Source organism: Cellulophaga omnivescoria (assembly GCF_001999725.1).
GTDB lineage: Bacteria > Bacteroidota > Bacteroidia > Flavobacteriales > Flavobacteriaceae > Cellulophaga > Cellulophaga omnivescoria.
In genome coordinates this window covers 1-57671 of record NZ_MDDP01000034.1, presented here as the reverse complement: position 1 = coordinate 57671, position 57671 = coordinate 1, and the positions used below count along the sequence as shown (strand labels likewise).

Sequence of the window (57671 nt, the reverse complement as noted above, 5' to 3'; positions counted from 1 at the left end):
CCTTTAAAATACCAACCAGATATTACACCGCAAGGTTCTGCCAGTAAGTTTATAGAAATTACCCTTAAAGATACACTAAAGCCTAATACTACCTACACATTTAATTTTGGACAAAGTATAGAAGATAACAATGAGGGAAATCCAAGTAGTTTTTTAAGTTATGTTTTTTCTACGGGAGACTACATAGATTCTTTAAGTATATCTGGTGTTGTTAATGATGCTTTTAAACAAAAAGTAGATGAGTATGTTAGTGTAATGTTGTATAAAGTGGATAGTACGTATACAGATTCTACCATTTACAAAGAGCCTCCTTACTACATTACAAATACGTTAGATAGCACCAATATCTTTTCATTAAAAAACCTAAAAGAGGGTAAGTATGCTTTATTTGCTTTAAAAGATGAGGGTAATAATAATAAATTTGATCAGGGAATTGATAAAATTGGTTTTTTAGACCACTATATTAATATACCAACAGATTCTATTTATGTGCTAAATTTGTTTAAAGAAGTAACAGATTTTTCTATGTCTGTGCCAAGTTATGCATCAAAAAATAAAATACTTTTTGGTTATAACGGTAATGGTAGTGATGTAAAAATTATACAAAAAAGTTATCTGCCAGATAGTGTAAAAACTAAGGTTACTAAAGAGTTAGATAAAGACACACTAAATTATTGGATTACTCCTTTTGAGGCCGACTCTTTAATTTTTAATGTAGTTAGTAACAGAAACAAAACATTAGATACGTTTATTGTTAAAACAAGAAAACTTCCTGCAGATTCATTAAAATTTACAGCTGTTTCTAATAAAAAAATTAGTGTAGAAAATCAATTTTGGATTTCTGCTAATACACCAATAAAGACTATAGACACGTCAAAAATAAAAATAGTAGATAAAGATACTTTACCGGTTATTGCGCCAATAAACTTAGATACTATAAAAAATAGGATAAATTTTGATATGGTTGTGCCTTTAGAAAACCAGTATAGCATTACTTTATTGCCAAATGCGGTTACAGATTTTTTTAATGCAGTAAATGATACTATAGAATATAGAGTGTCTTATGTAGACCCTACAGAGAATAGTGTGTTAACAGTAAGCTTAGCAGGGCAAGTTACGTATCCTGTAATTGTACAGTTAATAGATGGCTCTGGTAAAGTTGTAAGAGAGCAATTTGCTATAGAACCAAAATCGTTGGTCTACAAAAATGTAAAACCTGGTGAGTACCAAATTAGAGTTATAGAAGATACTAACGGTAACCAAAAGTGGGATACTGGTAATTATTTAGAAAAAACTTTTCCGGAGAGAGTAAGTTATTCTCCTGCGCTAAACCTAAGAGCCAACTGGGAGGAAACATTGGAGTTTAGCATTACAAGGTAAATGTATCTCTGTCTTCTAAAAACTTTAATTTATTTCTAGTATCAATAATATGCTGCTTGCTAAGGGTAGTTTGTAAAATTTCTTCTGATACAGAAAAACAAATTTTGTTACCAAGTGTATCATAAATTGCAGAATGTCCTGTGTACTCATAATCAGTATTATCTTTACCAACACGGTTAACGCCAATGCAATAACTCATATTCTCTATGGCTCTTGCTTTTAGGAGTGTATCCCAGGCTGTTATGCGTTGTTTTGGCCAATTTGCAACATAAAGTAATATGTCGTAGTCTTCGGTATTACGTGCCCATACAGGAAACCTTAAATCGTAACAAATTAAGGGGCAAATTTTAAACCCTTTATAAGTTACAATTAGTTTATTATTACCAGCTTGGTATACTTTGTTTTCGCCAGCTAAAGTAAAAGTGTGTTTTTTATTGTAGATATTGTAGGTTCCATCTTCAAAAACAAAAAATAGACGGTTGTATAAAATGTTATTTTCAGAATAAGCTATGCTTCCTGTAATAGCACAATTTTTATCCTTAGCAATTGCTTGCATCCACTTTAATGTTTTTTTGCCTTCTTCTATAGGTACATTGTTTGGAGTCATTGTAAAACCCGTGGTAAACATTTCTGGTAAAACAACTAAGTCTGTTTTGGTTGTTATTGCTTTTATTTTGGTAGATAAAACATTTCTATTTTCCACAGGATTTTCCCAAATAATAGGTGTTTGTACTAATGTAATGTGCAAAGTGTTACTGGAGCTCATTGTAATATCTATTTTAAACTTATGGTGTACTAGTATAAAAGTACTACTTTTAATATAAAAATAAGTAGCTCCTTGTTAGCCTATAGGGTAATTAAATAAGGATAAAAACGACATACGATATACAACCAAAATAATTAAAAAAATGAAGAAAGCAGTTTACGCATTGTTGGCAATACTACTATGTAGTTTTATGCCCTCTAAAAAAGGTTTAACTAATGCAGATAAGGAGTTAGTTGTTACTGAAATGACAAGGACAAGCAAAAAGTTGTTAAAAACTATAAAAGGGTTAAGTAATGAGCAGTTAAACTTTAAAGTAAGTCCAGAGTCTTGGTCCGTAGCAGAGTGCGTAGAGCATATAACAATATCAGAGAGTTCTATTTTTGGTATGGTAGAACAAGCGGTTAAAATACCAGCTGATGCAGCTAAAAGAGAAAAAGTTAAAGTTTCTGATGATGAGGTGATTGCTATAATGATGAATAGAAAAAACAAGTCTCAATCACCATCTGCTTTTCAGCCAAGTGGAAAATTTGGAAGCCATAAAGAAACCGTAAAAGCTTTTGTTGCTAAAAGAAAGCAAAACATTAAATATGCAAAAAAAACGGAGAACAACCTAAGAAACCATTATGGCGAAATGCGTTTTGGTACCATAGACGCCGTACAATTAATGGTTTTTATTTCTGCTCATTCTGAAAGACATACATTACAGATTGAGGAAATAATGAATAATGAAAATTTCCCTAGAAAATAGTGACAAGTTTTGGCTTTCTATTAAAATAGGCTGTGTTTTTTGTAAAAACACAGCCTATTTTTCTTTTAATTGATTGATATTTACTGTAGTTGCAATATTTTTTATCATTTTTGCACTAAAAAATAGTTTTTAAAGCAAGTTATTTCTTACTTGGTTAGAAATGTGCTATATTTAAAATAAAGAGAGGTTAAGTTTTGCAGAAAACACATACAAATATTTTTATTGATGATGCACCTATAGAGATAGGTGTTTTAGATGTTAATATGCATTTTGTAAAATGCTCCAAACTTTGGTTAAGTAAATTAGGAAAAACAGAAAAAGATATAATTGGTAAATCTTATTATGATGTTTTTCCTGATACAACAGATGAGGTAAAAAAAATTCATGAGTATTGCTTATTAGGCAGTTATATTAGTTTTGATGGGGAAAAAATTATAAATAAAGCCGGAAAAGTACAGTGGTTTAATTATAAAATTAATTCTTGGAAAAACGAAAAAGATAAAGTTGGAGGCTTAATTATAGTTAGGGAGGATATTTCCTTTAAACGGAACGAAGAAGAATACCGTTTAAAAGCACAGAGGGTTGCAAACGTTGGGGGCTGGGAAGTAAACCTAATTAGTAATGAAGTGTATTGGACCAATATCACAAAACAAATTCATGGTTTAGATGACACATATGTGCCTTCTCTAGAAAATGGAATTAATTTTTATAAAGAAGGTTATCACAGAGAAAAAATAGTTTCTTTAATAAGCGAAGCTATTAGTAATGGCACGCCGTGGGATGAAGAGTTAATTATTGTTACCGTAACTGGAGAAGAGAAGTGGGTTAGGGCTATTGGAAGAGTAGAGTATGTTAATGGAAAAGCTGTTAAGTTAACAGGTACGTTTCAGGATATAGATGAAAAAAAGCGAGCTGATTTAGAGCGTTCTGAAATTGAGAAAAGACTAAATATTGCTACTAAAACAGCAAATATTGGGGTTTGGGATTATGATTTGGCAAGGCAAGAGCTTAATTGTGATTATGAGACTTTAGCACTGTATGGAGCGGAAAAGTTTACTCACAAAAGTTTGTATGATGCCTGGAAAAAAATTTTAGTAGAAGAAGACAAGGAAAGGGTAATAAATGAAATGCATTTTGCGATACAAAATGATGATGAATTTAACACCGAGTTTAGAATCCGAACAAAAAACGGAAAGGTTAAGTATATAAAGTCCATAGGACAGTTGCACAAAGACCAAAACACAGGAGCCGTTAAAATGATAGGTGCCAACTGGGATATTACAGAGTATAAGCAAGTTGTTTTAAAGTTAGATAAAAGAAAAGAATCATTTGCAGGGGTTTTTAACAACTCTTCTGTAGGTATGGCTTTAATTGGTTTAGATGGCAAATGGTTAAAAATTAATAAAAGCCTTTGTAACAGTTTAGGTTATTCCAAAAAAGAGTTAATGAGTTTAACTTTTCAAGATGTAACCCACCCTGATGACTATTTAAAAGATCTAAATTTTTTAGATGAGTTAATAGCTGGTAAAATTGATAATTACCAAATAGAAAAAAGGTATTTTCACAAAAAAGGACACACTGTTTTCGTAATTTTATCTGTTACTAAGGTTACAAAAATAGACGGTACCTTATCTCATTTCATTTCTCAAGTAGTAGATATTACATCTCGTAAGGAGGCCGAAGAAAAAGTTAAGGCGGTATTAAAAATTACTGCAGACCAAAATGAAAGCTTAACAAATTTTGCGCATATAGTGTCTCATAACTTAAGATCGCATTCTACAAACCTATCTATGCTTACGGGCTTTTTAATTAATGAGACAGACCCAGAAGAGAGGGCTAATCTAATTAATATGTTAAATGAGTCTTCAGATAGTTTAGACGAAACTATTACCCATTTAAATGAAGTAGTAAGTGTTAAGTTAAATGTACTTGGTAAGTTAGAGGGTGTTAGAATTTTAGAAACCTTTGATTCTGTTAGAAAAAGTATAATAGCTTTGTTAAATGAAAATAACGTTATTTTAAATATACAAATACCTAAAGAGTTTGTGGTTAGTGCAGTACCTGCATATTTAGAAAGTATTTTGTTAAATTTGCTTACAAATAGTATTAAGTATAGTTCCCCCAAACGAAGATTGGTTATAGATGTGAAAACAAGACGTGAAAGAGGTAAAATTGTACTTACTTTTTCAGATAATGGTTTAGGCATTGACATGAAAAGGCATAAGCATAAAATTTTTGGAATGTATAAAACATTTCACAAGCATAAAAATTCTAAAGGTATTGGTCTTTTTATAACCAAAAGTCAAATAGAAGCAATGAACGGAAAAATTGAAGTAGAAAGTTCTGTGGACATTGGCACAACATTTACACTATATTTTAATTGTTTTAAATAATTTGTATGAATAAAGTTTTTAGCGCTTGTATAATAGACGACGATCCAATTTTTGTTTATGGTACCAAGCGTATAATGAAAGAAGTTGGTTTTTCTGAAGAAATTGAAGTTTTTGAAAATGGTTTAGATGCCATAGAGGAACTGACGCAAAAATCTATAGTTGAGAAAAAATTACCAAGATTAATTTTTCTGGATCTAAATATGCCAATTATGAATGGTTGGGAGTTTTTAGACGATTTTATAAAAATACCAGAGCATATTAGAAAAGATGTTGTAATTTATATTGTGAGTTCTTCTATTGATCCTAGAGATATAGAAAGGGTAAAGACCTATGATATTGTTACAGATTATATTCTAAAACCTGTAACTCCTAAAGATTTAAAAAATATGCTAGACGACTTAAGTGTTTAGTGTTCTCCAGGCGTAAAGTCTTCAGGTGCATTTTGTGGTAAATTTGTAGTGTTATTATTACCTGTGTCGTTAAATATAAACCACTGGTTAAATTGGTAGTTGTTAGAGCCTGTATTTATTGATTCTTTTCTTAGCGCTTTTCCGTCTTCAAACTCATGATTGGTATTAGTGCCATCTTCGCCAATAACACCAAAAACATCTATAGTAGTGCCAAATGGGTCTATTAGCACTAAATTATCATCGCCATTAGAATCTGCTACGCTATTTTTACCTATGCTTATGTCTGGTTCAATACCGTAGGTTGCAACAAACTCATCTTTATTTGGCGAAATTACAAGCGTACTTTTTGCATTAATACTATAGCCAGTTAGGTCTAAGCTAGAGCTAATATCTGTACTTGCGTTGGTGTACCTATTAATTTTCCAATTGTTTAAGTCTAAAGCTTCGTTGCTAGAGTTGTATAGCTCTATAAACCTTGCGCCGGTATTATTGTTAGGGTCTGCTAGTTCAGAGAAAAATACAGAGGTTGAGGTAAATTCTGTTACAATAGGCGCACAGCGGTTTTGAGTAAAATCTATATCAGTTAATGATCTAATTTTTAGTTTTAATTCGTTTTTATCTTCAATTAAAACAGCTGTAATATTTCCGCTTTTATTAGGTAGTATATTAGTTGCAAAATCTGCATAACCACTGTTAACTAGCTTTATTTGGTTTCCAACGCAATCTTTAATAGTGCGTTCTGTTTCTTCATTTTTATTTGCAAATGTGTTATTCAATTCTTCTTCAATAAACTCTACATTGTTTAAAACTACAAGTGTATTAATTTTGCTTGCTGTTAAATTTTCTATAGTGCTTTCTGTTGCTTGGGTGGGTGGGTTGCTGCAGGTTGTATACATGTGTTCTTGCACTTGTAAGCTAGGTAATCTGCCAACAGTTTGGTTTCCAAAGGATGTAAAAACACCGCCAATTACATATGTATTATTTTTTTTAGCAATGTAGAGTCCTTTTAACTTTATAATTACTTTTTGTCCTAGTTTGTATTGTAAATAATAATCTCTTAAATCTACTAGGAAAGAAATGCCGGTTGTAGGGTCTATAGCTTTGTCTTGAATGTGTATTGTTCCAAAAAAATTATTTTCAATATCTGATGATACAATATAGCCTTCTATAATTATGTCTTCTTGCACTTGTGTAATACCACCCTCAGTAATAGTGTTTAAGTTAATTAAGCTTAAGTTGTATGCCAGTTCTGCACATTTGGTTTCTGGAATGTTAAAATCCTTGTCCTTAACACAGCTTATTATTAAAAAAAATGAGATACTTATTGTTAGGTATTTTTTTAAAATCATATTAAAAACTAATTGCTAAGTTTAAAAAGAATGTACGCCCATAGCCATACCAGTATTTAGTGCCAAATGATGGGGTGGTGCTTAAATTGTCTTGTTTCATTTGTCCGTAGTTTCCGTTTCTACTCTGTTCATAACCACCAGTTTTAAAAACGGTATCAAACACATTATTAACACTAGCAAATACACTAACATATTTGCCATTTATAATCCAAGATTTTCCGCCAACAATGTTTAGTAAGTAAAAATCTTTCATTTTATTTTGAGCAAGTAATTTGTTTACGTTCTCTGGGGTAGCGTCTGTAAAGGGTTCATTTGTGTCTGGGTTTAAGTAAAAACTACGGGTTCTGGTAATGGTAGATATATTAGCGTAGTTATTACCTAAAAAGTTAGCAGAGCCACTAATCCACCAGTATTTAGGATCTCTATACTCTAAGCCTATTGCAATTGCTTTTTGTGGTCCTTGAGCAAGCTTGTAATTTTTAATGTTGCTTTCTCCTAAGTTGCTATATCCTTCTAAGTTTATTGCATTTTCATCATTGTTAGTGGTGTCAAAATTTATAGTAACATTAGGGTTGTTATTGTAGGTGTAGTCTGCTATTGCTGCTACTCCTGTAACTTTAACGGAAGAAGATAACTCATATTCCAAGCCAATTTCAATACCCTTGTGTTTTTTGTCTATTCCTGTAACTACCTCCTGTACAAAGTCAGACCCAATTCCAGATTCTACAAAAAAGAAATTAACATCAGTTTCGTGATTAAACAGAGAGTAAAATGCAGAAACACGACCAGTAAGTTTTGGCAAGCGTATAAAGTAATTTACATCTCCTGTTCTAATTGTTTGGTTTTTAATATTGTTAACAACAGCATTGTTTTCTCTTGGGTTAATAAAGGTATTTTGTATTGTTGGAGGTTTTTTTATAAATGCAAATTTGCCATTAACCCAATGTCTCCCATTTATTTTATAGGTAAAAGATCCTTTAAAATTTAGTGCATTAAAATTTACTTTTTTGCTTTGTCCTATTGATGTTTCTGGGTAGCGTTCATTTTTAAATAAACCGTTTCTTTGGTAACTAATTGTATTTGTGTTTATAGCCAAAGATGCATACCACTTTTTATATGTAGCTTTTATTTGTGCAAATGCATTTAAATTATTTGCGGTTAAGTTGTAGTTATAGCTAAAAATTTGATTGTTTGTTTTGTTGTTATTTCCATTAACATCATTGCTAGTGTTAGAGAATGTGTCAATATCCAAATGGTATTCTGCTCCTAATAAATCATCAATAATAGCATAATTTTTAGTGCTGAGGTTTTTGTATAATATACCAGAATCTATAGTGAAATGTTTGTTAATTGTAATATTTGCCGTAGAGTTAAAAGTTATAATTTTATCATCTACAACATCATTATATAAAACATAAGATGCCTTAGCATCTTCATAAGTGTTATTTGCGTTATAAATATTACCCCAGTTTATTTGAGAGTTTTTAATAAACGATTGTCTTGCTGTTTCTGCACTTTCAAAATTAGCGCCAATTGGACTATTTATATAAAAACTAGGAAGATAACGGTAGTATGTAGCATCTGGGTTTGGAGCATTGTAGTAGCCTAACCTACTTTTTTTATGTGGGCCAAATTTGTAACTAACCCCTGTATTTATAGTTGCGTTTTTAGTTGTATAAATATGATTAAACATTAAAATCGGTTGCGTAATTTTACGTTCTCTAGAATTTCTAATTTTTTTGTTTTGTAGGCCCCAATACGGATTATATTTTCTTCCTTTTAATAAAAAGACTTCTTCTGTTACTGCAGAAGACCTGCCTCTACGGTTAGTTGCAGCTATTGCTGTTGCTAATAATGTGTTTTTTGAATTTAACTTGTATTCCAAGGCGCCAAATACTGAATATGCATCATATAATGTTCCATTTAAATATCCTTGTTTTGCCCATCTTCTAGAGGCAGATATGCTGTAGGTTATCCCTTTTTTGTTTGTTGATGATGTATGGGTAGTCATTGCGCGTCCTGTATAAGTTCTGTTTGCTGCAGAAAATGAAACTCTTGTTCCAGGTCTCATTTTAGACGGTTGTGTGTTAATATTTGTTGTTCCTAAAATACCACCAAAACTATACTTGGCAGGTTGTAGTCCATAAGTAAATTCTTGGTTTCTTGTGACATCATTTAATCCTCCCCAGTTATTCCATTGAGGTCTTCCATCACTAATATTATTCATAGCAATACCATTTATTAATACTTTGCTATATTTAGAATCGTATCCTCTAACTCTAAAAAAAGCCTGTCCAAAATCAAAGGCTGCTCTTGATAAAAACACGTCTCTGGTTGCTTGTAATAAGCCCGAAGTAATTGTACTGGTTTCTTCTTCAGATAGGGCTGTATCTGTTAAGGTTATTAAGTTATCTACTTTCTCAACGGTAATATCTTTCTGTAAATAAATAGTACCCAAATCTATATTTTGGTTTGTAATTGTTATTGGTAGCTTTACTGTGCTGTAATCTTTAACCGTAATTTTTATGATGTAGTTGCCTTTGTTAACAGATATTTTGAAAGCATTATTTATAATACTTGTGGTAGAGTTTGTCTCTTGTATATCTACAGTACCAGCTAATTGTAATGATTTTTTTTGTGGATCTTCTACGGTTGCTTTAATGGTATATTTACCTTGAGCAACTACTATATTTACTGCAAATAATAAAGATAAAATATTGGCAAACAATCGCATAACTCTGTGAAAATAGAGTTTTTTAAGGAAATTTCCTTATTTTTATATGAAAAATTGCTAATAAAATGAATATCAAATGTAAATATATAAGTTTTTTCTTGATAATTTTTTTATGTACAGAGTTGGATTTAATGGCTCAGTCTAACCAACGTTATCAAATTAGAACTATTGCTTTTTACAATTTGGAAAATTTATTTGACACAATTAATAATCCTAATACTTTTGATGATGATCGTACGCCATTAGGAAAAGATAAGTGGACTAGCGGTAGGTATATGGCAAAACTTAAAAATATGTCTACTACATTGGCTAAAATTGGTAGTAGTGTTACTAATTCATCTCCAGATATAATTGGTGTTTGTGAGGTGGAAAATGATACGGTTTTAACAGATTTAATTCAGCAACCAGCATTAATAAATAAGGGGTATGGAGTTATACATTATAACTCTCCTGATGAAAGAGGTATTGATGTAGCGTTGCTTTATAAAAAGGATGCTTTTATACCAACATCATTTAAAAGTCATAGGCTATTATTGTTTAAGGATAATAATTATAGGGACTATACAAGAGACCAATTAATTGTTGGTGGTTTGTTAGATGATGAGGAGGTTTACTTTATAGTAAACCATTGGCCATCTAGAAGTGGAGGTGAAGCCCGTAGTAGGCCTAATAGAATTGCGGCGGCTAAGCTTAATAAAAAGATTATAGACTCTGTTAGGCGTTTAAATATAAATGCTAAAATTATTAGTATGGGCGACTTTAATGATGACCCAATTAACAAGAGTTTTAAAAAGGTGCTACAAACTGAAGGTAGATTAAAAAAGGTTTCAGATAGTATATTGTTTAATCCTATGGATGAGTTGTACAGGAAAGGTGAAGGTTCCTTAGCTTATAGAGATAAATGGAATATTTTTGATCAAATTTATTTTACAGGTAACCTTGTAAATAAAGAGCGTAAAACATACTCCTTTTGGAAGGCATTTATATATTCAGCACCTTTTTTAATAACCGATAAGGGTAGGTATAAAGGTTACCCTAAAAGAACTTATTCTGGTGGTAGTTATACTGGTGGTTATAGTGATCATTTTCCAGTTTATATTTATTTAATTAGAAAACAGGATAATTAATTTGTCTGCTTTTAGGCAAAAAAACCAAGTGAAGTGTATCACTTGGTTTTTTAGTATTTTGTTTTTTGTATTTATTTTAAAACCATTGTCCCCAAGGAATTCTACTTAAAAGGCATAGTAATCCTAAGCCATAAAAAATGGCTATTAATTTAAATTTTTTAGCGCTCTCCATTACTTTTTTGTGTTTAGACCACCCAATTGTAATAAGTACTATTGCAATTATGTTTATAAATGGATGCTCTACGGCTAGCAAACGAGCTGCAGAACTTAGTCCGCCCATTCCGTTGCTTGTAATTGCTTCTAATCCGTTAGGCGATACAAAAAATAAAATTAGGCCAATTAGTAGCTGTAAATGCGATAATATTAGTGCAAATAATGACACTCTAAAGTCTTTACCTAAGTTAAAATCCCTTTTAGATGTTAACCCAGAAATAGCATTTATAACAGCTAAAATTAAGATAGCTAAAACTATAAAAGCAAAGTAAGAATGTAAGTTTAAAATTGTAGTATACATAGTAAATTGTTTAACTATAAAAGTAATAAAAAATAAGGTTTTTTTGACTTATTCCCATTTATTTTCTGCTTCGTTACCACCCCAAATAATTGTAGCTAAATAAGGATTGTCTATAAATGGGTTTCGGTTTCCTTGTGCCTCTTCAATTACGTTATTACGTTGAATTTCGAAACCAGATACTGGGTCTGCTACATTCCATTCTAAAAATAAATCTAATGTGCCTACTTGTGTAATATCTTCATTATATCTAATATTTAAGTAAAGTACCATACGTGCAACATCTCCTCTCCAATCGTCACCAGGATACCATTTGTTGGTGCCTACTAGTTTGTAATCCCCAGAGCCATCTGTATACGCAAAATTACTTCTGTCTTCATTTACAATAGCATCACAAGAACGTAAATGGTGTAAATCTGAAACTGCGATATTAGAACCTAATTTAGACTGTGGGAAAATATGTTCTGTATTAAATGTTTGTGGAGAATGACTATTAGAACCTGACTGATATTCTCTGTGGTCTCTACTTTCACCCGAATACATTAAAATTACGTTGTCTGCTATAGTTTCATCTTCGTCTGCGTTATACAAATAATTGTGTCTTTGCCCGTAAGATAAAATAGTTGTGTGTTTGTTAGTTGTGTGCTCTTTTAAAGCGTTTAAGGTAACTTCTGCATTGTTGCTAAAAGCAACGTTAGAATAATATTCTTGTAATTCTGCGGGTATATTAAAACTTAGTTTTTCGGCAATCGTAATAGTAATTGTTGCTGTTGAGCAAGTAGCATTAGGCTTATCGTTATCACAAATGGTATATGTAAAAGTATCGTTACCAGTAAAGTTGCTTTGTGGTATATACACAATTTCTCCGTTACTGTTAAGTTCTACAGTTCCACTAGATCCACTGCCGTCTACAGAAGTTAATATAGCATCATCAATAATAGTGTCGTTATCTAAAGCAGTTGTAATTGTGGTAGCTGTATTTTCTACTGTTGCATAGGCATCATCTACTGCTAGAGGGTCTCCTTCATCTACAATAGAAACTGTTACTGTAGCTGTAGAACAGTTGGGAGTTTCTTCAGTATCACATATTGTGTATGTAAATGAATCAACGCCTATAAAATCTGCTTTAGGAGTATATGTGTATGTGCCATCTCTATTTTCAATAATTGTGGCGCCACCAGTGCTGGTAGCGTCAAAAGAAGTTATTTTGGCTCCTATTCTAGAATCATTTTCTAAAAGGTTACTTATAATTAAATCTTCGTTTTCTATACCTGTTACTTCATCATCTACAGCAATTGGTTTGTTTACAGGAGTTGGGTCTGGGTCTGGTTGTTCTGTACCTCCATCAGAGCTACTGCATCCTAACATAATAACTGATAATAGTATAGTGTATGCGTAGTTTTTAATATTTAAAATAAATTTCATCATCATCTCGTCTTAATAGTAAATTGATACTTATAAAATAATATTCTGCTAATTTAAGCTTTTTGTTTTTTTTGATATTAAACTGTATTAATAAAAAAACCTCTGTCTAGTTATAGACAGAGGTTAATTTTTTAAAATGTTAGCCTATTATTGTAGAACGTATGCTCCACCTTCTAAAATAACATTCATAATCCAAACTTCATTAGAACCTGAATATACACTGTATGTTACTGAGAATTTTTGACCTTCCTCAGCATCAGGGAAGTTAGCTAATAAAATTGTATTTATTTTAGCTAATCTAGATTCAACTGTAGCTTCAGCTTTTCCTTCTCTTACATCAAAATTGTTATACTGTCCGTTTCCTACTGAAGCGTAATCTGCAGCAGTTAACGTATATTTAATTGTGTTGTCTGGTACCCAAGTAGTACCGTCATGAGCAAACTGAATAGTTTCTGTAGCAACATTATTGTATTTAGACCAGTTAGCACCGTCAAATATAAAATTGCTAGTGTAAGTAACAGTTCCTCTAATGTCGTTACCGTCTGCATCTTCTCCTACTTTAGTGTAAAGCTCATAAGTTGCAACTACAATATCACCAGCTTCTTTAGCGTCAAATTTAAAACGTTCTGGTAAAGTAACAGGTATTTTTAAAGCTGCTTCATCATGGCTAGAAAAGTTAGGGTAGCTTTCTCCCATTGCGTTATATTCTGCAGGTGTAAAACCAACAAATCTAGTCCACTCTCCGTTTTCAAATAAGAAACCATCTGTAAGCTCAGTAGTACTACCAGCGTAGTACTCATAACGTAAAGAAACAAAATCACCTTCTTCAGCAGCAGGGTATTCAGCAGCTAAGAACTCAAATACATGATCTTCATCAGAAAAATTTCCAAATGTTTGACCTGTAATTTCATTATGTTCTTCTGCAGTTAATACTCTAATTTCTGCTTCATAAGTTGGTATTCTGTTGTACCAATCAAAAGTAACTAAAGCTGTAGAAACCTGCTCAATTTCTATATCATTATCGTAAGTTACACCTAAAAATGGGTAAGTTTCTGTTAAGTAGTTAGGTATTAATGCTTTTGCATCGTCTACAGAACTAAAGTTAGCAAAGTCAAACTCAAAGAAATCTTTGTAATCGTCCTCAGTAAATGTATACTCAATGTTTCCTATCTCAGAGTCAATAGCATTTAAAACATTTAACTCTTTGTTAATGTCTTCCATTGGGTCGCAAGAGGTTAAGAATAACCCAATTGCGATTAGTGAATAAATAATTTTTTTCATCTTAAATATACTTTTTTAATTAAAATCTAATTTTTGTGCTAACACTAAAAGTTCTACCAAAACCGTAGAAAACGCTAGCTGTTAATGCGTCGTGATCAGAACCATCTTGCGCATCTGCAATGTATCTTGTATCAAATACATTGTTCATTCTTAAAGTGATAGTTGTATCATATTCACCTAATTTGAAACCGTGTCTTAAACCAGCGTCAAATAAACCATAATCTGGAACTTTCCAAGCTTCTGGTGTAGAAGAGTCTCCACGGTCACTAGGATCGTAGTTAGCGTATAAGTTATCATAGTAGTTGTAATCTATGATTAAGTTAGTTTTAGGCATAACTTCGTAGTTAAGTCCTAAAGCCATTGTAGTTTGTGCAGCATCACCAACACGTAAGTCTTTAATAAAGATATCTACAGTATTAACTAAATTTTGATCTTCGTCAAAAATTTCTACATCAGTAACATTGTTTTGCCATCTCCAGTCTCCTAAAGAAGCCATACCTGTTATTGTTAACTCTTCTGTAGCTCTATAAGTAAAGTCTAATTCTATACCTTGGTGCAATGCATTTACTCCTAATATGTTTGCAGTACCTAAAGTTCCATCAGGATTGTTAAATGTAGCTGTTTCAGTTCTGTCATTCCAAGTAGTTCTGTAAATGTTAAGGTTTGCAGCTAATTTTTCACTACGGTAACCGTATCCTATTTCTGCGCTAAATATTTTTTGGTTTTCTGCATCTGGGTTTTGGTTTTCGTTGTCAAATCCAACAAATACACCGCCAAAGTTTGCAGCCTTTTCAAAGTAACCAATGTTAGCAAAAACATTATGGTTGTCATCTAAATTGTAGTTAGCACCACCTTTTACACTATAACCTAAAAAGTTATATCTGTCTGTCTTCTGATCAGGATCAGAGTCTAAATAGTTAAAGTAATCTATTCTTTGGTAAGATGTGTTTGAGATAGCTGTAGATAAAAATGCAGAAAGCTTGTCTTGTGAGTACTCTGCTTGTGCAAAGAAACCTTGCCAGCCTACATTACCAACGTTGTGGTACTGACGCTTGTCACCAACTTGTAATCTAGCATTTGGGTTATTCTCGTTGTCATTATCTAATGCATAGCTACCACCTAATAAATCAGTAACTTCAGAATAGTGATCTCCTGTGTAATCTCTTAAGTCAATACCTACTAATAAATCTAAGTTTTCAGTTAAAGAGTTTTTGTAAGTAGATAAAAATCCAAACCACTCGTGGTTGTTTATAGATGCTCTTAAGTATGCCTCAGATCCAAAACCTTGACGACCGTTTTCACGGTTAATTTCTACGATGTTGTCTAAGTCTACTGGTTGATCAAAACCACCTAATCTAGTGTTAAATAAGTCTGTGTTACCAGCAGTACCACCACCACCACCTTTACCCCAAGAGGCATATAAAGCAGAAGATAAAATAGATTTGTCATCAATATTCCAATAGTGGTTTAAAGATGTTTGAGATTTGTGGTAGAAGTTATCTTCTATATGAGTAACTTGACCGTTTTTGTATCCCCAATCTGGGTTAAATCTAATACCACTTTCAGCATTTCTGTAAGTGTCAATAGAACTTCTGTTTTGACGTTGACCGTGTGTTTGTGGTGCACCAAAAGAAGTTAAAGATAATTTGTGATCGTCGTTAATTTGCTTAGATATGTTCACAAAGTAGTTAAAACCATTAAATTGTGTACCATCTACATAACCTTCACCAGTTGTTTTAGATGCAGATACTGTTGCAGCAAATCCATTATCCATTAAACCTGTTGATATTGTAGCACCATATTTTTGGTATCCGTCGTTACCAACACCACCAATAATACTACCACCTCTTTCTACGTCAGTAGTTTTAGATAAGATGTTAATTGTACCACCAATAGAAGGTACAGCTACTTTAGAAGCACCTAAACCTCTTTGTACTTGCATAGAAGAAGTAACGTCTGATAAACCAGCCCAGTTACTCCAGTATACTCTACCGTTTTCCATATCGTTAACAGGTACACCGTTAATCATTACAGCAACGTTTTCAGAATCAAAACCTCTAAGGTTAATTCTACCATCACCAAAACCACCACCAGATTTAGTAGCGTATACACCAGGTGTAGATTTTAATACCTCAGGAAATTCTTGAGTTCCTAATTTTAATTCAATGTCAGCAGCTTTAATAGTAGAAACAGCAACCGGAGTTTTTCTGTCTACAGCTACAGAAGCTACAATAACAACTTCTTCTAGAGCTTCAGCGTCTGGCATTAATGTAATTTTACCTAAATCTCCAACAGCATTAAAGCTTACTTCTTTGGTGATGTATCCTATGTATGATACAACTAATACACCAGAGTTACTAGGTGCAGAAATAGTAAAGTTACCGTCAAAATCGGCAGCCATACCATTTGTAGTTCCTTTTACAACTACACTTGCTCCTGGTAGAGGTCCTCCTAAATCACCATCCATAATTTTACCAGTGATGGTTCCTTGAGAAAATGCGAATGCCGTACATAATAACATAGCGACAAAAACGAAGTACTTTTTTTTCATTTTTCTTTTGTTCTTTAGTTTTTTTATTAACGGCACAAAAGTGTATAATTTATACTACTTGTACGTTAACAGAATGTTAAATCAGTTAACGCAAAAATAACATAAATTTAAGTTAAAATGGCGTTGATAAACAATAAGTTATCAACGCCATTTTAATAATTTTAGTAGGTGGTTTCTATTTTTTATAGGAGTCTAAAATTTGTAGTGTAGATGGGTCATGTGTTCCATTTTTGTCAGAATTTATATCTTTTAAAATAGTATTGGCTAATTGTTTGCCTAATTCAACACCCCATTGGTCGTAGCTAAAAATGTTCCAAATAATGCCTTGAACAAATATCTTATGTTCGTAAAGAGCTATTAATTTTCCTAAACTTTTTGGCGTTAATTTGTTTATTAGTAGCGTAGTTGTTGGTTTATTACCTTCAAAAACTTTAAAAGGTAGTAGTTCTGTTATTTCTTCATCTGATAGCCCTTTTGCTTTTAACTCTGTGAGTACTTCTTCTTTAGTTTTACCATTTAAAAGTGCTTCTGTTTGTGCAATAAAGTTAGCCATTAGTTTGTCTTGATGGTCTTGGTCTCCAAATAGTGATTCTTTAAAGCCTATAAACTCTGCAGGAATAACTTTGGTGCCTTGGTGTATTAATTGAAAAAATGCGTGCTGAGAGTTAGTTCCTGGTTCTCCCCAAATAATAGTACCTGTTTGGTAGTTTACAGCATCACCGTTACGGTCTACACTTTTTCCATTACTTTCCATAATACCTTGTTGCAAATAAGCAGAAAATCTACTTAGGTACTGTGAGTAAGGAATTATAGCCTCGGTCTCTGCATTATAAAAATTGTTATACCATATAGTTAGTAAGGCAGAAATAACTGGAATGTTTTCTGAAAACTCTGTGTCTTTAAAGTGTTCATCCATTTCATTAGCGCCCATTAGAAGACTATCAAAATTAGAGAACCCTACAGATAGCGCAATGCTTAAGCCAACTGCGCTCCATAAAGAGAAACGTCCGCCAACCCAATCCCACATAGGAAAAACATTATTGGTATCTATACCAAATTCTGCAATTTTAGCAGCATTTGTAGATACGGCAGCAAAATGTAAAGCAATATCGCTTTCTTTGGTTTTAAATTCTGGATTTAAAAACCATTTTTTTATAGTTGTAGCGTTGCTTAATGTTTCTTGTGTTGTAAATGTTTTAGATACAACTACAAATAATGTTGTTTCTGGGTTTAGTTCTTTTAGTATTTGGTGTACGTGGTCTCCGTCTACATTACTTACAAAGTGCATTTTTAAATGGTTTTTGTAAAACTTTAAAGATTCTACAACCATTGCAGGTCCTAAATCAGACCCTCCAATACCAATATTTACTACATCTGTAAAAGCTTTTCCTGTGTAGCCTTTACTTTTGCCAGAAATTATACTTTCTGTGTAATTTTTAATTTTTTCTTTAACAGCATAAATTTCAGGTATTACGTTTTTACCATCAACTAAAACGATGTCAGATTTTTTTGCTCGTAAAGCAGTGTGTAAAACAGCCCTACCTTCAGTTTGGTTTATTGGCTCTCCTTTAAAATAGCTTTTTATGGCGTCTTTTAGGTTTACCTGGTTTGCCAATTCTAATAAGTGTTTTACAGTATCTTCTGTAATTCTGTTTTTAGAATAGTCAAATATAAAATCGTTATCTTTTATGGTTAATTTTTTAGCACGATTTTCATCGTCCTTAAACAAATCTTTAACCTTAAGGTTTTTAGTATTGTTGTAGTTTTCTTGTAGTTTTTGCCAAGCGGCAGTTTTAGTAGGGTTGGTGTTCTGTAATGCCATTATTATGGATTAATTATGTTTTCTTCTTTATCTTCTTCTTGAGTAATTATTTTTTTAGGAAAAACAATTTTGTCTAATTGGTTTATTTTTGGTTTAATATGTGCCAAGTATCCTGTTTTTAAACTGTCGGCAATTGCTTCTGCAGTTGGTAGTTTTTCTCTAAGCGGATCTACTTGTTTTCCATTTTTCCAGAACCTATAACAAACGTGAGGGCCTCCAGTATTGCCTGTCATCCCTACCCAGCCAATTACATCTCCTTGCAAAACGTAGTCTCCTTTTTTTACATTTTGGTTTTTCATATGCAAATATTGAGTGCTGTAAGTTCCGTTATGCTTAATTTTAACGTACTTACCATTACCGCCGCGCCTTGTAGACTCCACAACGGTTCCGTTTGCAGTGGCAATAATAGGTGTGCCAATTGCAGCAGCATAGTCTGTGCCCTTATGTGGTCTTACTTTATATCCGTAATATTTTATTCTTCTTTTTAAATTATAGCGAGAAGATATTCTGTAATTAAATTTAATTGGAGCTTTTAAAAATGCTCTTCTTAAATTATTTGCTTCTTGGTCATAATAATCTGCTATTTGCTTTAATGAGTCTGTTACGTACTCAAAAGCATAAAAAGGTTTGCCGTTGTGTTCAAAATATGCAGCTTCTATAGGTTCAGATCCTGCATATATTGTATCATTAATATAGCGTTCTTTATAAATAACCTTAAACTTATCTCCTTTTTGTAGTCTAAAGAAATCTATAGACCAAGCATATATTTCAGACAGGTTGTTTGTTACGTTATAATCTATACCTTGTTCTAATATTGCTTCAGATAAAGAAGTATTTATGATGCCAGATGCCTCACGTTCTACATAAGTAACTTTTTTCTTTTTTTTGTAAACATTTACAGAGTCTCGTAAGTCTACAACAGTATAATTAATACGGTCGTTTTCGTAAATAAAGTATTGAGCAATTTCTGAAGTATCTTTAGACTTTAATATAACGTAAGGTTTGCCAACTCTAATGCGGCGCACATCAAAACTGTCTTTATATTCTTCAGAGATTTTATATATTTTTGGGTAGTCTACCTTGTTATTGGTCATTAACTCACCAAAACTATCACCGCTTCTAATAGTATCTTGTAAAACAGTAAAGTTATCTAAATTAAAACCATACTCCATTGCAACTATTGGTTTTTCTATAGTTACTACTTCTGGTATATTGTCATTAGGTTTTACCTTGCTATCCTTGCAAGAGATAAAAATAGAGATTGTTAAAAGTGAAAGAAGAAATTTTTGCATTATTTAGATTTTTCGGGGTTAAAGATATGGTCTATCCATTCTTTTCCCCAATTATTTAACTCTTCTTTTGTATATAAATATGGAAAAAACACCACTTTTTGAAAGCTAGGAGGTAAATATTGTTTCCAATTAGTTCCTCCTGTAGCATCTATGGCTTGTTTGTCTTTAGCTAAATACTTGTATGCAGAACCCATATGCATAAGCGGCCAGTTTACATTGGCATTAATGTCTAAGGCTTTTAAAGCTTTTATTAATTCTTTATTTTGTTGGCTTTCTTTAGGTAGAGCTAAGTATTTATGATAAATAGTATTGTTTTTAACCTGGTTTGCTATGCGTATTAAACGCGGTGTGTACCTGTACTCAAATTGTTTAAGTGTTAAAGTTTTTTCGCCAGTATCTTTATCTGTTGCTCCGTTTTTCCAGTAAATTTCTTCGTAAAGTTCTTCAATACTATTTTCTCCGGTATATTGTTCTCTTTTTGTTTTATGAACTAGGTTTTCTAAAGGAGCCGAATATAGTTCTATCATTCTATATTGTGCAGATTGAAAACCACTTGCTGGTAACAGCGCCATTCTGTATTTTAAAAATTGTTCTCTATCCATCCCATTTATCATAATACTAAATGAAGAAATAAGAACTTTAAAATAACTGTTTATTCTATTGGCTTTTTCAGTGAAAAATGCAACATCTTGAGATTTGTCGTCTACAATTTGTTTTTGTTCGTGTAATATAAGCTTAAAGTACAATTCCGTTATTTGATGATACATTATAAAAATTTCCTCATCCGGAAAATGTGTTCTTGGTATTTGTAAACTTAAAAGTGTGTCTAAATGAATATAGTCCCAATAGGTTAAGTACTTTTCGTAAAGTAAACCGTCTAGGTATGAACTTAAATCTTGACCAGATCCTTTGTATTTTTCTTCTAATTTTAAAATTTGAGACGCTATCTTTTCTTTATTGTCCATTAAATGTTAGTCCATTATTATTTTAAACTGATGCTTTAATCCGGCGTAACCATCTAGGTCTGCCTTTATAGAGCCAACAGCTAGGTCTGCTTTTATTCTAATAGGAATTCTATTGTCATCGTTAGAAACCCATAGTGATAAGCTTTCTTGTTCTTTAAAAACACGGCCAGACTCTACATAGGGTCTAAATTTATGACATTCTACTTTACCGTATTTAGTTTTTAAAGTTTCTTTTCCTAAATATTTTAGTTTAAATTTAAAAATACCATCATCATCATAAAGCAAGTTTAAAACAACAAATTCACCTTTTTTTAAATCTTCTGGTTTGTAATTGTTTCTTAGGTAATAAAATGCAGAAATTAAATCTTGAATTTTGTTGTCTATAGAAAAGTCTAATTTTCTATCTTTTTTATGATCATTTAAGGTTGCTTTTTTATTGGTGTAATCAAAATCAATATCCAAGTCTAAGGTATAGCTACCTTCACTAACTTTTCTAACAAATTTATAGGGCTTACCGTTATTTTTGTCAAAATAACTTTCGTAGGTATCATCTACTTTAAAAAATACACGAGCCAAACCTGTTGTTCTGCCCTTGCCCACCACATGGTACACAGACTTGCTGTCTATCTTATCATTTTTCACTTGTAGTGTGGCGTAACTAGCATTAAAAATTCCGTAATGAATTCTAAAGCGTAGCCATTCCCCTGCTTTAAACGCACTGTGCGTATTTTGGGAGTTAGCAGAAAAAGTTGCTAGTAATAAAAGGGTTATGTATACTTTTTTCATATCGTTATGATGTAAAATTACTAAAATTGAAAATACAATTAAATGTCTTTACAATTATTTAAACAATTTTTGTTCCAAAGTATTGCATAAAAAAAAGCCCAGTCTTAAAACTGGGCTTTTCCTAAATAACCAACCAAACTTTAAATTATGAAAAACCAATACTTAAAGTTAATAAGGGAACCACCCCTTATGCCGTCAAAAGTACTACATTAATTTAGAGTTGTAATTGGTTTTAACTTACTTTAACTAAAGTGTTAACACTACTTTAGCTTTTAAATGCAAAAATTACTGCATTCATAATAATATAGCGCTTTTGTTAAAGGGTTCCTCTAGATTCTTGCTCTCTTTCTATTGCTTCAAACAAAGCCTTAAAGTTTCCTTTACCAAAAGACTTAGCGCCTTTTCTTTGTATAATTTCTATAAACATTGTAGGCCTGTCTAAAATAGGCTTTGTAAATATTTGTAATAAGTAGCCTTCATCATCTCTATCTATTAAAATGCCAAGGTCTCTTAAAGGAGCTAGGTCTTCGTCAATTTCACCTACTCTGTCTAAAACATCTTCATAGTAAGATCCTGGAACAGTTAAAAATTCTACTCCACGATCTCTTAATGCAGTTACAGTTTCTATAATATTATCTGTAGCTAATGCCATATGTTGTACACCTGCTCCGTTATAAAAATCTATGTACTCTTCAATCTGAGATTTTTTTCTTCCTTCTGCGGGCTCGTTAATAGGGAATTTTATGCGCCCATTACCGTTACTCATAACCTTACTCATTAGAGCTGTGTATTCTGTAGATATGTCTTTATCATCAAAAGAAACTAACTGTGCAAAGCCCATAACTTTAGCATAAAACTCACACCATTTGTTCATTTCATTCCAGCCAACATTACCCACCATGTGGTCTATATATTTTAAACCGGTATCTGCTGGTTTGTAATGTGGGTTCCAAGCTTTATAACCTGGTAAAAACACTCCTTTGTAGTTGCTTCTTTCTACAAATACGTGTACGGTTTCTCCGTATGTATGTATTCCAGAAAAAATAACTTCTCCGTTTTCATCTTCCTCTTTTTTTGGCTCAAAATAGCTTTCTGCACCTCTGCTAGTTGTTTCATTATAACTTTTTGTGGCGTCATCCACCCAAAGAGCTACAGTTTTTACACCGTCTCCATGGGCATCAATATGTCTGTTAATATCTCCGCCAGAATTTAATGGAGAAGTTAATACAAGCCTAATTTTTCCTTGTTCTATTACGTAAGAAACACGGTCTTTTAAACCTGTTTCTAATCCAGCATATGCTAATGGCTGAAAACCCCAAGCAGACATATAATAATGGGCAGCTTGTTTTGCATTGCCTACGTAAAGTTCTACATAGTCTGTTCCTAATAGTGGTAAAAAGTCTTCTGCTTCTAAATTTTCTTTAGGTAATTTTAGGGATGTATTGTCTAGTGTTGACATGATATTTTGTTTTAAAGTTTATATAATTTGATATGATAAAATTTTCATCTTTTACTTAAAGATGAAATGCAGTATTAAAGTATGTGTTTCACCACATAGCCCTAAGGTGGGCGGTAATATCAATTCTAAATAATAACATAAAACAGTTTTGTTCTTACAAATATCGTAAAAATAGATGAACCATAGGTTGGGTTACAGTTAAATGGTAAATTAAAACCAGTAACCTATGCTAAAAAATAGTCTTCCCTTGTTTTTTTCTGGAGACCAAGAGTATATGGTTTGTATTGGCCCTAAAAAGGATTCAAATCCATAACCAACACCATAACCTGTATAATCGGGTAGTTTAAACCACTCTGCGGTTCTAAAAATATCATCATCTATGTTAGCAAAATTTGCAGCTAATAATAAATGATTTTTTGGGGTAAACTCATAATCTAACCTAGTAAGTCCTTTTATGTAACTATTACCAGTTAAACTTATAAAATCATACCCTAAAAAGGAAACGTATCCGTCTCCTAAATTGTTCCCGTAACCACCCATAATAAAGTCTAAAGACCTAACATTAGAGTTTCCTAGTTTAAAGCCACCACCAGCTTCAATATTTAAAGATAGGTTGTTAGTTATAGGAAAAGCTGAACCTACGGTACCTTGGGCAATAGAGAATTCTTTAAAATTATTATTGTAGTCTGATGAAAACATATAAAAGTGTAAATCACCACTAAAATATACTCCTTTGCTAGGGAAATATTTGTCATTATAAGTATCTAACTTTAATTTGGCAAAAGTACTGTAGTAGTTGCTTTTTTCAAAAATGGTCCTAAAGTCTTCATTGTTTTCAGTATCATCTTGCTGTAGTGTTCGCGAAGTATATTTTAAAAACCTATGTTCTGCACCTAAACTAAAGGCAAATTCTTCATTCCAAACGGTTTGTATATATGCCTGGTTTGTGAGGTTAGTAGCATTTATGTTAATGTTGTTAATACCCGTGTCTGGAACAACAAAATTAGATTTAATAATGTTGTAATCTATTTCGTAATTGTAGTCGTTAAAAGTAGAATTTAGTCCAAAACTCCAGTAAAAACCTTTATCTAGGTAGTATTGCATTTTGTACCTAATATTATCTCCTAAAATTAAATCAAAAGAACCAACATCATCTTGTAAAAAAATATTTTTTTTAGTAAGGTTTATAATGGCTGCACTTTTATAAATATCATCATAATGAGCACCCATTTTAATAAACATTTTGTTTTTATTTTCTTTTATTTTAAGTAATAAAACAAGTTCATCTTCCTCTGAGTCTAAAGATGGTCTGGTGTCTAGTGTGTAGCGTATTGTTTTAAAGTTATTGGTAGCCGCTAGGTTATTAATTCCTTGCTGTAACTTGTTAAAAGATATTTTTTTGTTTAAATCTAGTCGTAATTTACCTTTTATATAAGCTCTTGTGTAATCTTCATTACCCGAAATTATGAGTCTATTTATTGCTATAGAGTCATAGGATTTTATACATTGTTTTTGTTTGGTTGCAATGCCACGTTGTTTAGCAATACTTTTAAGATCATTTATTTTTTCGCGAGCAGCAATTTCACCAGACTCTATAATTTCTGTTCCAAGATCAAAATCTATTACCGAGTATTTTTCTATTGATGGTTTTATAAGTACGTCTGTTAATTTAGCTTTACTTTTCATATCATTAACAGTTCTGTAATTGTTAATTTGCAGTAAAACTTCTGTGCCAGAGCTAAGCTTATCTCTGTCTGCTAGGCCATCTTGAACATCTATACCAATAACAATATTTGCTCCTAATTTTTTTAATTTTTCAATAGGGTAATTGTTAACTACGCCACCATCTATTAATATTTTATTGTCTATTTCTGCTGGCTCAAATAAAGATGGGAATGTACCACTAGCCATAATAGCCTCTGGTAAATACCCTTTGTTTAATAAAATTTCTTGTCCGGTTTCTACATCTGTGGCAATGCAGAAAAAAGGAATAGGAAGTTTATTAAAATCTTTAGTGTCTTTAACATGGTATAGTAGTTTTACCAATAGGTTGTAAATATTTTGTCCGCTTGATATTGCAGACGGAAAAGAAACTTTAAAGTTATTAAAAGGCAAACTTAAAGCATACCGTTCCGCATCTTCTTTATCATAAAAAGTTTTTGCTCCTCTAGGTAAATTGTCTTGTATAAGTAAAGAAACATCTACGCTTTTAAAAATAGAATCTAGTTCATTGGCAGAATAACCAGATGCGTACAAAGCACCTATTATTGCTCCCATACTGGTGCCTCCAATGTAATCTATTTTAACACCAGCTTCTTCAATTACTTTTAACGCACCAATATGGGCGAGACCTTTGGCGCCACCACCGCTAAGTACCAAGCCAACTTTTACACTGTCTTTAGAAGATTTTGTTTGCCCTAAAACGGTGTAGCTAGCCAAAAGTAGTATTATAATTACTGCTGTTTTTTTCATTTTTTTAATGAAAGGTGTTATAAATTTTATGAGCTTTAGACATTCCTACTACTTCGGCAAGTTTTTCTATGCTGGCTTCTTTAATTCTTTTTACAGATTTAAACGATTTTAAAAGATCTGTTGCTGTTTTTTCTCCAACGCCTTCAATTCCTTCTAACTCAGAATTTATAGCGGCATTACTACGCTTTTTTCTGTGAAAAGTAATGCCAAATCTATGGGCTTCATTACGTAATTGTTGTACAATTTTTAAACTTTCAGATTTTTTATCTAAATATAACGGAATTGAATCTCCTGGGAAATAAATTTCTTCTAATCTTTTTGCAATACCTATAATTGCTATTTTGCCTCTAAGTTCTAAAGCATCTAAGCTTTTTAGTGCAGAAGATAATTGCCCTTTTCCGCCATCAATAACAATTAATTGTGGTAGTGGTTGGTTCTCCTCTAATAATCTTTTATAGCGTCTGTAGACAACCTCTTCCATAGATGCAAAATCATCTGGGCCTACAACTGTTTTTATATTGTAATGTCTGTATTCTTTTTTTGCTGGTTTTCCATTTTTAAATACAACACATGCGGCAACAGGATTTGTTCCTTGTATGTTAGAGTTGTCAAAACACTCTATGTGTCTGGGTTCTTCAGACAAGCGCAAATCTTTTTTCATTTGCGCCATGATTCGATTGGTGTGGCGGTCTGGATCCGTAACCTTTAATTGTTTAAAACGCTCCATTCTAAAGTATTTTGCGTTTCTTTCTGATAATTCTAATATTCTTTTTTTATCACCAAGTTTGGGTATTGTTACTTTTAAGTTGCTATCTACTGTTACAGAAAAAGGTAAGTAAAGTTCTCTTGAGTGCGATTTAAAACGTTGTCTAATTTCTATAATTCCTAATTGAAGGAGTTCTTCATCGGTCTCGTTTAATTTTTTCTTTAGTTCTAGTGTGTGAGATCTAATTATTGCACCATGTGATAGCTGTAAGAAGTTAATGTACGCATAGCTTTCATCAGATATAATAGAAAAAACATCTACATTATTAATTTTAGGGTTAACAATAGTTGTTTTTGCTTGGTAGTTTTCTAAAACTTCTATTTTTTCTTTAAAATCTTGAGCTTCTTCAAATCTCATTTCTGAAGCTAAAAATTTCATTTTGGTTTTAAAATGATGTAAAGACGATTTAAAGTTTCCTTTTAAAATGTCTTTAATTTCTACAATTTGTCTTTGGTATTCTTCTGTAGTTTGGTAACCTTCACATGGGCCTTTGCAATTACCTAAATGATACTCCAAACAAACTTTGTATTTGTGTGCGTTAATTTTTTCGGCAGACAAATCATAATTACAAGTGCGCAATGGGTATACACTTTTAATTAAGTCTAGTAAAACCCTAACGGTCTTCATATTTGTATATGGCCCAAAATATTCAGACCCATCTTTAATTAAGTTTCTTGTGTAAAATACACGCGGAAAACGCTCGTTTTTTATGCAAATCCAAGGGTATGTTTTATCATCTTTTAGTAAAACGTTATACCTAGGTTTGTACTTTTTTATTAAGTTGTTTTCTAGTAATAGCGCATCAGACTCTGTGTCTACTACAATATGTTTAATATATACTATTTTTTTTACAAGAACCTTAGTTTTGCCATTATCATGTGTTTTGTTAAAGTAAGAGCTTACTCTTTTTTTTAAGTTTTTAGCCTTACCTACATATAATATTTTCTCTTCTTTATCGTAAAATTGATACACTCCTGGACTATTAGGTAATGTACTTAATTGTAATTTTATGGATATTTCTTGCGGCATAGAGTAAAAATAATCTCTTTTTTTGATTGTGCTTGTTTTAGCGTAGTCTTTTTACTTATGCTAACGCTTTTTTAACAATTAAATATAGATTTTACTGTATGTTGTAAAAGTTTTATATATTGATGTACTTCTCCTGTAAAAAGTAGTATTATTTTTATTAACGATACTTTTAATCGGTAAAAATGCACCCTTAATCGATTTTTGTAAAAAAAAATGATTACATTGTAATCCTAAAATTTTGAAAAGCATGGAGTTATACGTTGTAGCTATGGGTGCTTATTTATTAATGATGATTTTTTTGGTAATTTACGAAGCTATATCATCTAATGAATAAAAACGCTATTTAAAAATAAATGATAAAAAAAGAATTACGCGCAAAGTACCTTTTGCTTAGGGAAAAAATGAGTGCTGATGCCGCAGACAATTACAGCGTAGAAATTGCCAACCAACTGCTAAAAATGCCTATTTGGGATTTTAATTATTATCACATTTTTTTATCTATAGAAGAAAAAAAGGAAATAGATACAAGTACTATTTTAACAATATTACAAGGTAAAGATAAACACGTTATTTTACCTAAAATGAATGCTAACAATACACTTACTAATTTTTTACTTACAGATAGTACGGTAATAAAAAAGAATAGGTATAATGTGCCAGAGCCATTAGACGGAATTGAAATACCACCTAATAAAATAGAAGTTGTTTTTATGCCACTTTTAGCTTTTGATAAAAAGGGAAACAGAATTGGTTATGGTAAGGGTTTTTACGATGCCTTTTTAAAAGAATGCAAACCCAATGTATTAAAAATAGGGTTGTCTTTTTTTGAAGCAGAAGAACAAATTACAGATGTTTATAAAAATGATGTTCCTTTAAATTATTGTGTTACTCCTCAGCAGATTTATGAGTTTTAGTGCCAAAAGCTTTTTTGTTAAAAACTAATAATATACCAACACCTGTACTTATTGCTGTATCTGCAATATTAAAAACTGGTTCAAAAAAACTGAACGTATTGCCTCCAATTATAGGTATCCAAGATGGTAAAACTGCGTTTTGTACAATAGGAAAATAAAGCATATCTACAACTTTACCATGAAAAAGACTGCTGTATGGTTCGTCTGAAAATAAAGTAGCTACTTTGCCATAGCTTTCGTCAAAAATTGCTCCGTAAAAAACAGAGTCTATTATATTGCCTAAAGCACCAGCAAAAATTAATGAAACAGCAAATATTAGTACTTTTGGCGATTGTTTTTTTATGGTGTCAAAAAGCCAATAGCCAATACCTGCAACAGCAAATAGTCTAAAAACGGTTAGTATTAATTTTCCTGTGCTGTCTGCAATAGGGAAAATATCACTTAATTTAGCACCCCAAGCAGCGCCTTCATTTTCTATAAATAGAATTTTAAACCAACTAAATACTTCTACAGATTGTTGGTACGTAAAAGTAGTTTTTACGTATATTTTACTTATTTGGTCTACTAATAAAATTAGTATTACTATTAATGCAGATTTTTTTAAACTCATTCTTTACAAGATAGATTTGGCAAAAATAGACAATTATTTGGTTTTACTTATGTGTATGTCTCCAGTAATAGAAGATAAGTTAAAAATTGTATTTCCTTTTAGGAGTTTATCTTGGTAAATTTTACCATATTTAGTAGATGCTTTTACAATAGCATTATTGCCTTTTACTATTATATTGCCACTCTGGGTGCTAGCGGTTATAGCCTCAGAGATGTTCTGTAGCATACAATACCCGTCTAATAAAGTAATGTTTAAATTTTTGTAATTACCAGATGCTGTAATGTTAGAACTTTTGCCATATAATTTTACATTTTTGTATTGTGGTACTATAATATGTAGTGATATTGAAATTACTTTATGTGCGCTAAGTTTGTCATTGGGAGAAGTAAAAGTAGGGCTAAAGCCAGTAGTAATAAAAATGCTAGCAGCTTCCTCTTTAATTTCTAAAACTAAATCTTTTTTGTATTCTCCTTCTATATTTGCGGAAACAACTACATCTTCGGTGTTACCCGTTTCTAATGTTACCTTATAGCAATTTTCTGTATCTATATTAATTAATGATATATGGTCATTTAAAACTGTTTTTTCTACAATTTTCTGAGCATTTAAAAAACCGAAAGAAAACAGTAATATTATGTATAATGTATATTTCATATATGGTATTAAAAAACGCCCTAAAAGGGCGTTTTTTTATTTTTGCATATTTTTAGCTTCTATACTAAGTGTAGCATGTGGCACTAATTTTAATCGTTCTTTGTTAATTAGTTTGCCAGTAACTCTACATACGCCATAAGTTTTGTTCTCTATACGTAACAAGGCATTTTTTAAATCGCGAATAAATTTTTCTTGACGAATTGCTAGTTGTGTATTTGCTTCTTTGCTCATTGTTTGTGAGCCTTCTTCAAATGCCTTAAATGTTGGCGATGTATCATCGGTACCATTGTTGCCGTCATTCATATAAGCACTTTTTAAAAGTTCTAAATGCTCTTTAGCTTTATTTATTTTTTCAGTAATTAAAACTTTAAATTCTTCTAAGTCTTTGTCACCGTATCTCACGTTTAAATCTTGCGCCATAGTTTTTAATGTTTTTGGATAAACAATTTTGTATTTACTTCATCAAAAGCAATTGTTGTGCCATTGTCCAGTTTTTCCTCAAAATTAAGTTCCGCTGTTAATGTTTCAGTTTTAATATATGTTATGTTGTCTGCAACAGCATTTTCTACATAACCATCTTTTAATATTTTAATATCAATTTTGTCAGTTACTTCAAAACCAGATTCTTTTCTTAGATTTTGAATTCTATTTACCAACTCTCTAGCAATACCTTCTTTTCTAAGATCTTCACTAATTGTAACATCTAAAGCAACGGTTAAACTACCGGAGCTAGCAACTAGCCAACCTTCTATGTCTTGAGACAAAATCTCTACATCTTGTAACTGTAAATTAATACTTTTATTCTCAATAACAATAATTATTTCGCCGTTTTGCTCAATTTTTTGGATGTCATCTTGGTTTAATTCTCCTACTGCTTTGGCAATCAGCTTCATATCCTTTCCGTACTTAGGACCTAAAACTTTAAAATTTGGTTTTATTTGTTTAACCAGTATGCCAGATGCATCATCTAAAAGCTCAATTTCCTTTACGTTTACTTCAGATTTTATTAAATCTGCAACAGCTTCAATCTCATTTTTTTGTTTGTCGTCTAGTACAGGAACCATTATTCTTTGTAGTGGTTGGCGTACTTTTATTTTTTCTTTTTGACGAATAGACAATACTAATGATGATATAGTTTGTGCCTTTTCCATTTTACTTTCTAGCTCTTTGTTTACAAGTGCTTCGTTGTATTTTGGAAAATCAGCCAAATGTACACTTTCAGCTTTTTCTTTAGTGGTTGCTTGGGTTAAATCTTTGTAAAGTCTGTCCATAAAGAACGGAGCAATAGGAGAAGATAATCTAGCAACAGTTTCTAGGCAAGTATATAACGTTTGGTAGGCAGATATTTTATCTTGTTGGTAATCTCCTTTCCAAAAACGTCTTCTGCATAAACGTACATACCAGTTACTTAGGTTTTCTTGTACAAAGTTAGATATTAACCTTGCAGCTTTTGTTGGTTCATAATCTGCATAGGCTTGGTCTACCTTATGTATTAAGGTGTGTAATTCTGATAGTATCCACTGGTCTATTTCTGGTCTTTCATTTAACGGAACATCTTCTTCAGTATAGCTAAAGTTGTCTATGTTAGCGTATAAAGCAAAGAAAGAGTAGGTGTTGTATAATGTGCCAAAGAATTTTCTTTTTACCTCTGCTATGCCCTCTAGGTCAAACTTTAAATTGTCCCAAGGGTTTGCATTAGAAATCATATACCAACGGGTAGCATCTGGCCCAAACTCGTTCATGGTTTCAAACGGGTCTACAGCATTGCCTAAGCGTTTAGACATTTTTTTGCCGTCTTTATCTAAAACTAAACCATTAGATACTACATTTTTATAGGCAACAGAATCAAAAACCATTGTAGATATTGCGTGCAGTGTATAAAACCAACCACGCGTTTGGTCTACACCTTCTGCAATAAAATCTGCTGGATATGCTTTGTTTTCATCTATTAGTTCTTTGTTTTCAAAAGGGTAGTGCCATTGTGCGTAAGGCATAGAGCCACTGTCAAACCATACGTCAATTAGGTCACTTTCTCTTTTCATTGGCTTTCCGCTAGCAGAAACCAATGTTATTTGGTCTACAATGTTTTTATGAAGATCTATTTTGTTATAGTTTTCTTCAGTCATATCACCAACAACAAAATCTTCAAAAATATCTTTTTCTAGAATGCCAGCAGCAACTGCTTTTGCCATTTCTTCTTTTAATTCCTGTACAGAACCAATTATTATTTCTTCTTTACCGTCTTCTGTTCTCCAAATTGGTAATGGAATACCCCAGTAACGAGATCTAGATAGGTTCCAATCATTTGCATTAGCTAGCCAGTTACCAAAACGGCCTTCTCCAGTAGATTTAGGTTTCCAGTTTATAGTTTCATTAAGGCTAAACATTTTTTCTTTAACGTCTGTTACCTTAATAAACCAAGAGTCTAATGGGTAGTATAATATAGGTTTGTCTGTACGCCAGCAATTAGGGTAACTGTGTACGTATTTTTCAACTTTAAAAGCTCTGTTTTCCTCTTTTAATTTTATGGCAATTTCTACATCTATAGAACGTTCAGGAGCTTCGCCATCTGCGTAATATTCATTTTTAACATATTTGCCTCCAAATTCTTTTAGTTCTTTTCTAAACTTACCTTGTAAGTCAACTAAAGGAACAGGGTTGTCATTCTCATCTAATACCAGCATAGGCGGTATTTCTGGAGTAGCTTGTTTGGCAACCATAGCATCATCTGCACCAAAAGTAGGAGAGGTGTGTACAATACCAGTACCATCTTCTGTGGTAACAAAATCACCTAAAATTACTCTAAATGCGTGTTCTGCATTTTGGTATGGTAATACATAATCTATAAGCTGCTCATAAGTAGCATTTAATAAATCTGTGCCTTTTACCTCTGCAATAACTTGGTACGGTATTTTTTTGTCTGTTGAGCTGTAGCTTTTTAAATCTTCGCTACTTTCTGCTGCAAAAAACTTACCACTAAATTGCTTACCTACTAGGTTTTTTGCCAGTATAACTTTAATAGGCTCAAAAGTATATTGATTAAAAGTTTGTACTAAAACATAATCTATTTTAGGACCAACAGTTAATGCTGTATTAGATGGTAATGTCCAAGGAGTTGTTGTCCAGGCAATAAAGTAAATGTCTCCGTCTTCATTTTTAAAAGCTTCTGGTAAGGTTTCTTTATGAGCCTTAAACTGTGCCGTTACTGTAGTATCTGTAACATCTTGGTATGTGCCTGGTTGGTTTAGTTCATGAGAACTAAGTCCGGTACCCGCCTTAGGTGAGTATGGTTGTATTGTGTATCCTTTGTAAATTAAGTCTTTGCTATAAATTTGTTTTAGCAACCACCAAACAGACTCCATATATTTAGACTTGTAAGTAATGTAAGGGTCTTCCATATCTACCCAATACCCAACTTGTTCAGTCATTTTATTCCAAACATCTGTGTAGCGCATTACTGCTTTTTTACAAGCTGCATTATATTCTTCTACAGATATTTTTTTTCCAATATCTTCTTTAGTTATCCCTAGTTCTTTTTCTACACCAAGTTCTATTGGTAGACCGTGTGTGTCCCAGCCAGCTTTACGCTTAACTTGGTACCCCTTCATTGTTTTGTAACGAGGAAAAATATCCTTAATGGTACGTGCCATAACGTGGTGAATGCCTGGCATACCGTTTGCAGATGGTGGGCCTTCAAAAAATACATATCCTTCTCCGCCTTCTCTATTGGTAACACTTTTTTCAAAAATGTTGTTTTCTTTCCAATATTCTAGTATGTTTTCTGCTACTTTAGGTAAATCTAATCCTTTATATTCCTCAAACTTCATATTAAGTGCTTCTGGTACTACATTTTAAGTTTGCAAAACTAATCAATTTTGTGTAAAAAACACTTTTTCAAAAGCAAAAGAGCCCCCTTTTTAGTTGTTTCTTTTTTTTTGTTGATATTTTAATAGTTTATCTAATGTATGTGGGTAAAGCAGATAATTTTTGTAAGTGAAGTAATTATTTTTTTAACGTTTATAAAACATTAATTTATAGTCAATTGCTTATATTTTTATGTTTTTGTTAACATAATTGCCAAAGTTTTTATAGGTTTGTACGTCTAAATTATGTTTTGTAACGTAAATTAGGTATAACATATATTATAACAAACAATAAAAACTAAAAAGAATGAAAAAATTAATCTTAGGTTCTGCATTAATGCTAGCTTTTAGCGTATCATTTGTATCTTGTAAAGAAGCTACTGACAAAGCTAAAGAAGCTGCAGAGACAGTTGAAGATACAGCTAAAGAAACAGCAGACAAAGTTGCTGATGAAACTAGCAAAGCTGCTGATGAAATAAAAGAAACTGCTACAGAAATGGTAGATGGTATTCCTAGTTTTGATGACGCTGCTGTAGCAGAATACGTTAAAACATATGACGAATATGTTAGTGAATATAAAGAAGCTGCTGAAAGTAAAGATATGACTGCTTTTGCTGCTTTAGGAACAAAAGGTCAAGAATTAGCTACTAAATCTCAAGAAGTTATGAAAAACCTTTCTGCTGATGATGCTAAAAAGTTAACAGAATATATGACAGCTAAGTCTAAAGAATTGCAAGAGTATGCAACTAAAATGACTAACTAAGATATATTTTTAAATATACTTTAAGAGCCCGATTATTAATTTAATCGGGTTTTTTTTATGTCTAAAATTTTTAAAATTGATAACTAATAGATGAAATTAGGTTTGTGCCTGGCGCTACAATACCAGATGAGTATGTTCTGTAACGTTGGTTAGTAATGTTTTGCCAACCAACAGTAGCTATTAAATTATTTGTTAATTTATAACTGGTATTAAAGTTTAGTGTTTGCCAATTTGGACTATATGGATTTCCATTACTGTCCGTTGCATAAATGTAGTCTTTACTACGCTCTGATGATGATAAGTTACTGTAAGATACCTCTCCGTTAAAGTTAAAAAATAAGTCTGTCTTTATTTTGTCATTTTTCCATATTAAATGGATATCTCCAAAAGTTGGTGCCACATGTCTCCCTGGTGTTTCTGTGCCATCTTCTTCTTCTTCAATACCTTTTGTAAATGTTAAATTAGAACTTAATGATAAGTGTTCTGTAAAATAAGCGTCTACACCAAGCTCCACTCCATGAACATAAGCTTTTGCTGCATTTTGTATTGCTTGTACGTTGCTTAATTCTCCGTGGTATTCTATTTCTTTTTCACCGTTAAAGGTAAAATCTCTACGTACTAGTGCATCTACTAAATAAGTGTAAAAACCTGTAGCGTTTACAATTACTTTGTCATTAAAATTCTTTTGTATGCCTAAATCTACATTATAAGCATATTCTGCTTCTAAATCTGGGTTGGGTACAACTACAGAGCCCGGTTCAGAATCAAATATTTTACCAACATCATCTATATTAGGCGCTCTAAAACCAGTAGAGCCATTAAAAGTTATCTGTAAATTTTCTTTAGGAAACCAACTAAGCCCAATGCTACCTGTAAGAGCTCCGGTATTTAAATTGGCATCATTAAAAGGAAAAGGATAAAAAGTTTTGTCAAATTCTGCATTAATCCAAACGTGACTGTAACGTAAGCCAGATAGCAGTGTAAGGTTTGGTTGTGCTTTGTATTCTGCATTAATGTAGCCAGCAGTTGTTTGCCAAGTGGCACCATCTGGATATCTGGACGCAGCATTAGTAACTTGGTTATTTTCTATATCGGTATTAAAACCTTTAGAATTCACTTTGTTAAATACATACTCTAGGCCGTAATATAAGCGTAAATCTCCAATACGTTTATTTTCTAAATCTATATTTGTAGACAATGCGTGTACATTTTCTTTTGTACTGCTTAACGTTGTAGATCCAAAGTTTCTATCGTTTCTACTTTCTCCAAAATGTTGGTAGGCAGTGTTTATTTTTAGTCTATCATAAAATTTTCCTTTGCCATGGTGCTGCAAACCTATTTTGGACATAAACCATTTTTGTGGTCCATAAAACCATTCTGCAGAACGTAGGCCTTCGCCGTCACTAGTTGGTCTTATTAAACGATCATACCTGCCATAGTCAGATGTTTCGGAAAAGTAAATACCCAAATCATAATTCCAACTGTCATTGGGTTTAAAAGCAATCTTTTGCATTGCGTTAATTTGGTTATATGCAGAGCCAACTTGTTTTTTAGGATTACTATTTGTTTTTAATTGGTCTTCTTCATTAATGGTAGTTACATAATTGTTTCTTAAATAAGAGCTTGGTCCATTGTTTCCCATTTTTAAATCATCAAAATCTGTATAACTAACACTTGTTAAAAAGGCCCATTTTTGTTTGCCGTAATTTATATCGGCATGTATTGTATTTTCTGTATTTGCAGTAGAATATCTGTAAGTTGCATTACCGCTCATTAAGGCGTGTTCAGATTTTGAATATTTTGGCTTTTTGGTATAAAAATTTAAAACTCCACCAATAGCGTCACTACCATAAATAACAGATCCTGGGCCAAAAATAACTTCTGTGTTTTGTATAGAAAATGGATCTATAGAGATTACATTTTGCAAATTCCCTCCTCTAAAAATTGCGTTATTCATACGTACACCATCAACAGAGATTAACAGCCTGTTGGTTGCAAAACCTCTAATCATAGGGCTACCACCGCCAAGCTGACTTTTTTGAACAAATATTTTACCGCTATTTTGTAATACGTCTGCAGCAGTTTGTGGGTTTGTAAATGCTATGGTTTTAGTTGTTATGGATGCTACTTTTTGAGGGATATCTTTTTTTTGCTGCTCCCATTTAGAGACCGACATAACAACACCGTCTAGCTCCTGGGCAGTAAGTACCATATAAATAGTGTTACCTCTTTTTAGAAGTAAATTTTTTGTAGTTTTTTTTGTTTGGTAGCCAATATGTTTTAAAACTATTTTCTCATTTTTATTAAAAATTGATAAATCTGCACTACCGTTTTTAGAGGTTAATGCCGTTTTTGTTTTGGTAGTATTGAAAATAGCAACATCTGGTATAGGCTCATAAGTATCTTGGTCTACAACAACAATCTCTTGGGCAAAGGCACCAAAAAAGAGCAATAAAAAAAATATAAAAAAGGTAGTACGCATACTAACGGAAAATTTCATTTAAAATAACAAGAGACTTTGGTTTTCTAAATCCTTGTAAATGTAATTCAAAATATAAAATAAGCGACTTTAGCAGCTCTTGCCTGTCGGTTTTAGTCATTTTAATTGTATATATAGCATCAAAATTTATGCCTAAGAAGGTTTTAAAATAATTTAAATTATTACCTTCTATAATTGGATTTAAAGATGGTTTGTTTGTAAAACTACCTTCCAGCAAATCAAAATATAATAAATGGTTGTTTTTATCGTCTGGATAAAAACCTAAATACTTAGTAATACTTAGTAAAAAGTGAAGATGAAAATTTGCAATTTGAGTTTCTGTATCTAACCATTGCAAAGCTGCTTCTATATAATTAAAGAGGTTTTCGTTTGGCTCTTCTTCAAATAAACTATTGCTTAACATTTCAGCTAAAAACTGTGTCATTGCATTTTTTGCAATATTAGTGTGTAATGTTTGGTAATAATAACTGGTTTTAGCTTCTCTAATGCTTTCTAGTGTTCCTTTATTTTTGTGTACGGCAATTAACTCTAATTGAGTTAAAGGTTGAAAATAAGCGGCCTTAATTTTTCCTTTTTTAGAAGACAAAACTCCTTTTAGTAAATATGATTTTAATCCGTCTGATAAGGTATATGCTTTAACAATTAAACTATTGTCGCCATATTTAAGGGCAGAGAGTACAATAGCTTTTGTGGTTACTTGCATTAGTAATTTTTAGGTAATGTAAAGATAGTAAATTGATAAGTTTTTTAATTGAAAAAGAAAAAGCTCCATTAAGAAAACTTAATGGAGCTTTTTAATAATTATATGTTGTTTTAAATAACGCCTTGAGCTAACATAGCGTCTGCAACCTTAACAAAACCAGCAATATTTGCTCCTTTTACATAGTTACAGTAACCGTCTTTATCTTTGCCGTATTCTATACATGAATTATGAATATCTTCCATAATTGTTTTTAATCTTTGGTCTACCTCTTCTCTTGTCCAGCTAATACGCAATGAGTTCTGAGACATTTCTAAACCAGAAGTAGCAACACCACCAGCATTAGATGCTTTTCCTGGAGCAAATAATATTTTTGCTTCGTGAAATTCGTGGATAGCTTCTGGTGTAGAAGGCATATTAGCACCTTCTGCAACACAAATACATCCATTTTTAATTAATACTTTTGCTGCTTCGCCGTCTAATTCATTTTGTGTAGCACATGGTAAAGCAATATCACAAGCAACATTCCAAGGAGTTTCTCCTTTATGAAAAGTTGCTGAGGTATATTTATCTGCATATTCAGATATGCGTCCTCTTTTATTGTTTTTAAGATCCATTACATATGCAAGCTTATCAGCATCAATACCATCTTTATCTAAAATGTAGCCTTGAGAATCTGACAGAGTTAAAACTTTGGCTCCTAATTGTAATGCTTTTTCTGCGGCAAATTGTGCAACATTTCCAGAACCAGAGATTACTACATTTTTACCAGCAAAATCTTTTCCTTGAGTTTTAAGCATACTTTCTGCAAAGTAAACAGTACCATAACCAGTAGCTTCTGGTCTAATTAAAGAACCACCCCAAGAACGACCTTTACCTGTTAAAACACCTGTAAACTCATTTCTTATTTTTTTATACATTCCAAAAAGGAAACCTATTTCTCTTCCTCCTACACCAATGTCACCAGCAGGTACATCTGTATTTGGTCCAATGTGACGGCAAAGCTCTGTCATAAATGCATGGCAAAAACGCATTACTTCGTCATCAGATTTTCCTTTAGGGTCAAAATCAGATCCACCTTTACCACCACCCATTGGTAGAGTAGTTAAACTGTTTTTAAATACTTGCTCAAAAGCTAAGAACTTAAGAATACTTGCATTAACACTTGGGTGAAAACGCAAACCACCTTTATAAGGTCCTATGGCAGAGTTCATTTGTACTCTGTAGCCTCTATTTACATGGATGTTTCCATTGTCATCTACCCATGATACTCTAAAAGAAATTAATCTTTCTGGTTCTACCATACGCAAAAGTATGTTTTTGCCATTGTAAATATCATGATCAGCAATATAGGGGATCACTGTCTCGGCAACTTCTTGTACCGCTTGGATAAATTCTGGTTCATGACCGTTACGGGTCTTAACCTCATCCATAAATGCATTTATTTTTGCTTCCATATAGAAACCTTTATAATTGTTAAATTATTGAATTAAAATTATAACGGCAAAATTATACTATTTATATAATTTACACCTTGTTTTTTTAAAAATTTGATAAAATTATTATCCAATGGCCTGTTTAAGGTCATCAATTAAGTCGTTTTCATCTTCAATACCAACACTAAGTCGTATTAAAGAGTCTACAATTCCGTTTTTTTCTCTTTCTTTTTTTGGCATGCTAGCGTGTGTCATACTAGCAGGATGACCAGCTAAACTTTCTACCCCGCCTAAACTCTCTGCTAGTGTAAAAACCTCTAACTTTTTAATTATCTCTATAGCCTCATTATAATCTGCTCCTTTTGGTATAAAAGATAACATACCACCAAAGCCTTTCATTTGGCTTTTAGCAATATTGTAATTTGGGTGTGTATCAAATCCTGGCCAAAACACTTTTTCAACTTTAGGGTGGTTTGCAAGGTAATTAGCAATAGCCTTACCGTTTTCGCAGTGGCGCTGCATTCTAACATGCAATGTTTTTATACCTCTTAAAACTAAAAAACTATCCATAGGGCCACATATTGCACCACTAGCTTTTTGTATAAAATATAACTTATCTGCTAAATCTTTATTGTTTACAATTAAAGCACCCATAACAACATCACTATGGCCTCCTAAATATTTTGTAGCAGAATGCATTACAATATCTGCTCCTAAATCTAAAGGGGTTTGTAAATAAGGAGTAGCAAAGGTATTGTCTACAGCTAAAGGTATATTATGTTTTTTTGCTATTTTACCGGCGGCGGCAATATCAATAATATTCATCATTGGGTTTGTTGGTGTTTCTACCCAAATAAGTTTTGTGTTACTATTAATATAATTTTCAATAGTACTAGTGTTAGACATATCTACAAAATGAAAAATAATTCCAAATTTCTCGTAAACTTGTTTAAAAAGTCGGTAACTTCCTCCATACAAATCACTTGTAGAGATAACCTCATCACCAGGGCTTAAGAGTTTAATAACAGCATCTATAGCAGCAATGCCGCTACCAAATACAAGTCCATAATTTCCATTTTCTATACTTGCTAAAGATTTTTCTAATGCGGTTCTGGTAGGGTTTGCACTTCTAGAGTACTCATAACCATTATGCACTCCAGGAGCAGTTTGTGCATAGGTAGAGGTCTGGTAAATAGGTGGCATAACAGCTCCGTACGCCTTATCTGGTTCTTGACCTCCGTGAATAGTTTTGCTGTTAAATTTTAAATTATTTTTGCCCACACTTCTTTATTTATAACACAAATGTATCGTTATCTTTGCAGAATACAATGCGCTTGCACAATCTTATTTAACTATGAATAATAAATTTTTCTTATTCCTTTTTTTAATTGTTTTAATTGGCTGTAATAATAAAAAAGAGGTTTCTTTTGGTACTCTAAATTTTACTACAGAAAAAGAAACTAATAAACCGCTTGTTGTAATTAATGTACCTAAAGCCGTAAAGCAAACAAAAGTTAGTGAAACAATTAATAATAAAATTAAGGAGAAAATAATATCGTTATTAATTTTTGATGATGATATAACTGTTGATAATATAGATGATGCAATTTCTTCTTTAAACGACGAATTTTTAAGTGTAAAAGAAAAATTACCTGGAGATGCAACACGTTGGGAAGTAACCATAAATGGGGAAGTAGTTTATGAAACAGATAAAATTATTACCATAGATTTAGAAACGTATGAGTTTACTGGTGGTGCTCATGGTTATGAGTCTAGTATTTTGTTAAATTTTGATGCTGTAAAAGGAACTTTACTTTCTAATGAAGAGTTAATTGCTAGCAAAGAAGAATTTTACAACTTAGCAGAATTAAAGTTTAGAACGCAAGAAAAAATCCCGGCTAATGTACCTATAAATGACACGGGTTTTATGTTTGAAGAAGAGGTGTTTACTTTGCCAAGTAATATAGGGTACACAAAAAAAGGTTTAAAGTTGCTTTACAATACGTATGAAGTTGGTTCATACGCAGATGGGCAAATAGAAGTGTTGTTACCTTATAAGGAAGTAAATAATATGCTTGTTGTAAAAGGTAAAGAACAAGAGTAACCTTTGTGTAAGATTACTCTTTGTTTGTTGTTATTTTCCAATATTTCTTTTTAAGGCTAATATAGATCCTATGTGTATGCCTTCATGCAGTGCGTTAAATTTCATAGCCTCTACAACATTACTTAATGTAATATTTAAGCTTGTAGTATATGGAGTGTAACTTTTAAAATTTCCGGCATTATAATCTAGCTCCGTTTGTTTTAAAGTGCTAAACAAAAGTTCTTTAATTTGTGTTATTTCTTCATCTGTAGCTGTGCCATCTGGAAAAGTACCTTTTTTGTATTTTTCCACCATTTCATCAGAAACCAGCATAGGCATACCGCTAAATTTGTAAACAAGTAGTTGTTGTGTAACTACAACATGCGCAATGTTCCACCAAATGTTGTTGTTAAAATTTTTAGGAATTTCTAACAGTAAATCTTTAGGAGTTTCATCTAAAATTTTTAATAATATTTTTCTAATTTGCTTAGAGTTGTCAAGTAAATATTCCACTATTATGTTTTTTGATAAAAATAGTACAATTCAACCAAATTGGGTTTCTTTGCACTTAGTTTTTTGTTTCTAAATAATATTCTAAATCGTTTAATAAAAATGAAGAAAATATATCATTTAAGTACCTGTGATACTTGTAAAAGAATTTTAAAAGAATTACAACCTCTAGATGGTTTTGTACTACAGGATATTAAAACCGAAGAAATAACAGAACAACAGCTGCAAGAAATGCATAGCTTAACCGGTAATTATGAAGCTTTGTTTAGTAAAAGAGCAAGACTTTACAAAGAAAAAGGTCTGGCACAAAAACAATTGCAAGAAGAAGATTATAAAAATTTAATTTTAGAACATTATACCTTTTTAAAAAGACCTGTGATATTGGTAAACAATGCAATATTTGTAGGCAACAGTAAAAAAGTGATTGCCGCAGCAAAAGAAAAAATTCACAATTGAGTAAAAGAACATTAGCTATACTGGCTTGCTTAGGAGCTACCACTATTTATGGTATAAACCATACAATAGCAAAGGGTGTAATGCCAACTTATATTAAACCTTTTGGATTTATAATGGTGCGGTTGCTTGGTGCTTCTTTTTTATTTTGGATGTGTTCTTTTTTTATACCAAATCAAAAAATAAAGCGTACAGATTGGGGTAGACTATTTTTATGTGCTTTAACTGGTATGGGAATAAATATGCTTACTTTTTTTAAGGGTTTAGAATTGTCTACGCCAATAAATAGTGCTGTATTAATTACTATAGTTCCAATACTAGTAGTGGTAATGTCTGCTATTTTTATAAAAGAAAAAATTACATTGCAAAAAGGATTTGGTATAGCACTTGGTCTTGTTGGGGCATTATTTTTAATTCTTTATGGAGCAGAATTTAGGCAAGATGCACCTAATATTCCATTAGGTAATGCATTATTTGTTGTAAATGCAATTAGCTATGGTGTTTATTTAATTTTAATAAAAAAGCTATTAGAAAAATACCATATGTTTACTTTATTAAAATGGCTTTTTACATTAGGCTTGGTTTTATGTTTTCCAATTACAATTTCAGAATTTAGAGAAATTGAATGGAGCACAATACCAACTAGTGGTATTGGCTCTATTATTTTTGTTATTGTAGGGACTACTTTTTTAACTTATTTATTTAACGTTTACGGATTGTCGCAATTAAAGGCATCTACCGTAAGTGCTTTTTCTTATGCGCAACCATTAATAGGAATTTTATTTGCAGTTGTAACAGGTAAGGACAGTTTAACTATGGTTAAAGTAGTAGGTACCGTTTTAGTTATTTTAGGATTGTATTTGGCAACTAAAAAAAATAAATTGCAAGTAAAAACCTAAACTTCTAAATCTTTAGGAACCTTTGCAAATTTACGAGTGTCTTCTTTTGTGAGTAATTTAAAGTCATTAGCTTTTTCAACTCTAGAAAAAGCGTTCATAAATTCTTCAGGTAATCCAGTTAAACTTCTTGTTTGTAAATCTATCCAAGCCCCTAAAATTTCACAGTGGGCAAAATTTCTTCCTTTAGAATCAAAAAAGTTATGATGAAATTTAAAAAATTTTCCGTCTTCACTTAATCCCTTTAATTCTAAAGATACTTTTACAGGTTTGCCAAAAAATGCCTCTTTAAAGTAATAAATGTGCTCGTAAAAAACCACAGGGCCAATTTTATAATCTGCCATAGTTTTTTGGTTAAAACCTAGTTCCATTAAAAAGCCCATTCTAGTTTGGCTCATATAATTTACGTATGCAGAATTGGCTAAATGCCAGTTAGCATCAATATCACTCCATCTAATTTCAAACTCTTTTAAGTACATATTTTTTTAGAATTAATTGTTATGCATGCATAATAAATGATAAAAATACTATAGTTTTGAGAAACTTAAACATATTACTTTATAAAAAGTAGTTAATTTTTTAAATTTATAGTATTAACAAAAAACCAAATTCATGAGAACAATAGCCCCATTTGTAAAAGATCTTTCTTTGCCTGTTATAGCCGCACCAATGTTTTTAATATCAGGACCAAAGTTGGTTATAGAATGTTGTAAAAACGGAATAGTAGGTACTTTTCCTGCATTAAACCAAAGAACAAGTGAGGGGTTTGAAGAATGGTTAATTCAAATAAAAGAAGAGCTAAAAACGTTTGAAGAAGAAACAGGTAAAAAAGCTGCTCCATTTGGTGTTAATTTAATTGTGCACCAAACAAATCCGCGTTTAGAGGCAGATCTTATGTTGTGCATAAAACATAAGGTGCCTTTAATTATAACTTCTTTAGGTGCGGTATCACAGGTTGTAGATGCTGTGCATAGCTATGGAGGTCTTGTTTTTCATGATGTAATTAAAAAGCGTCATGCAGAAAAAGCAGCAGAAGCTGGGGTAGATGGTTTAATAGTTGTTGCTGCTGGTGCAGGTGGTCATGCAGGTACATTAAACCCTATGCCTTTGGTTGCAGAAATTAAAAAGTTTTTTACTAAAACGGTTATATTATCTGGTTGTATTAGTACAGGAAGAGATATAGCTTCTGCAAGGCAAATGGGCGCAGATGTTGCTTATATGGGAACTCGATTTATAAATACCACAGAAAGTAAGGCTACAGAAGATTATAGAAAAATGATTATTGAAGCCGGAGCTAGTGATGTTGTTTACACGGCATCTATATCTGGTGTGCACGCTAACTTTTTGGGAGCAAGTTTAAAAGCGGCAGGTATTACAGAAGAAGATTTAAAAAAAGATACTAAAATAGACTTCGGAAAAGAAATGGACACCGAGGCTAAAGCTTGGAAAACCATTTGGTCTGCAGGTCAAGGTGTTACAAATATTAACAATGCAGTTCCTGTAGCTGATTTAGTTGCTACTTTAAAAACCGAATTTGTAGAAGCTATAGAGGAACAAAAGAAATTACTAGAAGTTTACCCTAAATAGTATAATGCCAATATTAGAATCAGCTTATAACCCTCCTTTATTTTTTAAAAGTGGGCATTTCTCTACACTTTACACGGGTTTATTTAGGTCTGTAAAAGTGCCAACGCAAAAAAGAGAGCGTATACAATTGGCAGATGGCGATTTTTTAGATTTAGATTGGAGTTTTACAGCTACAAAAACAGATAAAGTTGTTATAGTTGTACACGGTTTAGAGGGTAACGCACAAAGACCTTATATTTTGGGTGCAACCCGAGAGCTTTTGCTATGTAACTATAATGTGTGTGCGGTAAATTTAAGAGGTTGTAGTGGAGAAGCTAATGTGTTATTTAGGTCTTACCACTCTGGCGCTACAGAAGATCTAGATGCCGTTGTGCAGCATATTTTAGGTTTAAAAACATATTCTAAAATAGTATTGCAAGGTTTTAGTTTAGGCGGTAATTTAATTTTAAAATATTTAGGAGAGAATAGGCAAAGACCACCAGAAATTAAAGCTGGCATAGGAGTTTCTGTTCCCTGTAACTTGGCTAGTTCTTTAGAAGAATTGCTAAAGCCAAAAAATATACTGTATGCTTCTAATTTTAAAAAACGTTTGCTACAAAAATTGCGAATAAAACATAAGCAATATCCAGATAAAATTAATGAGTCAGAAATAAACAAAATAAAAACCTTAAAAGATTTTGACGATGTGTATACTAGTAAAGTAAATGGTTTTATAAACGCTTTAGATTATTATGAAAAAGCTAGTTGTTTGCAGTTTTTGGATAAAATAAAAGTACCAACTTTAATTATTAATGCTAAAAACGATTCTTTTTTAGGTGCTGCTTGTTATCCTGTTAAAGAGGCAAAGCAAAATAGTAACTTATTTTTAGAAATGCCATTGTATGGAGGTCATGTTGGGTTTTATGATAATAATAACATCACGTACTCAGAAAAAAGGGTAGTTAAATTTTTAGAAGAGAAGGTTTAAATAAGAGTATTGCTTATATTAGTGCTTTAAAACTTAAACACATGAAAAAATTATTTTTAATCTTAGTTGCAGGCGTATTTATGGCGAGTTGTGGCGACAAAAAGGAGGATAAAAAATCCGATGGTTTTGAAATGAACCGTACCAAAAAGGAAGATAAATCGGCAGCAAAGCAAGAAGGAGTTCCTGTAGATATGGACAATAAGGGTGTTGGCCCTATAAAGTCTGTAGATTTAGGTGCAGAAGTAGATAAAGAAATGGCTGCAACAGGCGAATCTATTTTTAGTTCTAAATGTGTTGCTTGCCATGCAACAGATATGCGTTTAATTGGTCCAGCTGTTAAGGGAGTATTGGACAGAAGAAGTCCGGAGTGGGTTATGAATATGATATTAAACCCTGATGGTATGCTAAAAGAAGATCCTATAGCTAAAGCTTTGTTTAAAGAATATAATAATGCTTTAATGACTAATCAAGGCTTAACAGAAGAAGAAGCAAGAGCTATAACGGAGTATTTCAGGACGTTATAAAATAAATCTTTAATTTTTTAAAACAGCGTTTTTCTAAACATAGATTAACGCTGTTTTTTTATTGTAAAATCTGTAACAAATGCCGGTTTATATGTTTGATTAAAGTATTTATTTCCCTAGATTTGGTTAAGAACATGAAGAATTTTTACCACATTAATGACTATGAAATACGTAAAATTACCGCATACTAATTTAGAGGTAAGCCAAATTTGCTTAGGCACAATGACTTGGGGCAGGCAAAACAATATTGACGACGCTTTTAAACAAATGAATTATGCTTTAGAACAAGGAGTTAATTTTTTTGATACTGCAGAATTATACCCTGTTCCGGCAAAAGCAGAGTTGTATGCAGAAACTGAAAAAATTATTGGTAAATGGTTTAAAGAAACAGGTAATAGGGATAATATAATTATTGCATCTAAAATTGCTGGTAAAGCAGATTTTACAAAGCATATTAGAACCACTGGTTTCCAAAAAGAAGCTCTAATAACTGCGGTAGAAAACAGTTTAAAACGTTTACAGACTGATGTTATAGATTTGTACCAGTTACATTGGCCAGAACGGCAAACAAATTACTTTGGGCAAAGAGGTTATGAGCATAAAATAAATGACTTTTGGGAAGATAATATTCACCAAGTATTAGATACTTTAGGCGATTTAGTAAATGACGGAAAAATTAAGCATATTGGCTTGTCTAATGAAACCCCTTGGGGAACTATGCGTTTTTTAGAGGAAAGTAAAGTGCACAGAAGATTGCCACGTATGTCTACCATACAAAATCCGTATAGTTTATTAAATAGGACTTTTGAGGTTGGTTTGGCAGAAATATCTATGAGAGAGGATATTGCGTTAATACCATATTCTCCTCTGGGTTTTGGGGTGTTAAGTGGTAAATACCTTGGAGGTTTACAACCTGCAAATGCAAGGGTAACTCTTTTTCCTAATTACAACAGATATAGTGGAGAAAATGCACAAAAGGCAACACAAATGTATTGTGATTTAGCCCGTGAGCATAGCTTGTCTTTACCGCAAATGGCATTGGCATACGTAAACTCTAGACCGTTTGTAAAAAGTACAATTATAGGAGCTACAAATTTAAAGCAACTAGAGGAAAATATTGGAAGCGTAAATGTAAAGTTAACAGATGAGGTTTTAGAAGGTATAGAGGCTATACATAAGCAAATACCTAACCCAGCTCCTTAATATTTAATAGACAAGTAAAATAGAAAAGAGGCTGTACATATTGTGCAGCCTCTTTTTTGTTTATAGAAGGATTAAAACTCCTAGATTAATATTGCTTGTTGATAAATTAAAATTAAAAGTGTTGCTTTCTCTTTTAGAGCTAGCTGAGTCAATATCATATTTATAAGAACTATAATTGTACCCAAGACTACCAATAGTAGCTTCTAATGCTATTTTATTACTTAAAAAATAGTTGAGGCCTGGTCTTAAGCCAATGAATAATCTTTTACTTGGATCTTCATAACTATCAGAATCTGAATATTTTTTCTTGTATAATGAATATCTACCTTCGGCCTGAAGAAATAAACTTAAGTTTTTGCCAGCTCCAAAGTTTTTTCTAATAAATGGGTTAATTATATATCCTAGGCTTTTATTTGTGTACTCTTCATCGTTATAATTATCTTCAGATTTATCAAAGTCTATTCCTATTCCAAGTCCAACTGTTAAGTCATTAGCTATAGTGTATCCAATTTTTGGTATAAAGCCGAATGAAAAACCCTTACTGTACGTGTTGTCGTCTTGATTGACTTCAAAGTTTTCAGTTTTGCTTGAGCCAATATTTAGGCTGCCACCAATACTCCAGGTGTCTTTTGGAATTACTCTTTTGATTTCAGTTTCTTGAGCAACACTTGTTCCGTAGATTGCTAAAAAGGTAATAAGTAATAATTTTTTCATCTTATTTTTTTAAGGATTAAGACTACTTATTATCAAGGTTTATACCACAATATAGGGTGAGAGTATTATTTAAAAGTTAAATAACTTAAGTTTTTTAATTAAACAAAACTCTCACAACATCTTCAATTTTTGAGACTAATTGTACTTTAATAACTGTATTTTTTAAGGTAATTTTATTATTTTTAGATACAAATATAGCTTTAAAACCAAGTTTTTCTGCTTCGGATATACGTTGGTCTACGCGTTGTATGGGTCTAATTTCTCCTGCTAGACCAACTTCAGCGGCAAAACATACACCTTTAGGAATTGTAATGTCTGAGTTGCTAGATAAAATTGCTGCAATTACAGCTAGGTCAATAGCTGGGTCATCTACAGAAATACCTCCGGTTATATTCAAAAAAACATCTTTGGCACCTAACATGAAACCGGCACGTTTTTCTAAAACAGCTAATAACATATTAAGTCTTTTTGCATTAAAACCTGTTGTAGATCTTTGTGGTGTTCCATATACGGCAGTGCTAACTAGTGCTTGTATTTCTATCATTAAAGGTCGCATACCTTCTATAGATGCAGAAATAGCTGTTCCGCTTAGTCCTTCATCATTTTTAGAGATTAAAATTTCGGAAGGATTGTTTACTTCGCGTAAGCCGCTACCCAGCATCTCATAAATTCCTAATTCTGCAGTAGAGCCAAATCTGTTTTTTAATGCACGTAAAATTCTGTAAACATAGTTTCTGTCGCCTTCAAACTGTAAAACAGTATCTACCATATGTTCTAAAATTTTTGGTCCGGCTATAGTACCATCCTTTGTAATATGACCAATTAAAATAACGGGAGTATTTGTTTCTTTGGCAAACTTTATAAGTTCTGCAGTACATTCTCTAATTTGAGAAATACTTCCTGCGGCAGACTCTATGTAGTCTGAGTGGAGTGTTTGTATAGAGTCTATAACTAAAATATCTGGTTCTATAGCTTCAACCTGTTTAAAAATATTTTGTGTTTTGGTTTCTGTAAGTATAAAGCAAGTTTCATTATCCGTGGTTATACGGTCTGCCCTCATTTTTATTTGTTTCTGACTTTCTTCGCCAGATACATACAGTGTTTTATAGGGTAATTTAAGTGAGATTTGTAATAGTAGTGTGCTTTTGCCTATTCCGGGTTCTCCACCCAAAAGTGTTAATGAGCCTGGAACCAAGCCTCCACCTAAAACCCTGTTAAATTCAAGATCATAGGTGTTTAGGCGTAATTCTTTTTCTGTACTAATTTCTTTAACGCGTAAAGGTTTTGTAGCAACCTTGGGTGTATTACTAGGTGTTTTCCAGCTACTTTTTTCCTCTTTTTGTATAACTTCTTCAACAATAGTGTTCCACTCTTTACAAGCGCCACATTGCCCTGCCCATTTAGCATATTGTGTACCGCAATTCTGACAAAAAAAAGCTGTTTTTGTTTTAGCCATTACCTAATTTGTTGGTTTAGGCCAAAGGTACTACAAAGTTTATAATTTTATTTTTAGCTTATAAACTAGTCTAAGGTATTAATAACCAAAGTCAGCCTTTAAAGCATCAATTTTTTCTAAAGCCATATCTTTGGTTAAAAAGTCAATTTCTTCCATTCCAAAGGCTTTTTCAAAAGTACGTAGCGCTTTCTTTGGTTCCCCAATCTCTTCAAAGTACTCTCCTTCAAAATAAAAACCTAGCATAGTATCTGGAAATTCTTTTTTACACAAATCAGATAATTCTTTTAAAGACTCTGGATCCTCTTTCTTTTTACTTGCCGAATAAATAGCCATAACATCATTAAGATCTACTCTTTTTGTAAAACCAAATGTTTCTTTAATAATAGTGTATTTGGTTTCTAAATATGCATAAGCAGGCTCTTCTGATGTTAAAATTTTAGTTTTATATTCTTTAGGGCTAATTGGTTTAAATATTTCAAAAATATCATCAAAAGCTTTTCCTAAACCATATGTAGCTATAGATGTGTGGTCTGTGTCGTACACATCAAAATAGTATTTAAAAGTTTCCTTTTCTATAGTTTTTAAAGATGTGTTAAGTTCTGCTAGCTCTTTAGCATTTCTATTTTTTTCTACAATTAAATGATAAAAAATTTGCTTGTCTATTGCTCCAATTCTATTGGCAACTCTAGATTCCATTTCTGGTGCTAAAGTTGGTGATATGCTTATGTATGAGCTAAAAAGTGGATTCTCTTTAAACAGATAAAAGTTTTCAAAGTTAGCTGTAATGTCATAACCTACAATCATTTTAAAAGGCGAAATGTTGTAAGTACTTTCTATATTAGGAACAACTTCCATCCCTAAAAATTCAAAAAAAGCTTTTCCTTCTTCTGTAGGTAAGCCATTGTCTTCACTAAAAGAACAGTCTTTTAGCCTGTTTTGCTGAGCTTGTTGGTGTATGCCTACAACTATAGCAGGTGGCATACCATGAAATCTGCTATAAAATTTTGCTTTGGCAACAACATCATCAAACAAATACTCTGCGTCTAATACAACAATTAGTGTGTGTTGGTCTTCTTCATTGTAATCTTCTGGAATATAGTAGCTAACATCTCTTTTTTGTTGAAGCTTAAAAGATTCAATAATTTCAGTTTTTACTTGTGCAAATGCATTTAACCCTATAAATAGGGCCAAGGTTAAGGTAATTTTTTTCATTTTTGGGTTTGTTCTTTAGTCTTAAAAAACTATTTGGTTCTTTTTAATAACGGCAATAGTAGAAAAGATATTGCCCCAAAAACAACAACTAGTAAAGTTTGTGAAATCCACATAATCCAACCAAAAGCATCACCAGATACACTACTAATACCAAATATAGTTAGGGCGCTGCTTACAACAATAGGGTAAAGTCCTATGCCGCCATTAGTGGCTGTCATAGCAAATGCACCAAAAATAAACGCTACTAATAATTGACTAACCGATAGGGATATGGTTTCTGGAACAGTATATTTTATAACCCAAAACATACCAATATAAACACTCCAAATAAACAATGTATGAAAAATAAATGCCCATTTATTTTTCATTTTAAAAATACTAGTAACTCCTTGTAAAAGCCCGTTTACAAAGTCTTTAATTTTTACTAAAAAGGGGTGTGTGGATTTTTTAATAACATAAAAGAAAGCTAAAGCTATAACAGCTGCGGACCCAAGTAGTAATAGTATTTTTGTAATATTAAAACCTTTTGATTTAAAGAAATCAATAATAATTTCAGTCTGTAAAAAAAAGGTAATAACAATAATTAAAAGTAACATTATAAGGTCTATAACCCGCTCTGTTACAATGGTTCCAAAACCTTTTTCAAACGGAACATCCTCGTAGGTAGTTAACGCAGTTGCACGTAAAATTTCTCCAGACCTAGGAATGCCTAAATTGGCAAAGTATGATGTTAAAATAATAAGTATGTTATTAACAATTTTTGGTTTGTAGCCAAGTGGTTCTAAAAGATAGTTCCATCTAATAGCTCTAGAAACGTGGCTTAAAACACCCATCAATAATGAGATACTAACCCAAAATAAATCGGCCTCCTTTATGTAATAAATTATTTGTTTTCTGTCTTCTTCAGAAGTAGAATTGTATGAATACCATATTAAAAACAGCCCAAAAGCAATTGGTAAAACTGTTTTTAATGTTTTTTTTAAGGAGGCGGTCAAGTATGTTAGTTTAATAAATTATTTTCTTCATTAGGGAATACTAAAGACGGGTTAAATTTTTTAGCCTCTTCAATATCCATACGTGCGTAGGTAATTAAAATAAGTATATCGCCAGCGGCAACTTTACGTGCAGCAGCTCCATTAAGTGTAATTTCTCCACTTTTTCTAGGTCCTGGTATTGCGTACGTTTCTAATCGTTCTCCGTTATTGTTGTTAACAATTTGTACTTTTTCTCCTCTAATAATATTAGCGGCATCCATTAAATCTTCATCAATAGTAATGCTACCAATATAGTTTAAGTCTGCACCGGTAACTTTTACACGGTGAATTTTAGATTTTACTACTTCTATCTGCATAATACAAAGGTAATTAATTTAAAGCTATATTGTCTATTAGTCTTATGTCATTAGCATAAACGGCAATAAAGGCTCTATATTTTTTATTTTTAGATTTTCTTTTTATTGTTTGTAAATTATCTGCATTGGTAATGGTAAAATATTCTAAGTCTAGCAGCTTGTTTTTATCAAATTGTGCAGTAACCCACTTACTTACTTGTAAAGCACTTTTTGTGCCAAATTTTATTTTAGCTTCTTTTAAAGTCTTATAAATAAAAGCTGCTTCATTACGTAGTTCTGTAGAAAGGCGTTCATTTCTAGAACTCATTGCTAGTCCGCTTTTTTCTCTTACTATAGGGCAACCAATTATGTTTACTGGTATTTTTTTAATGTCAACTAGCTTTTTTATAATTTGTAGTTGTTGGTAGTCTTTCTCTCCAAAATAGGCATTGTCTGGTTTGCCAATAGTTAATAATTTTTCAACAATTGTACCAACTCCGTCAAAATGACCGTCTCTAAACTCTCCTTCCATAACTTTTTCTAGTCCGCCAAAGTTATAGCTGTCAGATTTTATGTTACTGTTGTAAATTTCTTGTGCAGAAGGAGCAAAAACAACAATTTTGTCCGATGCTTCTTTTAAAAGGCTAATATCTTCTTGTAAGGTTTGAGGATATTTTTCTAAATCTTCGGCATTATTAAATTGTGTAGGATTTACAAAAATGCTTACAATTACGTAATTATTCTCTTTTAAGGCTTTTTTAACTAAAGAAATATGTCCGCTGTGCAAAGCGCCCATTGTTGGTACCATACCCACAGTTTCTTCTTTAGATACGGTAGAAAAATGATTTTTTAACTCTACTATTTTGTGAAAAATATGCATATATTTAATTTAAAACGACAGCAAACTTACTATAATTAGCGTTAATCTCTATAATTTTTGTAATTTTGCATCCTACGCTTTTTTGATAAATAAAAATCAGCTTCTATGAATGGTAAAAAGATATTGTTTGTATCTTCAGAATTAATGCCCTATCTCCCAGAGAATCAAGTTTCCCAAATGTCTTATGAAACACCACGTATGGTGAACAGTAAAGGCGGGCAAATAAGAATATTTATGCCGCGTTATGGCAATATAAATGAAAGAAGGCATCAGTTGCACGAAGTAATTCGTTTGTCTGGTATGAATTTAGTAATTAACGATATGGATATGCCGTTAATTATAAAGGTTGCTTCAATCCCTAAAGAACGTATTCAAGTTTATTTTATAGATAATGAAGAGTATTTTAAAAGGAAAGCAACTTTTACTGATGAAAATGGGACTTTATTTCCTGATAACGATGAAAGAGCTATCTTTTTTGCAAAGGGTGTTGTAGAAACCGTTAAAAAACTTAACTGGTCTCCAGATATTATTCATGTGCACGGTTGGATGGCTTCTTTAGTGCCATTGTATCTAAAAGAATTTTACGCTGATGAGCCATTATTTGCAGAAAGTAAAATTGTTACATCTGTCTACAATAAAGGTTTTGATGAAGAATTAGATAAGGACATAGTTAAAAAAATTGCCTTTGATCAGATTGCGGAGGATAAAGTTGATGTTTTATCAACGCCTAACTATAATAATTTGTTAAAAGTGGCTGTAGATTATTCAGATGCTGTTATTTTAGCCTCAGAGGAAGTGCCAGAAGAATTAACAGAGTATGTTGCTGGTCTTGAAAAACCTGTGTTGTCATACGTTCCTCTTCAGGAGTTTGAAGAAGCGTATACCAACTTTTACAACAATGAAGTTATAAAATAAGTTACATGAATTTTTACAAGAAGTTTGTTTATTCTGCGTTTGCAGGGTTTTTTATAATGTCTGCATTTGTTTCATGTGAAGACGAGCTAAATACAATTGGAGGCGAGGTAATCTCTGGCGAACCTTTTACTGCTAAAAAGGCTGTTTATGATGTTTTTGCATACAATAAAAAGGTAAAATCGGTACAAACAAATGGTTTGCCAATTTATCAGCTTGGGACGTTTAATGATCCAATTTATGGTAAAACAACCGCTTATGTAAATTCTCAGTTAAGACTTGCTGGTGGTGTTGGTAATCCTACTTTTGGTTTGTATAGTCAAGCTGTAGAAGATGAATCTGATACAGATGAGAGCGTAACAACAATTGAAGAGAATGAAACAGTAACTGGGGTTACTTTATTTATTCCTTTTTTAACAAAATCAGATTCATTAAGAGATACTGATGGTGATGGTGTAGATAATGAATTTGATGATGAGCCAGAGGATCCGTCTAACGATACAGATGGAGACGGGCTTACCAATGCAGAAGAAGTTGCTTTAGGTACAAATCCTCAAGATGCAGATACAGATAATGATGGTACTAATGATGGTGATGAGGAAGATATTATTGAAGGTGCTTATGCAAGACAGTACCAAGTAGATAGTATTTATGGTAGTGTTAATGTTCCTTTTAACTTTAAGGTAGAGCGTTCTACATATTTTCTTAGAGATGTAGATCCAACGCAAAACTTTGAAGAAAGACAAATTTATTATTCAGATTTTGAATTTTCTCCTAATTTTATAGGTGAAACGCTTTATGATGGTGTCGCAAATTTTACAGATACAGAAACAGTAACTTACTATGAAGTTGATGATCCTGATACAGATGAAGATGAAATAGGAACGGTGAAGAGAAGATTGGCTCCGGGTATAATTGTTGATATGCAAGATGTTATTCCGTTTTTTCAAGAAAATATTTTAGATAAAGAAGGTCAAGCGGAGTTGCTGAGTCAAACTAATTTTCAAGAGTTTATCAGGGGTTTATATTTTACTGCATCTGGTGGTGAAGGTGATCTTATGATGCTGTTGAATTTTGATGCGGCTAAAATTTATGTAGATTATTTATTTGATAGGGTAGACACTAATGATACTGCAGATGATACGTCTGATGATACCATTATTAAGGAAGAGTCTACGTATATTTTAGATATAAACGCAGCTTCAGGTAATACAGTTAACTCTTTTGTTAATGATGAATACCCGGTGGATATTGCAAATAAAATGGATACGGGAGAGAATTCAGATCGTATTTATTTAAAAGGTGGTGCGGGTTCTTTTGCTGAAATTAAATTGTTTGATGAGGAAAATGGTAGAGATGCTATTACAGAAATTAAAAATAATAATTGGATTATTAACGAGGCAAATTTAGTTTTTTATATAGATAGAGAAACGTTAGATGCCGCAAGTGTTGGTGGTAATAGTGTTGTAGAACCTCCTAGACTGTATTTGTATAATGCAGAGGATAATACATCAATATATACTTATCCGTTAAGTAGTACAGATGTAGAAAATGGACCATTAAGTTTATTAGCGTTAACTGGTTATGACGGTATAATAGAAACTTCTAGTGATGGTAAAGGTATTAAATATACAATTAGAATTACAGAGTATATAAACAATTTGGTTGTTCGCGATGCGGAGAATGTTACATTAGGGTTATCTTTAACTTCAGATATAAGATTTAGTGTAAATGCACAGGCAATGTTAGAAGATGGCGAAGGGCAAATTCCACTTTTATCTGTTGTAAATCCATTAGGAACCGTATTGTATGGTAGTAATATAGACGATGAAGATAAAAAACTTAAGCTTGAAGTTTTTTATACAGAGACTAACTAAAAGCCAGTCAACTTATACCTTTTGTAGTATTTTTAGGTGATTACAACTGTAAAGTGCTTTTAGTTTTTACATTTATATATAGATTTGCCTCAAACATTAACTATAATAATTAATAACTAATACATTATGTGTGGAATTGTAGGGTATATAGGTCATAGAGAGGCTTATCCCATTATTATAAAAGGATTAGAGCGTTTAGAGTATAGAGGATATGATAGTGCAGGAGTTGCATTATTTGATGGAGATAAAATAAATTTAGCTAAAACTAAAGGTAAAGTATCTGATTTAAAAAAGAAGTCAGAGGATACAATATCTACTAAAGGTTCAATTGGTATTGGTCACACTAGGTGGGCAACTCACGGTGTTCCTAATGATGTTAACTCACATCCACATTATTCTAATTCTGGTGAGTTGGTAATTATTCACAACGGAATTATAGAAAACTACGAGTCTATAAAAACGGAATTAATCAAAAGAGGGTATACTTTTGAATCAGATACTGATACAGAGGTTTTAATCAATCTTATAGAGGAAGTTCAGAAAAAAGAAAATGTTAAGTTGGGTAAAGCAGTTCAGTTAGCCTTAAACGAGGTTGTTGGCGCTTACGCTATAGCTGTTTTTGATATTAAAAAACCGGATGAAATTGTAGTGGCTAAATTAGGTAGTCCATTAGCAATTGGTATGGGAGATAATGAATTCTTTGTGGCTTCAGATGCATCTCCTTTTATCGAGTTTACAAATAATGCTGTTTATCTAGAAGATGAGGAAATGGCTATTATTAGACTTGGTAAAGAAATTAAGTTAAGAAAAATTAAGAATGATGCTGTTGCATATCCAAATATTTTGGAATTGCAAATGAATTTAGAGGAGATAGAAAAAGGTGGTTATGATCACTTTATGCTAAAGGAGATTTATGAGCAGCCAAGAGCTATTTTGGATACCTATAGAGGTAGATTGTTAGCAGATCAAAAGCTAATAAAAATGGCTGGTATAGATGAGCATTTAGATAAGTTTGTAAATGCAAATCGTATAATTATTGTTGCATGTGGTACATCATGGCACGCAGGTCTTGTAGCAGAATATATTTTTGAAGATTTAGCTCGTATTCCAGTAGAGGTGGAATATGCGTCTGAATTTAGGTATAGAAATCCCGTTATTACAGATAAAGATGTTTTAATTGCAATTTCTCAATCTGGTGAAACGGCAGATACATTAGCAGCTATTAAGTTAGCTAAAGAAAACGGAGCATTTGTTTTTGGTGTTTGTAACGTGGTTGGTTCTTCTATTGCTAGGGAAACTAACGCTGGTGCTTATACGCACGCTGGACCAGAAATTGGAGTTGCTTCAACTAAGGCTTTTACTACTCAAATAACAGTGTTAAGCTTAATTGCGTTAAAATTAGCTCAAGAAAAAGGGAGTTTAACAGATGAACAGTTTACAAACTTTTTAACAGAGTTAGAATATATACCAACAAAAGTAGAGGTAGCTCTACAATCTAATGATGCTATAGAGCAAATAGCCGAGGTGTATAAAGATTCGCCTAATTGCTTGTATTTGGGTAGAGGTTATAATTTCCCTGTTGCTTTAGAGGGGGCATTAAAGCTAAAAGAAATTAGTTATATCCATGCAGAGGGATATCCAGCTGCTGAGATGAAACATGGACCAATTGCTTTAATTGATGAATCTATGCCGGTAATTGTAATTGCAACTAATAAGGGGCATTATGAAAAAGTGGTAAGTAATATTCAAGAAATTAAATCAAGAAAGGGTAAAATCATTGCGGTTGTGACCGAGGGTGATGTACAGGTTAAAGAGTTGGCGGATCATGTAATAGAGGTGCCAGAAACCTTAGAGGCTCTTACACCGCTGCTCACTACTATTCCTTTGCAATTGTTGTCTTACCATATAGCCTTAATGAGAGGTTGTAATGTGGATCAGCCACGTAATTTAGCAAAGTCAGTTACTGTAGAGTAATTTAAACTATAAATTATTTTTAAAAGCTTAGAGTGTAAACTCTAGGCTTTTTTGTTTTGTATGTAGGCTTTGTAGGTTTTAGGAGGGATTAATTCTGATTTATGTTAACGTAAACGTAAATCCTTTAGTCTAACAATCGCCTTTTTAGGGGTAGAGTAATGTTGTTTTAGGCTAGTTTTTAATGATAAGCTTAGGTTTGGTAAAAAATAGGTTAAAAGTATTTTGTTTTAAGTGCCTGAAAAATAGCGTGGTAAAGCTTGTTTTAAAAATACTTTTAAAAAAGATGTAAAAAAGGCTTGTGGTGTTCAAAAATGGGAGTATATTTGCAGCCGCTAACGGACAAACGAGCAGTTAAAAAGTTAGCAAAGTTCATTGATTAGGTTGTAA

General features: G+C 32.2%; 47 protein-coding genes (1 of these 47 running past the window's edge). 17 read left to right on the top strand and 30 right to left on the bottom strand.

The window, feature by feature from the left end; translation table 11 throughout:
- A protein-coding gene (locus tag BFJ87_RS12405; protein ID WP_077405005.1) for an Ig-like domain-containing domain crosses the window boundary here: on the top strand, positions 1 to 1380 show its 3' portion. It extends 231 nt beyond the left edge of the window; only the last 1380 of its 1611 coding nucleotides appear in the window; the start codon falls outside the window, past its left edge; the stop codon is at positions 1378 to 1380.
- Here the strand turns inward: BFJ87_RS12405 and BFJ87_RS12400 are convergent.
- Positions 1370 to 2146, bottom strand: a complete 777-nt coding sequence (locus tag BFJ87_RS12400) for a nitrilase family protein (RefSeq protein WP_077405001.1) — start codon at positions 2144 to 2146, stop codon at positions 1370 to 1372. The two genes, BFJ87_RS12405 and BFJ87_RS12400, sit on opposite strands and share 11 nt — an antisense overlap.
- A gap of 142 nt (positions 2147 to 2288) precedes the next feature.
- On the opposite strand from BFJ87_RS12400, the gene BFJ87_RS12395 reads away from it, so the two are divergent.
- The 3 genes from BFJ87_RS12395 to BFJ87_RS12385 all read left to right on the top strand — a co-directional run bounded on the left by BFJ87_RS12395 (position 2289) and on the right by BFJ87_RS12385 (position 5697).
- A complete protein-coding gene (locus BFJ87_RS12395; RefSeq protein ID WP_077404998.1) occupies positions 2289 to 2894 on the top strand; it encodes a DinB family protein in 606 nt (201 codons plus the stop codon).
- A 194-nt stretch (positions 2895 to 3088) separates the two neighbouring features.
- Positions 3089 to 5287, top strand: a complete 2199-nt coding sequence (locus tag BFJ87_RS12390; RefSeq protein WP_077404995.1) for a PAS domain-containing sensor histidine kinase — start codon at positions 3089 to 3091, stop codon at positions 5285 to 5287.
- A gap of 5 nt (positions 5288 to 5292) precedes the next feature.
- Entirely contained in the window at positions 5293 to 5697 is a 405-nt protein-coding gene (locus BFJ87_RS12385) for a response regulator (RefSeq protein ID WP_077404992.1), read from the top strand.
- Here the strand turns inward: BFJ87_RS12385 and BFJ87_RS12380 are convergent.
- Together BFJ87_RS12380 and BFJ87_RS12375 are read right to left on the bottom strand one after the other, a co-directional pair.
- Positions 5694 to 7046 carry a DUF5689 domain-containing protein gene (locus BFJ87_RS12380; protein WP_077404989.1) on the bottom strand — a complete coding sequence of 451 codons (1353 nt, stop codon included), beginning with the start codon at positions 7044 to 7046 and terminating at the stop codon, positions 5694 to 5696. The genes BFJ87_RS12385 and BFJ87_RS12380 overlap by 4 nt on opposite strands.
- A gap of 1 nt (position 7047) precedes the next feature.
- Positions 7048 to 9780 carry a TonB-dependent receptor gene (locus BFJ87_RS12375; RefSeq protein WP_077404987.1) on the bottom strand — a complete coding sequence of 911 codons (2733 nt, stop codon included), beginning with the start codon at positions 9778 to 9780 and terminating at the stop codon, positions 7048 to 7050.
- 65 nt (positions 9781 to 9845) lie between these two features.
- On the opposite strand from BFJ87_RS12375, the gene BFJ87_RS12370 reads away from it, so the two are divergent.
- Positions 9846 to 10907, top strand: a complete 1062-nt coding sequence (locus tag BFJ87_RS12370) for an endonuclease/exonuclease/phosphatase family protein (protein ID WP_077404984.1) — start codon at positions 9846 to 9848, stop codon at positions 10905 to 10907.
- Between the two features lie 76 nt (positions 10908 to 10983).
- On the opposite strand, the gene BFJ87_RS12365 is transcribed toward BFJ87_RS12370, so the two are convergent.
- The 11 genes from BFJ87_RS12365 to uvrC form a co-directional block, all read right to left on the bottom strand.
- Positions 10984 to 11421 carry a hypothetical protein gene (locus BFJ87_RS12365; RefSeq protein WP_077404981.1) on the bottom strand — a complete coding sequence of 146 codons (438 nt, stop codon included), beginning with the start codon at positions 11419 to 11421 and terminating at the stop codon, positions 10984 to 10986.
- A gap of 48 nt (positions 11422 to 11469) precedes the next feature.
- Complete coding sequence (locus BFJ87_RS12360; protein ID WP_077404978.1) at positions 11470 to 12849, bottom strand: endonuclease; 1380 nt, start codon at positions 12847 to 12849, stop codon at positions 11470 to 11472.
- Between the two features lie 141 nt (positions 12850 to 12990).
- Positions 12991 to 14124 (bottom strand): hypothetical protein, encoded by a 1134-nt coding sequence (locus BFJ87_RS12355; RefSeq protein ID WP_077404974.1) that lies wholly within the window; start codon positions 14122 to 14124, stop codon positions 12991 to 12993.
- A 19-nt stretch (positions 14125 to 14143) separates the two neighbouring features.
- Positions 14144 to 16675 (bottom strand): TonB-dependent receptor, encoded by a 2532-nt coding sequence (locus tag BFJ87_RS12350; protein WP_077404971.1) that lies wholly within the window; start codon positions 16673 to 16675, stop codon positions 14144 to 14146.
- A 175-nt stretch (positions 16676 to 16850) separates the two neighbouring features.
- A complete protein-coding gene (gene pgi / locus BFJ87_RS12345; protein WP_077404968.1) occupies positions 16851 to 18497 on the bottom strand; it encodes a glucose-6-phosphate isomerase in 1647 nt (548 codons plus the stop codon).
- Positions 18498 to 18499: 2 nt separating this feature from the next.
- Entirely contained in the window at positions 18500 to 19789 is a 1290-nt protein-coding gene (locus BFJ87_RS12340; RefSeq protein WP_077404965.1) for a peptidoglycan DD-metalloendopeptidase family protein, read from the bottom strand.
- Entirely contained in the window at positions 19789 to 20754 is a 966-nt protein-coding gene (locus BFJ87_RS12335; RefSeq protein ID WP_077404962.1) for a tryptophan 2,3-dioxygenase family protein, read from the bottom strand. The genes BFJ87_RS12340 and BFJ87_RS12335 overlap by 1 nt, the downstream gene beginning before the upstream one ends.
- Before the next feature lie 6 nt (positions 20755 to 20760).
- Positions 20761 to 21540, bottom strand: coding sequence for a DUF3108 domain-containing protein (locus tag BFJ87_RS12330; RefSeq protein WP_077404959.1), 780 nt, complete (start codon positions 21538 to 21540; stop codon positions 20761 to 20763).
- A 316-nt stretch (positions 21541 to 21856) separates the two neighbouring features.
- A complete protein-coding gene (gene hppD / locus BFJ87_RS12325; RefSeq protein WP_077404956.1) occupies positions 21857 to 22999 on the bottom strand; it encodes a 4-hydroxyphenylpyruvate dioxygenase in 1143 nt (380 codons plus the stop codon).
- Positions 23000 to 23209: 210 nt separating this feature from the next.
- Positions 23210 to 25471 carry a patatin-like phospholipase family protein gene (locus BFJ87_RS12320; protein WP_077404953.1) on the bottom strand — a complete coding sequence of 754 codons (2262 nt, stop codon included), beginning with the start codon at positions 25469 to 25471 and terminating at the stop codon, positions 23210 to 23212.
- Positions 25472 to 25475: 4 nt separating this feature from the next.
- Positions 25476 to 27266, bottom strand: a complete 1791-nt coding sequence (uvrC, locus tag BFJ87_RS12315) for an excinuclease ABC subunit UvrC (RefSeq protein WP_077404950.1) — start codon at positions 27264 to 27266, stop codon at positions 25476 to 25478.
- Positions 27267 to 27619: 353 nt separating this feature from the next.
- Between uvrC and BFJ87_RS12310 the strand changes: the two genes are divergently transcribed.
- Positions 27620 to 28180 (top strand): 5-formyltetrahydrofolate cyclo-ligase, encoded by a 561-nt coding sequence (locus tag BFJ87_RS12310; RefSeq protein WP_077404947.1) that lies wholly within the window; start codon positions 27620 to 27622, stop codon positions 28178 to 28180.
- Here BFJ87_RS12310 and BFJ87_RS12305 read toward each other — a convergent pair.
- The 4 genes from BFJ87_RS12305 to ileS are packed head-to-tail and all read right to left on the bottom strand — an operon-like array spanning position 28152 to position 33271.
- Positions 28152 to 28790, bottom strand: coding sequence for a lipoprotein signal peptidase (locus BFJ87_RS12305; RefSeq protein ID WP_077404944.1), 639 nt, complete (start codon positions 28788 to 28790; stop codon positions 28152 to 28154). The two genes, BFJ87_RS12310 and BFJ87_RS12305, sit on opposite strands and share 29 nt — an antisense overlap.
- 33 nt (positions 28791 to 28823) lie before the next feature.
- Positions 28824 to 29444 (bottom strand): hypothetical protein, encoded by a 621-nt coding sequence (locus BFJ87_RS12300; protein WP_077404941.1) that lies wholly within the window; start codon positions 29442 to 29444, stop codon positions 28824 to 28826.
- A 36-nt stretch (positions 29445 to 29480) separates the two neighbouring features.
- A complete protein-coding gene (locus tag BFJ87_RS12295) occupies positions 29481 to 29864 on the bottom strand; it encodes a TraR/DksA family transcriptional regulator (RefSeq protein ID WP_077404938.1) in 384 nt (127 codons plus the stop codon).
- 5 nt (positions 29865 to 29869) lie between these two features.
- On the bottom strand, positions 29870 to 33271 hold the full coding sequence (ileS, locus tag BFJ87_RS12290; protein WP_077404935.1) for an isoleucine--tRNA ligase: 3402 nt from the start codon (positions 33269 to 33271) through the stop codon (positions 29870 to 29872).
- Between the two features lie 343 nt (positions 33272 to 33614).
- On the opposite strand from ileS, the gene BFJ87_RS12285 reads away from it, so the two are divergent.
- Positions 33615 to 34070 (top strand): hypothetical protein, encoded by a 456-nt coding sequence (locus BFJ87_RS12285; RefSeq protein ID WP_077404932.1) that lies wholly within the window; start codon positions 33615 to 33617, stop codon positions 34068 to 34070.
- Between the two features lie 70 nt (positions 34071 to 34140).
- On the opposite strand, the gene BFJ87_RS12280 is transcribed toward BFJ87_RS12285, so the two are convergent.
- The 4 genes from BFJ87_RS12280 to BFJ87_RS12265 form a co-directional block, all read right to left on the bottom strand.
- Positions 34141 to 36552 carry a TonB-dependent receptor gene (locus BFJ87_RS12280; RefSeq protein WP_077405314.1) on the bottom strand — a complete coding sequence of 804 codons (2412 nt, stop codon included), beginning with the start codon at positions 36550 to 36552 and terminating at the stop codon, positions 34141 to 34143.
- Position 36553: 1 nt separating this feature from the next.
- Positions 36554 to 37273 (bottom strand): DNA repair protein RecO, encoded by a 720-nt coding sequence (recO, locus tag BFJ87_RS12275; protein ID WP_077404929.1) that lies wholly within the window; start codon positions 37271 to 37273, stop codon positions 36554 to 36556.
- A 110-nt stretch (positions 37274 to 37383) separates the two neighbouring features.
- Positions 37384 to 38727, bottom strand: coding sequence for an NADP-specific glutamate dehydrogenase (gene gdhA / locus BFJ87_RS12270; protein WP_077404927.1), 1344 nt, complete (start codon positions 38725 to 38727; stop codon positions 37384 to 37386).
- Positions 38728 to 38832: 105 nt separating this feature from the next.
- Entirely contained in the window at positions 38833 to 39987 is a 1155-nt protein-coding gene (locus BFJ87_RS12265; RefSeq protein WP_077404924.1) for a cystathionine gamma-synthase, read from the bottom strand.
- 73 nt (positions 39988 to 40060) lie between these two features.
- Between BFJ87_RS12265 and BFJ87_RS12260 the strand changes: the two genes are divergently transcribed.
- Positions 40061 to 40810: a DUF3298 and DUF4163 domain-containing protein gene (locus tag BFJ87_RS12260; RefSeq protein ID WP_077404921.1), complete on the top strand. Its 750-nt coding sequence runs from the start codon at positions 40061 to 40063 to the stop codon at positions 40808 to 40810.
- Positions 40811 to 40840: 30 nt separating this feature from the next.
- Here BFJ87_RS12260 and BFJ87_RS12255 read toward each other — a convergent pair whose 3' ends face one another.
- Complete coding sequence (locus BFJ87_RS12255) at positions 40841 to 41302, bottom strand: DinB family protein (RefSeq protein ID WP_077404918.1); 462 nt, start codon at positions 41300 to 41302, stop codon at positions 40841 to 40843.
- A gap of 99 nt (positions 41303 to 41401) precedes the next feature.
- Between BFJ87_RS12255 and BFJ87_RS12250 the strand changes: the two genes are divergently transcribed.
- Together BFJ87_RS12250 and BFJ87_RS12245 are read left to right on the top strand one after the other, a co-directional pair.
- Positions 41402 to 41755 (top strand): arsenate reductase family protein, encoded by a 354-nt coding sequence (locus BFJ87_RS12250; protein ID WP_077404915.1) that lies wholly within the window; start codon positions 41402 to 41404, stop codon positions 41753 to 41755.
- Positions 41752 to 42651, top strand: coding sequence for a DMT family transporter (locus tag BFJ87_RS12245; RefSeq protein WP_077404913.1), 900 nt, complete (start codon positions 41752 to 41754; stop codon positions 42649 to 42651). Before BFJ87_RS12250 ends, BFJ87_RS12245 begins: the two co-directional genes overlap by 4 nt.
- Here BFJ87_RS12245 and BFJ87_RS12240 read toward each other — a convergent pair.
- A complete protein-coding gene (locus BFJ87_RS12240; protein ID WP_077404910.1) occupies positions 42648 to 43127 on the bottom strand; it encodes an acyl-CoA thioesterase in 480 nt (159 codons plus the stop codon). The genes BFJ87_RS12245 and BFJ87_RS12240 overlap by 4 nt on opposite strands.
- A 133-nt stretch (positions 43128 to 43260) precedes the next feature.
- Here BFJ87_RS12240 and BFJ87_RS12235 point away from each other — a divergent pair, with 133 nt between their 5' ends.
- The 4 genes from BFJ87_RS12235 (at position 43261) to BFJ87_RS12220 (ending at position 46929) form a co-directional block, all read left to right on the top strand.
- The gene (locus tag BFJ87_RS12235; protein WP_077404907.1) at positions 43261 to 44235 is read left to right on the top strand and encodes an NAD(P)H-dependent flavin oxidoreductase; all 975 of its coding nucleotides are present in this window, start codon (positions 43261 to 43263) and stop codon (positions 44233 to 44235) included.
- Between the two features lie 4 nt (positions 44236 to 44239).
- Positions 44240 to 45202: a YheT family hydrolase gene (locus BFJ87_RS12230; protein WP_077404904.1), complete on the top strand. Its 963-nt coding sequence runs from the start codon at positions 44240 to 44242 to the stop codon at positions 45200 to 45202.
- 41 nt (positions 45203 to 45243) lie between these two features.
- Positions 45244 to 45726, top strand: coding sequence for a c-type cytochrome (locus BFJ87_RS12225; RefSeq protein WP_077404901.1), 483 nt, complete (start codon positions 45244 to 45246; stop codon positions 45724 to 45726).
- 162 nt (positions 45727 to 45888) lie between these two features.
- Entirely contained in the window at positions 45889 to 46929 is a 1041-nt protein-coding gene (locus tag BFJ87_RS12220; protein ID WP_171974509.1) for an aldo/keto reductase, read from the top strand.
- Positions 46930 to 46989: 60 nt separating this feature from the next.
- Here the strand turns inward: BFJ87_RS12220 and BFJ87_RS12215 are convergent, their stop codons facing one another.
- From BFJ87_RS12215 to panC, 6 genes are all read right to left on the bottom strand, one after another.
- A complete protein-coding gene (locus BFJ87_RS12215; protein ID WP_077404894.1) occupies positions 46990 to 47643 on the bottom strand; it encodes a porin family protein in 654 nt (217 codons plus the stop codon).
- A gap of 94 nt (positions 47644 to 47737) precedes the next feature.
- Positions 47738 to 49099, bottom strand: coding sequence for a DNA repair protein RadA (gene radA, locus BFJ87_RS12210; RefSeq protein WP_077404891.1), 1362 nt, complete (start codon positions 49097 to 49099; stop codon positions 47738 to 47740).
- Between the two features lie 78 nt (positions 49100 to 49177).
- The gene (locus BFJ87_RS12205; protein ID WP_077404888.1) at positions 49178 to 50311 is read right to left on the bottom strand and encodes an alpha/beta hydrolase; all 1134 of its coding nucleotides are present in this window, start codon (positions 50309 to 50311) and stop codon (positions 49178 to 49180) included.
- Positions 50312 to 50340: 29 nt separating this feature from the next.
- Positions 50341 to 51306: a lysylphosphatidylglycerol synthase transmembrane domain-containing protein gene (locus BFJ87_RS12200; protein WP_077404885.1), complete on the bottom strand. Its 966-nt coding sequence runs from the start codon at positions 51304 to 51306 to the stop codon at positions 50341 to 50343.
- Positions 51307 to 51311: 5 nt separating this feature from the next.
- Entirely contained in the window at positions 51312 to 51662 is a 351-nt protein-coding gene (gene panD / locus BFJ87_RS12195; RefSeq protein ID WP_013620629.1) for an aspartate 1-decarboxylase, read from the bottom strand.
- Positions 51663 to 51675: 13 nt separating this feature from the next.
- Positions 51676 to 52521 (bottom strand): pantoate--beta-alanine ligase, encoded by an 846-nt coding sequence (gene panC / locus BFJ87_RS12190; RefSeq protein ID WP_077404882.1) that lies wholly within the window; start codon positions 52519 to 52521, stop codon positions 51676 to 51678.
- Positions 52522 to 52626: 105 nt separating this feature from the next.
- Here panC and BFJ87_RS12185 point away from each other — a divergent pair, with 105 nt between their 5' ends.
- From BFJ87_RS12185 to glmS, 3 genes are all read left to right on the top strand, one after another.
- Positions 52627 to 53436, top strand: coding sequence for a glycogen/starch synthase (locus BFJ87_RS12185; RefSeq protein WP_077404879.1), 810 nt, complete (start codon positions 52627 to 52629; stop codon positions 53434 to 53436).
- A 5-nt stretch (positions 53437 to 53441) separates the two neighbouring features.
- Entirely contained in the window at positions 53442 to 55310 is a 1869-nt protein-coding gene (locus BFJ87_RS12180; protein WP_077404876.1) for a DUF4270 domain-containing protein, read from the top strand.
- 126 nt (positions 55311 to 55436) lie between these two features.
- Positions 55437 to 57284, top strand: coding sequence for a glutamine--fructose-6-phosphate transaminase (isomerizing) (glmS, locus tag BFJ87_RS12175; RefSeq protein WP_077404873.1), 1848 nt, complete (start codon positions 55437 to 55439; stop codon positions 57282 to 57284).
- Positions 57285 to 57671 lie beyond the last annotated feature (387 nt).

What these genes read in the sequence shown, in the direction of transcription:
- panD (WP_013620629.1), bottom strand. Translation starts at nt 51,662, where the DNA reads ATGCAGATAGAAGTAGTAAAATCTAAAATTCACCGTGTAAAAGTTACC.
- BFJ87_RS12375 (WP_077404987.1), bottom strand. Translation starts at nt 9,780, where the DNA reads ATGCGATTGTTTGCCAATATTTTATCTTTATTATTTGCAGTAAATATA.
- panC (WP_077404882.1), bottom strand. Translation starts at nt 52,521, where the DNA reads ATGCATATTTTTCACAAAATAGTAGAGTTAAAAAATCATTTTTCTACC.
- BFJ87_RS12370 (WP_077404984.1), top strand. Translation starts at nt 9,846, where the DNA reads ATGAATATCAAATGTAAATATATAAGTTTTTTCTTGATAATTTTTTTA.
- BFJ87_RS12395 (WP_077404998.1), top strand. Translation starts at nt 2,289, where the DNA reads ATGAAGAAAGCAGTTTACGCATTGTTGGCAATACTACTATGTAGTTTT.
- BFJ87_RS12350 (WP_077404971.1), bottom strand. Translation starts at nt 16,675, where the DNA reads ATGAAAAAAAAGTACTTCGTTTTTGTCGCTATGTTATTATGTACGGCA.
- BFJ87_RS12380 (WP_077404989.1), bottom strand. Translation starts at nt 7,046, where the DNA reads ATGATTTTAAAAAAATACCTAACAATAAGTATCTCATTTTTTTTAATA.
- BFJ87_RS12240 (WP_077404910.1), bottom strand. Translation starts at nt 43,127, where the DNA reads ATGTACTTAAAAGAGTTTGAAATTAGATGGAGTGATATTGATGCTAAC.
- ileS (WP_077404935.1), bottom strand. Translation starts at nt 33,271, where the DNA reads ATGAAGTTTGAGGAATATAAAGGATTAGATTTACCTAAAGTAGCAGAA.
- BFJ87_RS12365 (WP_077404981.1), bottom strand. Translation starts at nt 11,421, where the DNA reads ATGTATACTACAATTTTAAACTTACATTCTTACTTTGCTTTTATAGTT.
- BFJ87_RS12180 (WP_077404876.1), top strand. Translation starts at nt 53,442, where the DNA reads ATGAATTTTTACAAGAAGTTTGTTTATTCTGCGTTTGCAGGGTTTTTT.
- BFJ87_RS12230 (WP_077404904.1), top strand. Translation starts at nt 44,240, where the DNA reads ATGCCAATATTAGAATCAGCTTATAACCCTCCTTTATTTTTTAAAAGT.
- BFJ87_RS12340 (WP_077404965.1), bottom strand. Translation starts at nt 19,789, where the DNA reads ATGCAAAAATTTCTTCTTTCACTTTTAACAATCTCTATTTTTATCTCT.
- BFJ87_RS12295 (WP_077404938.1), bottom strand. Translation starts at nt 29,864, where the DNA reads ATGGCGCAAGATTTAAACGTGAGATACGGTGACAAAGACTTAGAAGAA.
- recO (WP_077404929.1), bottom strand. Translation starts at nt 37,273, where the DNA reads ATGCAAGTAACCACAAAAGCTATTGTACTCTCTGCCCTTAAATATGGC.
- BFJ87_RS12205 (WP_077404888.1), bottom strand. Translation starts at nt 50,311, where the DNA reads ATGAAAAAAATTACCTTAACCTTGGCCCTATTTATAGGGTTAAATGCA.
- pgi (WP_077404968.1), bottom strand. Translation starts at nt 18,497, where the DNA reads ATGGCATTACAGAACACCAACCCTACTAAAACTGCCGCTTGGCAAAAA.
- BFJ87_RS12335 (WP_077404962.1), bottom strand. Translation starts at nt 20,754, where the DNA reads ATGGACAATAAAGAAAAGATAGCGTCTCAAATTTTAAAATTAGAAGAA.
- BFJ87_RS12300 (WP_077404941.1), bottom strand. Translation starts at nt 29,444, where the DNA reads ATGAAATATACATTATACATAATATTACTGTTTTCTTTCGGTTTTTTA.
- BFJ87_RS12235 (WP_077404907.1), top strand. Translation starts at nt 43,261, where the DNA reads ATGAGAACAATAGCCCCATTTGTAAAAGATCTTTCTTTGCCTGTTATA.
- BFJ87_RS12250 (WP_077404915.1), top strand. Translation starts at nt 41,402, where the DNA reads ATGAAGAAAATATATCATTTAAGTACCTGTGATACTTGTAAAAGAATT.
- BFJ87_RS12215 (WP_077404894.1), bottom strand. Translation starts at nt 47,643, where the DNA reads ATGAAAAAATTATTACTTATTACCTTTTTAGCAATCTACGGAACAAGT.
- BFJ87_RS12320 (WP_077404953.1), bottom strand. Translation starts at nt 25,471, where the DNA reads ATGAAAAAAACAGCAGTAATTATAATACTACTTTTGGCTAGCTACACC.
- BFJ87_RS12260 (WP_077404921.1), top strand. Translation starts at nt 40,061, where the DNA reads ATGAATAATAAATTTTTCTTATTCCTTTTTTTAATTGTTTTAATTGGC.
- BFJ87_RS12280 (WP_077405314.1), bottom strand. Translation starts at nt 36,552, where the DNA reads ATGCGTACTACCTTTTTTATATTTTTTTTATTGCTCTTTTTTGGTGCC.
- BFJ87_RS12225 (WP_077404901.1), top strand. Translation starts at nt 45,244, where the DNA reads ATGAAAAAATTATTTTTAATCTTAGTTGCAGGCGTATTTATGGCGAGT.
- BFJ87_RS12285 (WP_077404932.1), top strand. Translation starts at nt 33,615, where the DNA reads ATGAAAAAATTAATCTTAGGTTCTGCATTAATGCTAGCTTTTAGCGTA.
- BFJ87_RS12360 (WP_077404978.1), bottom strand. Translation starts at nt 12,849, where the DNA reads ATGATGATGAAATTTATTTTAAATATTAAAAACTACGCATACACTATA.
- BFJ87_RS12310 (WP_077404947.1), top strand. Translation starts at nt 27,620, where the DNA reads ATGATAAAAAAAGAATTACGCGCAAAGTACCTTTTGCTTAGGGAAAAA.
- radA (WP_077404891.1), bottom strand. Translation starts at nt 49,099, where the DNA reads ATGGCTAAAACAAAAACAGCTTTTTTTTGTCAGAATTGCGGTACACAA.
- gdhA (WP_077404927.1), bottom strand. Translation starts at nt 38,727, where the DNA reads ATGGAAGCAAAAATAAATGCATTTATGGATGAGGTTAAGACCCGTAAC.
- BFJ87_RS12385 (WP_077404992.1), top strand. Translation starts at nt 5,293, where the DNA reads ATGAATAAAGTTTTTAGCGCTTGTATAATAGACGACGATCCAATTTTT.
- BFJ87_RS12400 (WP_077405001.1), bottom strand. Translation starts at nt 2,146, where the DNA reads ATGAGCTCCAGTAACACTTTGCACATTACATTAGTACAAACACCTATT.
- hppD (WP_077404956.1), bottom strand. Translation starts at nt 22,999, where the DNA reads ATGTCAACACTAGACAATACATCCCTAAAATTACCTAAAGAAAATTTA.
- glmS (WP_077404873.1), top strand. Translation starts at nt 55,437, where the DNA reads ATGTGTGGAATTGTAGGGTATATAGGTCATAGAGAGGCTTATCCCATT.
- BFJ87_RS12220 (WP_171974509.1), top strand. Translation starts at nt 45,889, where the DNA reads ATGAAATACGTAAAATTACCGCATACTAATTTAGAGGTAAGCCAAATT.
- BFJ87_RS12305 (WP_077404944.1), bottom strand. Translation starts at nt 28,790, where the DNA reads ATGAGTTTAAAAAAATCTGCATTAATAGTAATACTAATTTTATTAGTA.
- BFJ87_RS12185 (WP_077404879.1), top strand. Translation starts at nt 52,627, where the DNA reads ATGAATGGTAAAAAGATATTGTTTGTATCTTCAGAATTAATGCCCTAT.
- BFJ87_RS12330 (WP_077404959.1), bottom strand. Translation starts at nt 21,540, where the DNA reads ATGAAAAAAGTATACATAACCCTTTTATTACTAGCAACTTTTTCTGCT.
- BFJ87_RS12355 (WP_077404974.1), bottom strand. Translation starts at nt 14,124, where the DNA reads ATGAAAAAAATTATTTATTCACTAATCGCAATTGGGTTATTCTTAACC.
- uvrC (WP_077404950.1), bottom strand. Translation starts at nt 27,266, where the DNA reads ATGCCGCAAGAAATATCCATAAAATTACAATTAAGTACATTACCTAAT.